This is a genomic window from Streptomyces sp. NPDC048411 (assembly GCF_040704695.1).
Lineage (GTDB): Bacteria > Actinomycetota > Actinomycetes > Streptomycetales > Streptomycetaceae > Streptomyces.
Genome location: NZ_JBEZKL010000048.1, coordinates 1 through 54,575, shown reverse-complemented (window position 1 = coordinate 54,575; position 54,575 = coordinate 1). Strand labels below are relative to the sequence as shown.

58 protein-coding genes, 1 tRNA gene, 5 pseudogenes and 1 riboswitch are annotated in these 54,575 nt (G+C 68.8%); of the genes and pseudogenes, 41 read left to right on the top strand and 23 right to left on the bottom strand.

The window, feature by feature from the left end; all coding sequences use genetic code 11:
- Positions 1–203: 203 nt before the first annotated feature.
- Positions 204–1,514, bottom strand: a complete 1,311-nt coding sequence (locus AB0915_RS19030; protein WP_366692181.1) for a PTS transporter subunit EIIC — start codon at positions 1,512–1,514, stop codon at positions 204–206.
- 221 nt (positions 1,515–1,735) lie between these two features.
- Here AB0915_RS19030 and AB0915_RS19025 point away from each other — a divergent pair, with 221 nt between their 5' ends.
- The 4 genes from AB0915_RS19025 (at position 1,736) to rdgB (ending at position 3,996) form a co-directional block, all read left to right on the top strand.
- Positions 1,736–1,969: a glucose PTS transporter subunit EIIB gene (locus AB0915_RS19025; protein ID WP_142217368.1), complete on the top strand. Its 234-nt coding sequence runs from the start codon at positions 1,736–1,738 to the stop codon at positions 1,967–1,969.
- A gap of 157 nt (positions 1,970–2,126) precedes the next feature.
- A complete protein-coding gene (gene rph, locus AB0915_RS19020) occupies positions 2,127–2,864 on the top strand; it encodes a ribonuclease PH (RefSeq protein ID WP_366692180.1) in 738 nt (245 codons plus the stop codon).
- 102 nt (positions 2,865–2,966) lie between these two features.
- The gene (locus AB0915_RS19015; protein ID WP_366692179.1) at positions 2,967–3,359 is read left to right on the top strand and encodes a hypothetical protein; all 393 of its coding nucleotides are present in this window, start codon (positions 2,967–2,969) and stop codon (positions 3,357–3,359) included.
- 34 nt (positions 3,360–3,393) lie between these two features.
- Positions 3,394–3,996: an RdgB/HAM1 family non-canonical purine NTP pyrophosphatase gene (gene rdgB, locus AB0915_RS19010; RefSeq protein WP_366692178.1), complete on the top strand. Its 603-nt coding sequence runs from the start codon at positions 3,394–3,396 to the stop codon at positions 3,994–3,996.
- A gap of 52 nt (positions 3,997–4,048) precedes the next feature.
- Here rdgB and AB0915_RS19005 read toward each other — a convergent pair.
- From AB0915_RS19005 to bcp, 4 genes are all read right to left on the bottom strand, one after another.
- Positions 4,049–4,123, bottom strand: a tRNA-Leu gene (locus AB0915_RS19005).
- 11 nt (positions 4,124–4,134) lie between these two features.
- On the bottom strand, positions 4,135–4,911 hold the full coding sequence (locus AB0915_RS19000) for an HNH endonuclease (RefSeq protein ID WP_366692184.1): 777 nt from the start codon (positions 4,909–4,911) through the stop codon (positions 4,135–4,137).
- A 56-nt stretch (positions 4,912–4,967) separates the two neighbouring features.
- Positions 4,968–5,588 (bottom strand): HNH endonuclease, encoded by a 621-nt coding sequence (locus AB0915_RS18995; RefSeq protein ID WP_366692177.1) that lies wholly within the window; start codon positions 5,586–5,588, stop codon positions 4,968–4,970.
- Between the two features lie 223 nt (positions 5,589–5,811).
- Positions 5,812–6,279: a thioredoxin-dependent thiol peroxidase gene (gene bcp, locus AB0915_RS18990; RefSeq protein ID WP_366692176.1), complete on the bottom strand. Its 468-nt coding sequence runs from the start codon at positions 6,277–6,279 to the stop codon at positions 5,812–5,814.
- A 127-nt stretch (positions 6,280–6,406) separates the two neighbouring features.
- On the opposite strand from bcp, the gene AB0915_RS18985 reads away from it, so the two are divergent.
- From AB0915_RS18985 to AB0915_RS18975, 3 genes are all read left to right on the top strand, one after another.
- Complete coding sequence (locus AB0915_RS18985; protein WP_366692175.1) at positions 6,407–6,724, top strand: DUF3618 domain-containing protein; 318 nt, start codon at positions 6,407–6,409, stop codon at positions 6,722–6,724.
- A gap of 54 nt (positions 6,725–6,778) precedes the next feature.
- Complete coding sequence (locus AB0915_RS18980) at positions 6,779–7,117, top strand: co-chaperone GroES (RefSeq protein ID WP_030923137.1); 339 nt, start codon at positions 6,779–6,781, stop codon at positions 7,115–7,117.
- An 88-nt stretch (positions 7,118–7,205) separates the two neighbouring features.
- Positions 7,206–7,272: riboswitch (guanidine-III (ykkC-III) riboswitch) on the top strand.
- 43 nt (positions 7,273–7,315) lie between these two features.
- On the top strand, positions 7,316–7,636 hold the full coding sequence (locus AB0915_RS18975; RefSeq protein ID WP_366692174.1) for a multidrug efflux SMR transporter: 321 nt from the start codon (positions 7,316–7,318) through the stop codon (positions 7,634–7,636).
- A gap of 15 nt (positions 7,637–7,651) precedes the next feature.
- On the opposite strand, the gene AB0915_RS18970 is transcribed toward AB0915_RS18975, so the two are convergent.
- Positions 7,652–9,967, bottom strand: coding sequence for a transglycosylase domain-containing protein (locus AB0915_RS18970; protein ID WP_366692173.1), 2,316 nt, complete (start codon positions 9,965–9,967; stop codon positions 7,652–7,654).
- A gap of 212 nt (positions 9,968–10,179) precedes the next feature.
- Here AB0915_RS18970 and AB0915_RS18965 point away from each other — a divergent pair, with 212 nt between their 5' ends.
- The 4 genes from AB0915_RS18965 to AB0915_RS18950 all read left to right on the top strand — a co-directional run bounded on the left by AB0915_RS18965 (position 10,180) and on the right by AB0915_RS18950 (position 13,609).
- Complete coding sequence (locus AB0915_RS18965) at positions 10,180–10,980, top strand: ABC-2 family transporter protein (protein ID WP_366692172.1); 801 nt, start codon at positions 10,180–10,182, stop codon at positions 10,978–10,980.
- Positions 10,973–11,845: an ABC transporter permease gene (locus AB0915_RS18960; protein WP_366692171.1), complete on the top strand. Its 873-nt coding sequence runs from the start codon at positions 10,973–10,975 to the stop codon at positions 11,843–11,845. The genes AB0915_RS18965 and AB0915_RS18960 overlap by 8 nt, the downstream gene beginning before the upstream one ends.
- Before the next feature lie 24 nt (positions 11,846–11,869).
- The gene (locus AB0915_RS18955; RefSeq protein ID WP_366692170.1) at positions 11,870–12,862 is read left to right on the top strand and encodes an ABC transporter ATP-binding protein; all 993 of its coding nucleotides are present in this window, start codon (positions 11,870–11,872) and stop codon (positions 12,860–12,862) included.
- Between the two features lie 93 nt (positions 12,863–12,955).
- Positions 12,956–13,609 carry a DUF1707 domain-containing protein gene (locus AB0915_RS18950; protein ID WP_366692183.1) on the top strand — a complete coding sequence of 218 codons (654 nt, stop codon included), beginning with the start codon at positions 12,956–12,958 and terminating at the stop codon, positions 13,607–13,609.
- A gap of 89 nt (positions 13,610–13,698) precedes the next feature.
- On the opposite strand, the pseudogene AB0915_RS18945 reads toward AB0915_RS18950, so the two are convergent.
- Positions 13,699–13,893, bottom strand: a pseudogene (locus AB0915_RS18945) (SGNH/GDSL hydrolase family protein); the annotation flags it as partial.
- A 141-nt stretch (positions 13,894–14,034) separates the two neighbouring features.
- On the opposite strand from AB0915_RS18945, the gene AB0915_RS18940 reads away from it, so the two are divergent.
- Positions 14,035–15,492: a DUF445 domain-containing protein gene (locus tag AB0915_RS18940; protein ID WP_366692169.1), complete on the top strand. Its 1,458-nt coding sequence runs from the start codon at positions 14,035–14,037 to the stop codon at positions 15,490–15,492.
- A 187-nt stretch (positions 15,493–15,679) separates the two neighbouring features.
- Here the strand turns inward: AB0915_RS18940 and AB0915_RS18935 are convergent, their stop codons facing one another.
- Positions 15,680–15,982, bottom strand: coding sequence for a hypothetical protein (locus AB0915_RS18935; RefSeq protein WP_366692168.1), 303 nt, complete (start codon positions 15,980–15,982; stop codon positions 15,680–15,682).
- A gap of 169 nt (positions 15,983–16,151) precedes the next feature.
- On the opposite strand from AB0915_RS18935, the gene AB0915_RS18930 reads away from it, so the two are divergent.
- From AB0915_RS18930 to AB0915_RS18920, 3 genes are all read left to right on the top strand, one after another.
- The gene (locus AB0915_RS18930; RefSeq protein ID WP_366692167.1) at positions 16,152–17,654 is read left to right on the top strand and encodes an MFS transporter; all 1,503 of its coding nucleotides are present in this window, start codon (positions 16,152–16,154) and stop codon (positions 17,652–17,654) included.
- Complete coding sequence (locus AB0915_RS18925) at positions 17,651–18,229, top strand: TetR family transcriptional regulator (RefSeq protein ID WP_366692166.1); 579 nt, start codon at positions 17,651–17,653, stop codon at positions 18,227–18,229. The genes AB0915_RS18930 and AB0915_RS18925 overlap by 4 nt, the downstream gene beginning before the upstream one ends.
- A gap of 164 nt (positions 18,230–18,393) precedes the next feature.
- Positions 18,394–18,939, top strand: coding sequence for a hypothetical protein (locus AB0915_RS18920; RefSeq protein ID WP_366692165.1), 546 nt, complete (start codon positions 18,394–18,396; stop codon positions 18,937–18,939).
- Between the two features lie 124 nt (positions 18,940–19,063).
- On the opposite strand, the gene AB0915_RS18915 is transcribed toward AB0915_RS18920, so the two are convergent.
- Complete coding sequence (locus AB0915_RS18915; RefSeq protein WP_366692164.1) at positions 19,064–19,501, bottom strand: cupin domain-containing protein; 438 nt, start codon at positions 19,499–19,501, stop codon at positions 19,064–19,066.
- A 604-nt stretch (positions 19,502–20,105) separates the two neighbouring features.
- On the opposite strand from AB0915_RS18915, the gene AB0915_RS18910 reads away from it, so the two are divergent.
- The 4 genes from AB0915_RS18910 (at position 20,106) to AB0915_RS18895 (ending at position 23,558) form a co-directional block, all read left to right on the top strand.
- Positions 20,106–20,636, top strand: a complete 531-nt coding sequence (locus AB0915_RS18910) for a toxin-antitoxin system HicB family antitoxin (RefSeq protein ID WP_366692163.1) — start codon at positions 20,106–20,108, stop codon at positions 20,634–20,636.
- An 81-nt stretch (positions 20,637–20,717) separates the two neighbouring features.
- Complete coding sequence (locus AB0915_RS18905) at positions 20,718–21,563, top strand: DUF4097 family beta strand repeat-containing protein (RefSeq protein WP_366692162.1); 846 nt, start codon at positions 20,718–20,720, stop codon at positions 21,561–21,563.
- A 199-nt stretch (positions 21,564–21,762) separates the two neighbouring features.
- On the top strand, positions 21,763–22,770 hold the full coding sequence (locus AB0915_RS18900) for an ATP-binding cassette domain-containing protein (RefSeq protein WP_366692182.1): 1,008 nt from the start codon (positions 21,763–21,765) through the stop codon (positions 22,768–22,770).
- A complete protein-coding gene (locus tag AB0915_RS18895) occupies positions 22,767–23,558 on the top strand; it encodes an ABC transporter permease (RefSeq protein WP_366692161.1) in 792 nt (263 codons plus the stop codon). The genes AB0915_RS18900 and AB0915_RS18895 overlap by 4 nt, the downstream gene beginning before the upstream one ends.
- On the opposite strand, the gene AB0915_RS18890 is transcribed toward AB0915_RS18895, so the two are convergent.
- Together AB0915_RS18890 and AB0915_RS18885 are read right to left on the bottom strand one after the other, a co-directional pair.
- On the bottom strand, positions 23,516–23,953 hold the full coding sequence (locus AB0915_RS18890; protein WP_366692160.1) for an NAD(P)H-dependent oxidoreductase: 438 nt from the start codon (positions 23,951–23,953) through the stop codon (positions 23,516–23,518). The genes AB0915_RS18895 and AB0915_RS18890 overlap by 43 nt on opposite strands.
- Positions 23,954–24,159: 206 nt before the next feature.
- Complete coding sequence (locus AB0915_RS18885) at positions 24,160–24,507, bottom strand: hypothetical protein (protein WP_366692159.1); 348 nt, start codon at positions 24,505–24,507, stop codon at positions 24,160–24,162.
- A gap of 245 nt (positions 24,508–24,752) precedes the next feature.
- Between AB0915_RS18885 and AB0915_RS18880 the strand changes: the two genes are divergently transcribed.
- A complete protein-coding gene (locus tag AB0915_RS18880; protein WP_366692158.1) occupies positions 24,753–25,514 on the top strand; it encodes a GNAT family N-acetyltransferase in 762 nt (253 codons plus the stop codon).
- Between the two features lie 204 nt (positions 25,515–25,718).
- Here the strand turns inward: AB0915_RS18880 and AB0915_RS18875 are convergent, their stop codons facing one another.
- Positions 25,719–26,081, bottom strand: a complete 363-nt coding sequence (locus AB0915_RS18875) for a hypothetical protein (protein ID WP_366692157.1) — start codon at positions 26,079–26,081, stop codon at positions 25,719–25,721.
- 532 nt (positions 26,082–26,613) lie between these two features.
- On the opposite strand from AB0915_RS18875, the gene AB0915_RS18870 reads away from it, so the two are divergent.
- Together AB0915_RS18870 and AB0915_RS18865 are read left to right on the top strand one after the other, a co-directional pair.
- Complete coding sequence (locus tag AB0915_RS18870) at positions 26,614–27,360, top strand: GNAT family N-acetyltransferase (RefSeq protein WP_366692156.1); 747 nt, start codon at positions 26,614–26,616, stop codon at positions 27,358–27,360.
- Positions 27,361–27,371: 11 nt separating this feature from the next.
- The gene (locus AB0915_RS18865; RefSeq protein WP_366692155.1) at positions 27,372–27,545 is read left to right on the top strand and encodes a hypothetical protein; all 174 of its coding nucleotides are present in this window, start codon (positions 27,372–27,374) and stop codon (positions 27,543–27,545) included.
- 80 nt (positions 27,546–27,625) lie between these two features.
- Here the strand turns inward: AB0915_RS18865 and AB0915_RS18860 are convergent, their stop codons facing one another.
- Together AB0915_RS18860 and AB0915_RS18855 are read right to left on the bottom strand one after the other, a co-directional pair.
- Positions 27,626–30,823, bottom strand: coding sequence for a glycoside hydrolase N-terminal domain-containing protein (locus AB0915_RS18860; RefSeq protein ID WP_366692154.1), 3,198 nt, complete (start codon positions 30,821–30,823; stop codon positions 27,626–27,628).
- Between the two features lie 446 nt (positions 30,824–31,269).
- Positions 31,270–32,205, bottom strand: a complete 936-nt coding sequence (locus AB0915_RS18855) for a LysR family transcriptional regulator (RefSeq protein ID WP_366692153.1) — start codon at positions 32,203–32,205, stop codon at positions 31,270–31,272.
- A 136-nt stretch (positions 32,206–32,341) separates the two neighbouring features.
- Between AB0915_RS18855 and AB0915_RS18850 the strand changes: the two genes are divergently transcribed.
- Positions 32,342–33,586: an MFS transporter gene (locus tag AB0915_RS18850; RefSeq protein ID WP_366692152.1), complete on the top strand. Its 1,245-nt coding sequence runs from the start codon at positions 32,342–32,344 to the stop codon at positions 33,584–33,586.
- 97 nt (positions 33,587–33,683) lie between these two features.
- Positions 33,684–34,283, top strand: coding sequence for a cysteine hydrolase (locus AB0915_RS18845; RefSeq protein WP_366692151.1), 600 nt, complete (start codon positions 33,684–33,686; stop codon positions 34,281–34,283).
- Between the two features lie 293 nt (positions 34,284–34,576).
- On the opposite strand, the gene AB0915_RS18840 is transcribed toward AB0915_RS18845, so the two are convergent.
- A complete protein-coding gene (locus AB0915_RS18840; protein WP_366692150.1) occupies positions 34,577–35,497 on the bottom strand; it encodes a hypothetical protein in 921 nt (306 codons plus the stop codon).
- A gap of 277 nt (positions 35,498–35,774) precedes the next feature.
- Here AB0915_RS18840 and AB0915_RS18835 point away from each other — a divergent pair, with 277 nt between their 5' ends.
- Positions 35,775–36,335, top strand: a complete 561-nt coding sequence (locus tag AB0915_RS18835; protein ID WP_366692149.1) for a YrhB domain-containing protein — start codon at positions 35,775–35,777, stop codon at positions 36,333–36,335.
- 292 nt (positions 36,336–36,627) lie between these two features.
- Here the strand turns inward: AB0915_RS18835 and AB0915_RS18830 are convergent, their stop codons facing one another.
- Entirely contained in the window at positions 36,628–37,287 is a 660-nt protein-coding gene (locus tag AB0915_RS18830; RefSeq protein ID WP_366692148.1) for a MerR family transcriptional regulator, read from the bottom strand.
- A gap of 268 nt (positions 37,288–37,555) precedes the next feature.
- Between AB0915_RS18830 and AB0915_RS18825 the strand changes: the two genes are divergently transcribed.
- From AB0915_RS18825 to AB0915_RS18815, 3 genes and pseudogenes are all read left to right on the top strand, one after another.
- Entirely contained in the window at positions 37,556–38,935 is a 1,380-nt protein-coding gene (locus tag AB0915_RS18825; RefSeq protein ID WP_366692147.1) for a YhgE/Pip family protein, read from the top strand.
- A 215-nt stretch (positions 38,936–39,150) separates the two neighbouring features.
- Positions 39,151–39,279: pseudogene (locus AB0915_RS18820) on the top strand (MerR family transcriptional regulator); the annotation flags it as partial.
- A pseudogene (locus AB0915_RS18815) lies at positions 39,280–39,381 on the top strand (IS630 family transposase); the annotation flags it as partial.
- Positions 39,382–39,442: 61 nt separating this feature from the next.
- Here the strand turns inward: AB0915_RS18815 and AB0915_RS18810 are convergent.
- On the bottom strand, positions 39,443–39,952 hold the full coding sequence (locus AB0915_RS18810) for a MarR family transcriptional regulator (RefSeq protein ID WP_366692146.1): 510 nt from the start codon (positions 39,950–39,952) through the stop codon (positions 39,443–39,445).
- 77 nt (positions 39,953–40,029) lie between these two features.
- On the opposite strand from AB0915_RS18810, the gene AB0915_RS18805 reads away from it, so the two are divergent.
- The 3 genes from AB0915_RS18805 (at position 40,030) to AB0915_RS18795 (ending at position 42,157) form a co-directional block, all read left to right on the top strand.
- Positions 40,030–40,749, top strand: a complete 720-nt coding sequence (locus tag AB0915_RS18805) for a DUF4386 domain-containing protein (RefSeq protein WP_366692145.1) — start codon at positions 40,030–40,032, stop codon at positions 40,747–40,749.
- A 30-nt stretch (positions 40,750–40,779) separates the two neighbouring features.
- A complete protein-coding gene (locus AB0915_RS18800) occupies positions 40,780–41,544 on the top strand; it encodes an SDR family NAD(P)-dependent oxidoreductase (protein ID WP_366692144.1) in 765 nt (254 codons plus the stop codon).
- Between the two features lie 286 nt (positions 41,545–41,830).
- Positions 41,831–42,157, top strand: coding sequence for a hypothetical protein (locus AB0915_RS18795; RefSeq protein ID WP_366692143.1), 327 nt, complete (start codon positions 41,831–41,833; stop codon positions 42,155–42,157).
- Positions 42,158–42,189: 32 nt separating this feature from the next.
- On the opposite strand, the gene AB0915_RS18790 is transcribed toward AB0915_RS18795, so the two are convergent.
- Positions 42,190–42,537: a VOC family protein gene (locus AB0915_RS18790; protein ID WP_366692142.1), complete on the bottom strand. Its 348-nt coding sequence runs from the start codon at positions 42,535–42,537 to the stop codon at positions 42,190–42,192.
- 222 nt (positions 42,538–42,759) lie between these two features.
- Here AB0915_RS18790 and AB0915_RS18785 point away from each other — a divergent pair, with 222 nt between their 5' ends.
- From AB0915_RS18785 to AB0915_RS18755, 7 genes and pseudogenes are all read left to right on the top strand, one after another.
- Positions 42,760–43,281, top strand: coding sequence for a hypothetical protein (locus AB0915_RS18785; protein ID WP_366692141.1), 522 nt, complete (start codon positions 42,760–42,762; stop codon positions 43,279–43,281).
- Positions 43,282–43,343: 62 nt separating this feature from the next.
- On the top strand, positions 43,344–43,727 hold the full coding sequence (locus AB0915_RS18780; RefSeq protein WP_366692140.1) for a VOC family protein: 384 nt from the start codon (positions 43,344–43,346) through the stop codon (positions 43,725–43,727).
- A 607-nt stretch (positions 43,728–44,334) separates the two neighbouring features.
- Complete coding sequence (locus AB0915_RS18775) at positions 44,335–44,868, top strand: hypothetical protein (protein ID WP_366692139.1); 534 nt, start codon at positions 44,335–44,337, stop codon at positions 44,866–44,868.
- A 145-nt stretch (positions 44,869–45,013) separates the two neighbouring features.
- Positions 45,014–45,181: a hypothetical protein gene (locus AB0915_RS18770; RefSeq protein WP_366692185.1), complete on the top strand. Its 168-nt coding sequence runs from the start codon at positions 45,014–45,016 to the stop codon at positions 45,179–45,181.
- 339 nt (positions 45,182–45,520) lie between these two features.
- The gene (locus AB0915_RS18765) at positions 45,521–46,501 is read left to right on the top strand and encodes a hypothetical protein (protein ID WP_366692138.1); all 981 of its coding nucleotides are present in this window, start codon (positions 45,521–45,523) and stop codon (positions 46,499–46,501) included.
- 151 nt (positions 46,502–46,652) lie between these two features.
- A pseudogene (locus AB0915_RS18760) lies at positions 46,653–46,769 on the top strand (transcriptional regulator); the annotation flags it as partial.
- 165 nt (positions 46,770–46,934) lie between these two features.
- Positions 46,935–47,129, top strand: a complete 195-nt coding sequence (locus tag AB0915_RS18755) for a hypothetical protein (RefSeq protein ID WP_366692137.1) — start codon at positions 46,935–46,937, stop codon at positions 47,127–47,129.
- Between the two features lie 82 nt (positions 47,130–47,211).
- Here the strand turns inward: AB0915_RS18755 and AB0915_RS18750 are convergent, their stop codons facing one another.
- Together AB0915_RS18750 and AB0915_RS18745 are read right to left on the bottom strand one after the other, a co-directional pair.
- Complete coding sequence (locus tag AB0915_RS18750) at positions 47,212–47,379, bottom strand: hypothetical protein (RefSeq protein WP_366692136.1); 168 nt, start codon at positions 47,377–47,379, stop codon at positions 47,212–47,214.
- A gap of 465 nt (positions 47,380–47,844) precedes the next feature.
- On the bottom strand, positions 47,845–48,273 hold the full coding sequence (locus tag AB0915_RS18745) for a helix-turn-helix domain-containing protein (RefSeq protein ID WP_366692135.1): 429 nt from the start codon (positions 48,271–48,273) through the stop codon (positions 47,845–47,847).
- Positions 48,274–48,343: 70 nt separating this feature from the next.
- Between AB0915_RS18745 and AB0915_RS18740 the strand changes: the two genes are divergently transcribed.
- Positions 48,344–49,171 carry an NAD(P)H-binding protein gene (locus AB0915_RS18740; protein WP_366692134.1) on the top strand — a complete coding sequence of 276 codons (828 nt, stop codon included), beginning with the start codon at positions 48,344–48,346 and terminating at the stop codon, positions 49,169–49,171.
- A 147-nt stretch (positions 49,172–49,318) separates the two neighbouring features.
- Here the strand turns inward: AB0915_RS18740 and AB0915_RS18735 are convergent, their stop codons facing one another.
- Together AB0915_RS18735 and AB0915_RS18730 are read right to left on the bottom strand one after the other, a co-directional pair.
- Positions 49,319–49,507 carry a DUF397 domain-containing protein gene (locus AB0915_RS18735; RefSeq protein WP_366692133.1) on the bottom strand — a complete coding sequence of 63 codons (189 nt, stop codon included), beginning with the start codon at positions 49,505–49,507 and terminating at the stop codon, positions 49,319–49,321.
- A pseudogene (locus tag AB0915_RS18730) lies at positions 49,504–49,749 on the bottom strand (Scr1 family TA system antitoxin-like transcriptional regulator); the annotation flags it as partial. The pseudogene AB0915_RS18730 and the gene AB0915_RS18735, both read right to left, overlap by 4 nt.
- A gap of 611 nt (positions 49,750–50,360) precedes the next feature.
- On the opposite strand from AB0915_RS18730, the gene AB0915_RS18725 reads away from it, so the two are divergent.
- Together AB0915_RS18725 and AB0915_RS18720 are read left to right on the top strand one after the other, a co-directional pair.
- Positions 50,361–53,018, top strand: coding sequence for an ATP/GTP-binding protein (locus tag AB0915_RS18725; protein ID WP_366692132.1), 2,658 nt, complete (start codon positions 50,361–50,363; stop codon positions 53,016–53,018).
- Positions 53,019–53,022: 4 nt separating this feature from the next.
- A complete protein-coding gene (locus tag AB0915_RS18720) occupies positions 53,023–53,958 on the top strand; it encodes a phosphotransferase (protein ID WP_366692131.1) in 936 nt (311 codons plus the stop codon).
- A 205-nt stretch (positions 53,959–54,163) separates the two neighbouring features.
- On the opposite strand, the gene AB0915_RS18715 is transcribed toward AB0915_RS18720, so the two are convergent.
- Complete coding sequence (locus tag AB0915_RS18715; protein WP_366692130.1) at positions 54,164–54,361, bottom strand: DUF397 domain-containing protein; 198 nt, start codon at positions 54,359–54,361, stop codon at positions 54,164–54,166.
- Positions 54,362–54,575 lie beyond the last annotated feature (214 nt).

Below are 54,575 nucleotides of genomic sequence, written 5' to 3'. Positions count from 1 at the left end.
GACTTCCGACTCGACCTCACGGTCCACGACGGCGGCGCGCTCCTGCGGATCGAGGCCGGAAGCCCAAGTACGGTCCAGTACGAGGGCTTCCGGCCGGCACGCCGAGAGCACGCACCGGACGCCGCTCCTTTACGGGCGAACGTTGCCTGCCGCGGCACTAGCCGGGTACGCACGACGGCCGGGGGCGAACCCCGGCCGAAGACCTACTTGACGAGGTCTTTCTCGATCTGTGCCTCCAGTTCGTCGGGCTCGCGCCCGGGGGTCTGGAGGTTGAACGCGGTGATGGCGAACCGGAAGATCACGTAATACACCACTGCGAAGCAGAAGCCGATCGGAATGATCAACCAGGGCTTCGTGGCCAGGCTCCAGTTGATGACGTAGTCGATCAGACCCGCCGAGAAACTGAAGCCGTCCTTCACCCCGAGCCCCCAGCTCACCGCCATTGAGACACCCGTGAGCACCGCGTGGATCACATACAGAAGGGGGGCGACGAAGAGGAACGAGTACTCGATCGGCTCGGTGATGCCCGTCACGAACGACGTCAGACCGACCGAGAGCATCATGCCGCCGACCGCCTTCCGGCGATGCGGCTTGGCGCAGTGGTAGATCGCCAGCGCCGCAGCCGGGAGCGCGAACATCATGATCGGGAAGAAGCCCGTGGTGAACTGCCCGGCCGTCGGATCGCCCGCCAGGAACCGGTTGATGTCACCGTGCACGACCGTCCCGTCCGGTTTGGTGAAGTCGCCGAACTGGAACCAGACGAACGTGTTCAGGAACTGGTGCAGGCCGACGACCAGCAGTGCGCGGTTGGCAACACCGAAGATGCCGGAGCCGAGCCAGTTCAGGTCCACCAGCCACTTGGAGAAACCGGTCAGACCGTCACCGATCGGGGCCCACAGCCAGGCGCACAGGGCGGCGAAGGCCAGACCGACGAACGCCATGATGATCGGCACGAGACGGCGGCCGTTGAAGAAGCCCAGCCAGTCGACCAGCTTGACCCGGTGGTACCGCTGCCAGAACCACGCCGACATCAGCCCCATCACGATGCCGCCGAACACCCCGGGATTCTGGTACTGGGCGACCGTCACCTTCGCGTTGCCGGTGACACAGGTGCCGAACCAGGTGCCGCCCGCGGTAAAAGTGGAACCCGGTGGGCAGTCCACCGGGAAGGCGTGCAGCACCGCGTAGTAGACGAGGAAGCCGGTCACCGCCGCGAGCGCCGTCGAACCGTCCGACTTCTTCGCCATGCCGATCGCGACCCCGACGCAGAACAACAACGGCAGTCCGAGACCGGAATCGAGGAGCGCCCCACCGGCAGCGGCGAAGACCTTCGCGACGTCGTTCCAGCCGAGACCCTCGTCGCCGAACACGTCCGGCTGGCCGAGCCGGTTGAGAATGCCGGCCGCCGGCAGCACCGCGATCGGGAGCTGGAGGCTGCGTCCCATCTTCTGGAGGCCCTGGAAGAAGCCGTGCCACCACATCTTCCGTGGTGCTGTGGCGCTGCTCGAGCTCATCGGCATCCTCCCGGAACAGGCCACGTCTGGCGGTCGTCGCAAAGTGGTGTAGACCAGTTGCGGTGCGGTCCGTAACCCGCCCGGAGGACAGAGCACCGGTGATCGTCATCATTGGTGATGATCAGGTTGCTCGCTCGCGAAGTTGGGCCAACCGTGCGTTACCGTGACGAAACGGACCCATGGTGGGCCGGCACCGGACGTGAAGAACCAGGGAGAACCACATGGCCAGCAAGGCTGAGAAGATCGTCGCCGGGCTCGGCGGGATCGACAACATCGAAGAAATCGAAGGCTGCATCACCCGCCTCCGCACCGAGGTCGTCGACCCGAGCAAGGTCGACGAAGCCGCGCTCAAGGCCGCCGGGGCCCACGGCGTCGTCAAGATGGGCACCGCGATCCAGGTCGTCATCGGCACCGACGCCGACCCCATCGCCGCCGACATCGAAGACATGATGTGACGACCACTCGCGGAGCCGGCCCGGCTCCGCACCCCCAGGCCCCGAACCCAGCAGAACGGGGCCTGCGGCACACCCCCACCAGCCCCCCTCCGCACCCCCACCCGCCCCCCGGCACACCCCGACCGGCGGCCACGGCCCAGCCGATAGGCTCGACGCCATGTCTCGTATCGACGGCCGCACCCCCGAAGAGCTCCGCCCCATCACCATCGAACGCGGATGGAGCAAGCACGCCGAAGGCTCAGTCCTCATCTCCTTCGGCGACACCAAGGTCTTCTGCACCGCCTCCTTCACCGAAGGCGTCCCGCGCTGGCGCAAGGGCACCGGCGAAGGCTGGGTCACCGCCGAATACTCCATGCTGCCCCGCTCCACCAACACCCGCGGCGACCGCGAAGCCGTACGCGGCAAGATCGGCGGCCGCACCCACGAGATCAGCCGCCTCATCGGCCGGTCCCTGCGCGCCGTGATCGACTACAAGGCACTCGGCGAGAACACCGTCGTCCTCGACTGCGACGTCCTCCAGGCCGACGGCGGCACCCGCACCGCCGCCATCACCGGCGCGTACGTCGCCCTCGCCGACGCCATCACCTGGGCCCAGCACAAGAAGCTCATCAAGCACGGCCGCAAGCCGCTGACCGGCACCGTCTCCGCCGTCAGCGTCGGCATCGTCGACGGCACGCCGCTCCTCGACCTCTGCTACGAGGAGGACGTCCGCGCCGAGACCGACATGAACGTCGTCTGCACCGGCGACGGCCGCTTCGTCGAGGTCCAGGGCACCGCCGAGGCCGAGCCCTTCGACCGCAAGGAACTGAACGAGCTCCTCGACCTCGCCACCAGCGGATGCGTCGACCTCCGCGCCATCCAGCAGGCGGCCCTCGCCCGCACGCTCGGCGAGTAAAGAAGCAACCAAGTACGCACCACAGAGCGTCGTTACGAGTACGGACGCACGGGTCGAACCGTGCGTCCGTCCGCGTATCCGCACCCGGGGAGGAACCGCACCATGGCCAAGGCCACCCGCCACCGCCGCATCACCGTCGCGCTGACCCTGACCGCTCTCACCCTCACCGCCGCGGCCGGCTGCGGCGCCGTCGACAAGGCCCTCGACTGCGTCCGTACCGCCGACGCCATAGCCACCAGCGTCGACAACCTCCAACAGGCCGTCTCCAACGCCGCGAACGACCCCACCCAGGCATCCGAGGCCCTCGACGAGATAGACAAGGAACTCGGCAACCTCGGCGACAAGACGGACAACGCCGACCTCACCAAGGCCGTCGACGACCTCCAGGCCGGCGTCAAGAACGTCCGCGACGCCATCGACAAGGGCGACGCCACCCCGGACATCACCCCGGTCACCGACGCAGCCAAGGAGATCGGCAACGTCTGCACCTCATAGCGGACCCCGCCCGGCACCCCGCGATAATCGGCACATGACCCGCCTGATCCTCGCCACCCGCAACGCCGGGAAAATCACCGAACTCCACGCGATCCTCGCCGACGCAGGGCTCACCCACGAACTCGTCGGCGCGGACGCGTACCCCGAGATCCCCGACGTCAAGGAGACCGGCGTCACCTTCGCCGAGAACGCCCTCCTCAAGGCCCACGCCCTGGCCCAGGCCACCGGCCACCCCGCGATCGCCGACGACTCCGGCCTCTGCGTCGACGTACTCGGCGGCGCCCCCGGCATCTTCTCGGCCCGCTGGGCCGGCACCCACGGCAACGACCGCGCCAACCTGGACCTGCTGCTGGCCCAGCTCTCCGACATCGACGACGCCCACCGCGCCGCCCACTTCGCCTGCGCGGCGGCCCTCGCCCTCCCGGACGGCACGGAACGCGTGGTCGAGGGCCGCCTCCTGGGCACCCTCCGCCACACCCCGGCCGGCACGAACGGCTTCGGCTACGACCCGATCCTGCAGCCGGAGGGCATGACCCGGACCTGCGCGGAACTGACGGCGGCGGAGAAGAACGCGATCAGCCACCGGGGGAAGGCGTTCCGGGCGCTGGTGCCGGTGGTGCGGGAGCTGGTGGGGTGACATGTAGATGGTCGCCACCTTCGAAAGGAAGGTGGCGACCATTTCTTGCCTGTGGGCCCGGTGGGATTCGAACCCACGACACACCGGACCTAAACCGGCGCCCTCTAGCCAGCTGGGGTACGGACCCGCGCGCCCACTCTACTGTGCGCGGCTACGTCGGTTCGAGAAGGATTCGGTCTGGCTGTGGCAGGACGGACACAGGTACCGCAGGTTCTCGCGGCGATTGTCCAGTCGGTCGCCATTGATGTGGTCGATCTCCAGCACCAGGCGCTTGCCCCGCCAGACATCGCCAATGCCACACGCTGCACACTCGTGCGGAACGTTCAGGTCATCAAGCGCGCGTCGCAGATGAGCGGTCCTCGTCCGGGGCGAGGGCGGGTCGAGCCGCCTCAGGACCTCCCCCGCAGGTTTGCGATAGGGGGAGGAAGCTCCGAGGAAGTGGCCCTGCCCTGTGAAGTGTTCGGTTGAAATGCTGTGCGCTTCGATGCTGCGCTTCACGAGAGCGCGACCGGCGCCGTTGTCGGCACGACCCAGAAGCTTGAGTACGCCTGCGAAGCTGAACGAGGCCTCCACGGCCGCCACCAGCTCGTCACGGTTCAGGATGCCTGCTCCGTATCGGCGCCCGCGCGTGAAATGCGAGGTGTCGATGCCGTACTGATCGAGTTTCTTGCGGATATGGCCGTACGGGCTGTCCTGTGGTGGGAGGCCCATGTACTCCAGCACTTCCCGGATGCTGTGGGAGTGTGCCGCAGCCTCGGCGAGGAGTGCTTTCGAGTACGAGCGACGTTCTCGCTCCGGCAGTAGTTCCTCGCGGAAATGGGATGTGTCTATGCCGTAGTGCCGCAGGCGTCGGTTCAGGTAGGAGCGCGCTCCGCTGCCGAGCGTGGCGCCGAGTCTGCGCATCAGATCCACCATGCTGGATGACTCGGCTGCAGTCGCCGCCAGGCGCTCGCGCGTGTACTGGGGACTGTTCACGCCGCCCTCCGCTTGCGCCCGCGATAAGTATCCGTCGCCGAGTGGCAGTTGGGGCAGAGGAACCGCAGGTTTTCCGGTCGGTTGTCCCACCAGCTGCCGTTCTTGTGATCGACCTCAAGCCGTAGTGGTTTGTCGTTCCATACGGTGCCGATGTCGCACTCCGCGCAGCGTTCCGGTATTCCGATCCGAATGAGTTCTCGGCGGAGCCGCGCGCCGCCGATCCGTCCATCCTGCGGAGAGCCCAGCACGAGCACGTTACCGCGGGAGCCTTTGGCTCGGCCTCGGCGCATCGTGAAGTGGGATATGCAGATGCCCAGAGACGCGATCCGCCTGCTGATGTGCGTGTGGCTGCCGCCGACAGGGTTGATCCCCAGTCGTTGGAGGACTTCCGTGACCGAGGCGGAGGCTGCGACCGAATCGCGCAGAGATTCATCGGAGTAGCGCACCCACTTCTTATCGAAGTGCGAGGTGTCGATGTCGGCCTCCGCCAGCTTCTGGCGCAGGTAGCGCCTGCTGCCCGCCGTCGGCGTGCCCCCGCACCACCGGACCGCATCGTCGAAGTTGGTCGTTTCACGTGCTGCCTCTTCAAGCAGCTCTCGCGTGTATCGAACCGCCATCGATCTCCTCCGTTCCCGACCGCGCGTTCGCGGCCTCGTACGGAGCAACGAACCGTTTATCGGATGGTCACGTCCGATATGCGGCGAGATGTGGAACGGCCCGCACCACTTCGGCTGAAGCGGTGCGGGCCGTTCCCGGGGGACGGGGCTTCTGCGCGGTCATGGCGGTCGCAGACCGATGGGGAGTGAACGTGCGACGCCCGTCACAGGGGTGTGGTGTCGGTCAGATGCCGAGGTCCTTGATGATTTTGGCGACGTGGCCGGTGGCCCTGACGTTGTAGAGGGCGTGCTCGACCTTGCCTTCTTCGTCGACGACGACGGTGGAGCGGATGACGCCCGTCACCGTTTTGCCGTAGGAGTTCTTCTCGCCGTACGCGCCGTACGCCTCGAGGGTTTCCTTGGAGGGGTCGCCGACGAGTGTGACCTTGAGGTTTTCCTTCTCGCGGAACTTGGCGAGCTTCTCGGGCTTGTCGGGGGAGACACCGATGACGTCGTATCCGGCGCCGGCCAGGAGTTCCAGGTTGTCGGTGAAGTCGCAGGCCTGCTTGGTGCAGCCGGGGGTGAGGGCGGCCGGGTAGAAGTAGACGATGACTTTGCGTCCCTTGTGGTCGGCGAGCGAGATGTCGTTGCCGTCGGCGTCGGGGAGGGTGAAGGCGGGGGCGGTGTCGCCGGGCTGGAGTCGCTCGCTCATGGTTCTCCTCAGGGGCGTGTGGGGTGTACGGGACCGAGCGTAATAGGGGTGCCGTCGGGTGCGCGGACGGCTGAGCTGACAGACTGGCGATGAAGGTTTACCGGACGAGGACCACGGAGGCGGCGCAGTGTCGGATGCCAGGACCCCTGCGCAGATCGAGGCGGACATCATCAGCAGGCGTGAGCAGCTTGCGGTGGTGCTCGATGAGATCGGGGTGCGGGTGCACCCGAAGACGATCATCGGTGATGCGAAGGCCAAGGCTGCCGAGGCCGTGGACCGGACGGCCGGGCGGGCGTTCGTCGCGGTGAATCGGACGGTGTCGGACGTGAAGGCGCAGTTTGTGTCGGAGGATGGCGCGCCGCGTCTGGAGCGGGTGGTTCCGGCGGCGTTGCTGGCGGTCGGTGTGGTGGGGCTGCTTGTGGTGTCGCGGCGCAAGAAGCGCTGAGAAGGCTGACCCCGGGGGCGTGCGGGAGGGCCGCGGGCAGGTAGGTTTCGGGTCGTGAGCGAGAACACCGACGACAAGCTGCCCATTCGCATGCTGCATGACCGCGTGCTGGTCCGGTCCGATACGCCTGAGGGTGAGCGGCGTTCGGGCGGCGGCATTCTGATTCCGGCGACTGCTGCGGTGGGGCGCCGGCTGGCCTGGGCTGTCGTGGTTGCGGTCGGCCAGAATGTGCGGACGGTGGAGCCGGGCGACCGGGTGCTGTATGACCCGGAGGACCGTGCCGAGGTCGAGGTGCGGGGTGTGGCGTACGTGCTGATGCGGGAGCGGGATCTGCATGCGGTGGCGGCGGACCGGTTCGAGGGTTCGGTGGATTCGACCGGGCTGTATCTGTAGCCCTGTAGCCCTGTAGCCCTGTGGCGCTGTTGTCTGCGAGATATGTGGCGTAAGGCCTGGTGACGCCCGTCACCAGGCCTTTTGCATGTTCTTTGCTATGTTGGTGGGACCCCGACGAGACGCGCCGTACCGGGTTTCCGCAAAGACGACGCACCTGTTTTGTCCGTTCGTGTGTCTGTGGTGCTCGGAGGTGCCGTCGTGGCGTGGGTTCTGCTGGTTGTTGCCGGTCTGCTGGAAGTGGCCTGGTCGATCGGGATGAAGTACACGGAAGGGTTCACCCGGTTGTGGCCGAGTGTGTTCACCGGGTTCGGGATCGTGGCCAGCATGGTGCTGTTGTCGCAGGCGGCGAAGTCGTTGCCGATCGGTACGGCGTACGGCGTGTGGGTCGGTATCGGTGCGGCGGGGGCGGCGGTGCTCGGCATGGTGGTGCTGGGTGAGCCGGTGACCGCCGCCCGGATTTTCTTCGTGTCTCTGTTGTTGGTGGCTGTGGTGGGGCTGAAGGCGACGTCGGGGCACTGAGAGGAGCCCCGTAGGTCACTCGTTTGTGGTCCCCAGGGTGCCGTCGGCGCCCTGCGGGAAGAGTTCTCCGATGCCGCCGTTGTCGTTCCCGAAGATGTCCGCGCTGCCGCCGTCCAGGGGGCCGGCGGGCGGTGCCGGGGTGGCGGGGCCGCTGCCGGCGGGGCTGGTGGGCGGGGTGCTCGGCGGTGGGCCGGACGGTGTCTCGGGCGGGGTTCCGGTGTTGGTGGGGCCGGTGCCTTCGCCGGTGGGCAGGGCGGGTTCGCCGGCGCCCCTTTCGAGTTCGAGGTTGAATTCTTCGATGCTGCTGCCGCTGAGTGCGGCGCCGGTGTACTGGGCCCAGATCTGGGCGGGGGTGCCGCCGCCGTTGACGCGGGACAGGCCGAGTGCTCCGTAGAGCGGTTTCTGTACGCCGGTGTCGGGGTCCTGGCCCATGACGGCGATGACGGTCGCGAGGTTCGGGGTGTAGCCGGCGAACCAGGCGGCCTTGTCCTCCTCGGCGGTGCCGGTCTTGCCGGCGGCGGGGCGGCCGGCGCCCTGGGCGGCGGTTCCCGATCCGTTTTCGACGACGCTCTGCAGGATCGAGGTGGTGGTGTCGGCGGCTTCGCGGCTGACGGTTTGCTTGGTGTGACGGCCGGGGAGTGCGAGTTCCTCGGCGTCCTTGCTGATCTTGTCGACGAGGGTGTAGGTGCCGTGCCTGCCGTGGTTGGCGAGTGTCGCGTACGCCTGGGTCATGTCGAGGACGCTGGCGGTGGCGGTGCCGAGTGCGATGGACGGCGAGGCGGTCAGGTCGGGGGTGTTCTTGGGGATGCCGAGGCCGATGGCGGTGTCTTCGACGTTGCCGGGGCCGACGTCCTGGGCCATCTGCGCGTAGACGGCGTTGACGGACTTGTCGGTGGCGGCTCGGACGGTGATGGGTCCGTAGCTGATGTCGTCCTCGTTGGCGGGGGCGTATCCGGTGGGTCCGTTCGGGCCCCGCACCATGCGTCGGTTGGTGCCGTCGTAGACGGTGTTGGGGGTGATGCGCCGGCCGTGCTGGGTGGTGGACCGGTTGGCGACGGCGGAGGTGAAGACGAACGGTTTGAAGGTGGAGCCGACCTGGTAGTCGCGGCGGGTGGCGTTGTTGACGTACTGCTTGGTGTAGTCGATGCCGCCGTACATGGCGACGACCCGGCCGTTCGAGGGGTCGATGGAGGCGCCGCCGACGCGGACGTTGCGGTCGGCCGGGCGCTCCGTGCTCGTCATCGACATCACGTTGTCGTTGACGGCTTTGACCAGGGCGTTCTGTTTCTCTTTCTCCAGTGTGGTGGTGATGCGGTAGCCGCCGGTGGCGAGCGTGTCCTCGTCGATGATCTTGTGGGTGGTGAGGTAGTCCTTGACGGCCTGGACGATGTAGCCGCGCTGTCCGGAGAGTCCGGTGGAGGTCTTCACCTTGTTGGGCGCGGGGAACCGCATGGTGGCGCGTTCGGATGCGCTGAGCCAGTTCTCCTTGACCATGCCGTCGAGTACGTAGTTCCAGCGGGCGACGGCTGCGGCCTTGTTCTCGGGGTGGACGACGACGTCGTATGCGCTGGGGGCGTTGAGCAGGGAGGCGAGGTACGCGCCTTCGGTGGTGGTGATGCGGCCGATGTCCTTGCCGTAGTACGCCTGTGCCGCGGCCTGGATGCCGTAGGCGTTGCGGCCGAAGTAGCTGGTGTTGAGGTAGCCCTCGAAGATCTGGTCCTTGCTCACTTCGCGGTTGAGCTTGATGGCGATGAAGAACTCCTTGGCCTTGCGCATGAGGGTCTGTTCCTGGCCGAGGTAGTAGTTCTTCACGAACTGCTGGGTGATGGTGGAGCCGCCCTGTTTGCCCTTGCCGGTGAGGGTGTTCCAGCCGGCGCGGGCCATGGCCTTGATGTCGACGGCGCGTTCGGAGTAGAAGCTCCGGTCCTCGGCGGCGAGGACGGCGTGCTGGACGTTGAGGGGGACCTGGGCGAGCTGGATGTTCTGCCGGTTGATCTCGCCGTCGCGGGCGATGAAGCTGCCGTCCTTGTAGAGGTAGACGTTGGACTGCGCGGTGGCGGTGGGGTTGGCGGGCGGGATGCCGACGAGCTGGTATCCGGCGATGAATCCGCCGATCAGGATCAGGGCGCTGACGAGGAGCGTGGCGAGCGTCACCCGCCAGGTGGGGACGGCGCGGCGCCAGCCGGTGCGTCCGGGGCGGTTCCTGCTTCCCTTTTTCTTCCTGCCGGGGGCGGTTGGGCCTGCGGGGGCGCCGGTGCCGGCAGAGGGGTCCCTCGGGGCCCGGTTCCCGTTGCCGGGCCCCCCGCTCTGCTGCTGTGGCTCGTCGCTCATGTCGGTGAAGACTCCTCGGGTGCGGTCAATTCCCCCATAGTGCCCTTTTTTATGGAATAAGCCCTGGATCAACCCCGGGCCGACCTGCGATCACTCCCGGATCGGCCGCCGAAAAGCGGTCGCGGTGGCTGTTCCCGCTGCACTAGGGTCGTGCGCTTTGGTGTCCAACGCGGTTGGGCGCACGAGTGCGAACGAGCACGGGGGTGATGGGGATGCGGTTGTACGCGGTGGTTGCGGCGGGCGGGTTCCGGCGCCATGCCACCTACCGGATCGCGACGGCGGCGGGGGTGTTCACCAACACCGTCTTCGGTTTCATCCTGGCGTACACCTATACGGCGCTGTGGGACGAGCGTCCGCACCTCGGCGGCTACGACCTGTCCCAGGCGCTGACGTATGTGTGGCTGGGGCAGGCGCTGCTGGCGACCTCCGCGATGATGGGCGGCGGTTTCGAGGACGAGTTGGTCGAGCGGATCCGTACCGGCGATGTGGCGGTCGACCTCTACCGGCCGGTCGATCTTCAACTGTGGTGGCTGGCCGGTGACTTGGGGCGGGCAGCGTTTCAGTTGCTGGCGCGTGGCGTGGTGCCGATGGTGCTGGGGGCGCTGGCGTTCCCACTGGCTCTGTCCGGCTCGCCGGGGGTCTGGCTGGCGTTCCTGGTTTCGGTGATGCTCGGGGTCGTGGTCAGTTTCGCTCTGCGCTATCTGGTGGCGCTGTCCGCGTTCTGGCTGATGGACGGGGCGGGCGCGGCGCAGATCGCGTTCCTGGCGGGGCTGTTCTTCTCGGGGATGCTGCTTCCGCTGACGTTGTTCCCGGGGGCGCTGGGCGAGGTGGCGCGGGCGTTGCCGTGGTCGGCGCTGCTCCAGGTGCCGGCCGATGTGTTCCTCGGGAAGCACACGGGGTGGGGGCTGGTGGAGGCGTTCGCTTTCCAGGGCGGCTGGGCGCTGGCGTTGTTGCTGGCGGGGCGGTTGGTGCAGTCGGTGGCGACGCGGAGGGTGGTGGTTCAGGGTGGCTGAGGTCGCCGAGGTCTCGAGGGCCGTCGAGGTTCCCGATGCGGTGTTCGCCGAGCGGTCGAGGCTGGTCGAAGGGGTTCGTGCGTACGGGCTGATCGTCGCGATGTGGCTGCGGTCGACGATGGCGTACCGTGCTTCGTTCGCCATGACGGCGTTCGGGAACTTCGCGGCGACGGGCTTCGACTTCGTCGCGATCCTGCTGATGTTCGCGCACGTCGACGAGTTGGGCGGCTACACGCTGCCGGAGATCGCCCTGCTGTACGGGGCTTCGGGCACCGCGTTCGGGCTGGCCGATCTGGTGCTGGGGTCGATGGACCGGCTGGGCCGCCGGGTCCGGGACGGCACGCTGGACACGCTGCTGGTGCGCCCGGTTCCGGTGCTGGCCCAGGTGGCGGCGGACCGGTTCGCACTGCGCAGGCTGGGGCGGATCACGCAGGGGCTGCTGGTGCTCGGTTACGGGCTGGCGGTGCTGGACATCGCGTGGACGCCACTGAAGGTGGTGATGATCCCGCTGATGCTGCTGAGCGGGGCGGCGGTCTTCGGCGCGGTGTTCGTGGGCGGGGCGGCGTTCCAGTTCTTCGCGCAGGACGCGGCGGAGGTGCAGAACTCCTTCACGTACGGCGGGAACACGCTGCTGCAGTACCCGCCGACCATCTTCGCGAAGGACCTGGTGCGCGGGGTGACGTTCGTGGTGCCGCTGGCCTTCGTGAACTGGCTGCCCGCGCTGTATGTGCTGGGCCGGGAGTACCCGCTGGGGCTGCCGGAGTGGGTGGCGTTCCTGCCGCCGGTGGTGGCGGGGGTGTGCTGGGTGCTCGCGGGGGCGGCGTGGCGGGCGGGGCTGCGCTCGTACCGGAGCACGGGCAACTGAGGACGAGTGGAGCGAGGACGGGGCATGGCTACGGGTACGGGTACGGGTTTCATTGAGCTCGACGGTGTCGAGAAGGTCTTCGAGGTGCGCCGCAGGACGGGTTTTCTGCGCAGCGAGCGGCGCGAGGTCCGCGCGGTCGACGGGATCGGCTTCCGGGTGGAGCGCGGCGAGATGGTCGGCTACATCGGTCCGAACGGCGCGGGCAAGTCGACCACGATCAAGATGCTGACGGGCATCCTCACCCCGAGCGGCGGGCGGTTGCGGGTCGCGGGCATCGACCCTTCGAAGGAGCGTACGAGGCTGGCGCACCGGATCGGTGTGGTGTTCGGTCAGCGCACCACACTCTGGTGGGACCTGCCGCTGCGCGACTCGTACCGGCTGGTGCACCGGATGTACCGGGTCCCCGACGCCCGGTTCCGGGAGAACCTGGACCGCTGTGTCGAACTCCTTGATCTGGGAGCGCTGTTGGATGTGCCGGTGCGGCAGTTGTCGCTCGGGCAGCGGATGCGCGGCGACATCGCGGCGGCACTGTTGCACGACCCGGAGGTGCTGTATCTGGATGAGCCGACGATCGGTCTGGATGTGGTCTCCAAGGCCAAGGTCCGTGGGTTTCTTCGGGACTTGAATGCCGAGCGGGGTACGACGGTGCTGCTCACCACGCACGATCTGACGGATATCGAGCAGCTCTGCCGGCGGGTGATGGTGATCGATCACGGCCGCCTGATGTACGACGGTGCGCTCGCCGGGCTGCATGAGGTCGGCGAGAGCGAGCGCACGCTGGTTGTGGACCTGGAGCGTGAACTCCCGCCGATCCGACTGGAGTCGGAGCCTTCGGTGCGTACGGTGAAGGTGGAGGGGCCGAGGCAGTGGCTGGCCTTTCCGGCGTCGGGTTCGGCGGCGCCGCTCGTGGCGCGGATCGCCGCGGAGTATCCGCTGGTGGATCTCTCGGTGCGGGAGCCGGACATCGAGGCCGTGATCGCGAAGATGTGCGCGTCGGCCGAAGCGCGAGTGTCGTGACCGGCAGTGTGTGCCCCGACCGGGCGTGGTGGATCGGTGACGTGAGCGGGCGATTTCAATAGGCTGCACGGCATGACGAGCGAACTTCCGGACATGCGTGCTTCCGATGCCGAGCGTGAGCGTGTTGCCGAGGTCCTGCGCGACGCGGTGGCCGAGGGCCGCCTGCAGATGCAGGAGTTCGAGCAGCGGCTCGACGCGGCCTACAAGGCGCGTACACATGGGGAGTTGGAGCTGCTCGTCCGCGATCTTCCGGCACCGGGCGGGGCGGTGGCGCCGGTGGGTGCGGGCGGGGCGCCCGCACGCACGGGTTCGGCGGGCACCGACTGGGCGGAACGCATCGGCGGTCCTGCCACGTCGGGGGGTGCGTTCGCCGTCTGGGGCGGGTTCCGGCGCAAGGGCAGGTGGACGGTGGGCCGGAAGTTCACCGCGTTCACGATGTGGGGCGGCGGCGAGATCGATCTGCGTGAGGCCCGTTTCGAGGACCGCGAGGTCGTCATCCGCTGCTTCACGATCATGGGTGGGATGCAGGTGACGGTCCCGCCGGAGCTGAATGTCAAGGTCAGCGGCATCGGCATCCTGGGCGGCTTCGGCGACCGGGCGACGGGCGAGGGCACCCCTTCGCCGGGTTCGCCGCGGGTGCGGATCACCGGGCTCGCGTTGATGGGCGGGGTCGGTGTGGTGCTCAAGCGGACGAAGGCGGACAGGGAGCGTGCCCGGCAGCTGAAGAAGGGGCTCGGCGGCGAATGAGTCCGTCCGGAGCTGACGGCCTGCCCCACTCCCTGTCGCGGGGCAGGCCGTAAGGTCGCGGCGGACGCATCGCCCGCCGCGTCGCTTTCTCAGAGCTGGTCGGACGCCGGAGCCGTCTGGTGGAGGCTCCGCAGGTCCACCTGCCGGCCCAGCTGCAGATATCCGGCGTCGTTGAGATGGAGATGGTCGCCGCAGTCGTACGCCGGGCGGAGCCGGCCGGGTCGGTACGGGTCGCGTGCCGCCCGGTCGAAGTCGACGACCTCGTCGAAGACGCCGCCTGCCCGCCACGAGGGCGATGAGCAGGGCCGTTCCCTGGCGCCTGGGCATGGGCGGGGTGTCTCCTCGTGGTGACGGGGGCTGGGCTCATGATGGGGCACAGTGCCGGGAACTCGACATGCTGCCCGGGAGTACGTCAGGTAGGGACAATGCGTACGGGGCGCCGGGGGCGATACGTACGCGGACGCGGACGGGTGGAGCGGGTGGAGCGGATGGAACGGATGGAACGGACCAGGTCGGGCGAGCCGGGCGGCGGACCGGCCGAGCCGGCACAGGCACGTGGCGGCGCGGGCGTGAGCTCCGGCACAGCGGCGTCCGCTCCCGCACGCCCCGCCCCTCTCGCTTCCTTCGCGTACACGGCCGCGGACGAGGAGAAGCGGCGTGGTGTGCGCCGCATGAAGACCACGGCCACCGGCCTTCTTCTGCTCGTCGCGCTCGTGTATGTCCTCGCCACCTGGGCGAAGAGCGCGGGTGTGGGCGGCTGGCCGGGCTTCGTCGCCGCGGCCGCCGAGGCGGGGATGGTGGGTGCGCTGGCCGACTGGTTCGCCGTCACGGCGCTGTTCAAGCGTCCGATGGGCCTGCCGATCCCGCACACCGCCATCATCCCCACCAAGAAGGACCAGCTCGGGACCTCTCTGGGTTCCTTCGTCGGGGAGAATTTCCTGTCGGGCGACGTCGTGCGCGGCCGGATCCAGGCGCTGGGCATCGGCCGCCGGCTCGGTGGCTGGCTGGCGGAGCCGGACCACGCCGACCGGGTCACCGCGGAGCTGGCGACCGCGCTGCGCGGCGCGCTGACGGTCCTGCGGGACTCGGACGTGCAGGCCGTGGTGGCTGAGGCGATCACCCGGCGGGCGAACGCGGCGGAGGTCGGCCCCGGCCTCGGAAAGATGCTGGAGAAGATCGTCGCCGACGGCGGCCACCGCCGGGTCGTGGACCTGATCTGTGTACGTGCGCACGACTGGCTGGTGCTGCACGGCGACTCCGTGATGGACGCGGTGCAGGGCGGGGCGCCGGGGTGGACGCCGCGGTTCGTCGACAAGCGGGTGGGGGAGCGGGTCTACAAGGAGCTGTTGCGTTTCGTGACGGAGATGCGGGACATGCCGGGGCATCCGGCGCGCGCCTCGATCGACACGTTTCTGACGGACTTCGCGGCCGACCTCCAGACCGACTCGGACACCCGGGCGCGGGTGGAGCGGCTGAAGACGGAGATCCTGGGGCGCGGGGAGGTCCAGGAGGTCATCGCGTCGGCCTGGTCGTCGGTACGCACGATGATCATCGCGGCGGCGGAGGACGAGCAGAGCGAGCTGCGGCTGCGGGCGCGCGCCTCGCTGCTGACGTTCGGCGCGCGGCTGGCGACGGACGGGCGGATGCAGGCCAAGCTGGAGGGCTGGCTGGAGGATGCGGCGGTGCATGTCGTCACGAGGTACCGCACGGAGATCACCTCGCTGATCAGTGACACGGTCGCGAGCTGGGACGCGGAACAGACCTCGAAGAAGATCGAGGCGCACATCGGCCGTGACCTGCAGTTCATCCGGATCAACGGCACAGTGGTGGGTGCGCTGGCGGGCCTGCTGATCTACACGGTGTCGCAGGCGTTGGGCGCCTGAGCACCGTCCCCCGGTGAGGGTCCGGGTGCGTACCCGTCCTGTCGTACGGGTACGCACCCGGCTTTGAGCCGCGCACAGAGGTGGGGCGGCGTCTTCTGTGCGCGGCCTCTTACGCGGGGTGTGCTCTTGAATACGGGCCCCGGCGCGCCCGCGTTCCGTGTGCTGCGGGCCTGGCGGGAAGAATTCCTCAGGCGGCGCGGCGGGTGACCGCCCACGACGCGGCGGCGACGGTGCCCGCCACGGTGAAGACGGCGGGCCAGGCGCCGACCTTCTTGGCCAGCGGGTGCGATCCGGCGAACGCGGCGACGTACGCCGTGGTCAGTGCGACGGCCGCACGCGGTCCGGCCTGCCGGTTCCACTCGTACGCGGCGACCGTGCCCGCTGCGGCGAGCGCGACCCCGCCGAGCGGCCGCTTCTTGGTCCACCGCGCGACCGCGTATCCGCCGACGAGTCCGCTCGCCGCCACTGCCGCTGTAGGAACCTTTGCCATCGCCGCCACCTTCGCCTTCTCGTGTCGTGGCTCTTGCTGTGGCTTCCGAGGCTAACGCGGTTGGCGGACACCCGGCTCCCCAGGGGGTGCACATGCGTTTACCCTAGGAGGTGAACGTCTGTGCACCCCTGGCGTCCACCGCCACCGCCGAGCACCCCACGGAGATCGCATGCCCGCGGACCCATCTGCCCCCGACGGGGCAGCCGCCCGGACGCCGACCCCGCACCACCCCCGTTTCGCCGTGGGTGTCCTCGCCTTCTGCGGGGTCGTGGTCGCGATCATGCAGACGATCGTCGTCCCGCTTCTGCCGCACATCCCGGCTCTCACCGGCGCGACCCCGGCCGCCGCGAGCTGGCTGGTCACCGTCACGCTCCTCACCGGCGCCGTCTTCACGCCCGTGCTGGGCCGGGCCGGCGACATGTACGGCAAGCGGCGGGTGCTCGTCGCCTCGCTCGCGGTGCTGGTCATCGGTTCGGTGCTCTGCGCGGTCAGCTCCCATATCGGCGTACTGATCACCGGCCGCGCCCTCCAAGGCGCCGCGCTCGCCGTCGTACCGCTGGGCATCAGCATCCTGCGCGACGAACTCCCGCCCGAGCGTGTCCTCTCCGCCGTCGCCCTGATGAGTTCGACGCTCGGCATCGGTGCGGCCGTCGGGCTGCCGGTCGCCGCGCTCGTCGTCGAGCACTTCGACTGGCACACCATGTTCTGGGTGTCGGGAGTGATCGGCCTCATCGACATCGTGCTGGTGCTCTGCTGCGTACCCGAGTCCCCGCTGCGCTCGCGCGGCCGTTTCGACGCCGTCGGCGCGCTCGGGCTGTCCGCCGCCCTGGTCTGTCTGCTGCTCGCGGTGACACAGGGCGCCGACTGGGGCTGGACGTCGACCCGCACGGTCGGACTGCTCGTCGCCGCCGTCGTCGTGGCGCTGCTCTGGGGCGCCTACGAGCTCCGCGTGACGACGCCCATGGTCGACCTGCGGGTCTCGGCCCGCCCGGCCGTCCTGCTGACCAACGTCGCAGCTCTGCTGATCGGCTTCGCCTTCTACGCGAACTCGCTGGTCACCGCACAGATGGTGCAGGAGCCGAAGGCGACCGGCTACGGGCTCGGCGCCTCGCTCGTCGTCAGCGGACTGTGCCTGCTGCCGGGCGGCGTGTCGATGGTGGCGCTCTCGCCGGTCTCGGCACGGATCTCCGCGGCGTACGGACCGAAGGTCAGTCTGACGCTGGCGGCCGGGATCATCGCCGTCGGCTACGTGGTGCGGTACTTCACCAGCCACAGCCTGTGGCTGATCATCGCCGGTGCGACGGTCGTCTCGTCGGGCACGGCCATCGCGTACTCGGCGCTGCCCGCGCTGGTGATGCGCGGGGTCCCGCCGGGCGAGACGGGCGCGGCCAACGGTCTCAACACGCTGATGAGATCGATCGGGCAGGCGTTCTGCAGCGCGACGGTGGCCGCCGTCCTGGCCAACCTCACGTTCCGGGCGGGCGGCCGGACGGCTCCGACGCTCCACGCGTATCAGCTGGTCTTCCTGATCGCGGCGGGCGCGGCGCTGCTGGCGCTGACGGTCACACTGTTCCTGCCCGGCAGGCGCACGGCCGGGGCGGGTACGGTCGGAGAGAGCCGCGACGGACGCAAGGGCGGTGCGCGGACGATCACGATCGAGGAGGGCACATGACCGGCAGCCAGGCCACCGTTCCGGCTCCGGCCCCCATCGACCCCGGCACGGGCCGGGACGCGATTCTGCGGGCGGCCCGGCGGGCGTTCACCCAGCGCCCGTACGCGGATGTGACCATCCGGGGGATCGCCGCCGACGCGGGAGTCAGCCCCTCCCTGGTGGTCAAGCACTTCGGCCGCAAGGAAGAACTCTTCAACACGGTCGCCGACTTCGGCCCGGCCGCCGAGGAACTCTTCGACGCCCCGCTGGACGAGCTCGGCCGCCACATGGTGATCACGCTCGTGCGCCGTCGCCGCGAACAGCAGATGGACCCGCTCCTGCGCGTCGTGTTCTCCTTCGGCAACCAGGACGAACGCTCGCTGCTGCGCGACCGCTTCCACAAACAGGTCACCGAGGCACTGACCGCCCGCCTCCCCGGCCACGAACGCGCCCTGCGCGCCGAACTGATCGCCGGTCACCTCCTCGGCCTCGGTGCCACCCTGAGCCTGCACCGCGAGGGCGCGGGTGCGCTGGCCAGCCCCGAACACCTCGCGGACCTGTACGCGCCGGCGCTCCAGACCCTGATCACGGGATGAGGGCGGCACGATCCGCGGGTGCGGTGTGCGTGGTCGCCGGCACGCGGGACGCGACGGGCACTCGGACGGGCCGGGCGAACTGTGCGTGCGGAATGAGGAGTTCAGGGCCCGCTTGGTGCGACCGACTGTGAGGTATGGTCTGCGTCAACCGGCGAGGGGGCCTCATGTCTGTCCGTACGTTCGCACGCACTGCCGCTGCGCTGCCTCTGCTCCTGGGCGCGTTCCTGGTGGGTTGCAGCAGCGCCGACACGACGGAGGGAGCCGGCGAGGACGTCCCGTACGCGGCGCCGTCGGCGAACGCGGCAGCCGCGTCCAAGGCGGCCGAGGCTGGGGATGCGGACGCCGAGGCGTCAGCCGCCGCGGAGGACGCCGCCGCATCCGAAGTACTCGCGACCAGGCCCGCACCGGTCCGTGACGCCTTCGCCACGCTACAGGCCACCCTGGGCGAGACCTGCACCCCGGGCGCGGGCGACTGCGGCTACGTCCTGGGCCGGGTCAACGACCAACTGGTGGGCCTGGAAGCGTCGATGAAGGCGTACCCGAACGGCCCCGGCCGCTTTAAGGAGCCCGTGGCGTGGGTGGCCGCGCTGCGCACGTCCCTGAACGGCGACACCTCCACGGCCAATCTGGAGAAGCACCGATCCGAGCTGCTCGGCACGCGCGACCGCATCAACACCTGGATGCAGGGCCACCCGGAGGACTACCGCTGACGGGGCCGCGTCGTCCACGCCGTGACGCGATTCCTCGGCTCCCGTGGGCCATTGCCGTACACCGGTCGGCTCATCGGCGTCCGGGAACCGGCCCGCCGTTCGCGTGCGGAGCGCACCCCCGCCGTCAGGCAGGACGCGGAGCCCGCCGGTCCTTACGCTGTGCCAGCTCCTCGTCATCGACCAGGGTCAGCATGGGCTGACCCGGCGCGCACATCATCGTCACGAGGAACCGGCTCCGGGTGTCCGTCCGGTTGTTTCCGTCCTGATAGTGGATGACGTCGCCGCCCGGCTCCCAGAATGTTTCCCCGGCCTTGATCACGCGCTCCGGATCGCCTTCGAGCTCGAAGAGCATCTCCCCCTCCAGCATGTAGCCGAAAGCCGGGCCCGAGTGCCGGTGCGGAGGTGTGCCGGGGTCGCCCGGAGGAAATTCGATGAGAACGGTCATCGCCTCGACACCCTCCGGGATGTACGGCGGCTTTGCCGTCTGCAGCACGGTCAGCGCGGTCTTCCACGCTTCGGACCGTGGTTCCTGCTCGGTGTTCGCCCGCTCGGTGCTCGACATGATGAAGCCTCCAGTGGTGCGTGACGGTCCGTGGAGCCGCCCGGGCCGCACAGCGAGCTTCGATCACCCCCGTAGGGAATGGCGGCCCATGCGGCTCGGGCGAGGCGGAGAGGTTGGTGTCGTTCCTGCTGCCGCGCCTGTTCGGCAGCTACGACCGAAGCCTTCGCGATGTGCGGCATCGCCGCCCTTCGGCCCGCGTGGTCACCGGTGCTGCTGAGCGATCGATTGCTCCTTCCGTCGGCCCATGTGCCGGACGGAACTCGAAGCTGCCGGGGTAGAGCATCAAAACGCCCAATGACGGCGGCGTCGGTCAGCCGGACCCCGGCGTGCATGGTCAGTCTTGCATCGGCTCGGACATGACGCCTGTTGTCCGCTGCGGCACGAGGTCTCGGCCCTGGGTGCGTGTGGCGTCAGACCTGGCGCCTAGTGGTGCCACGTGGCACCACTCGCTGCGCCAGAGAGGTCGAGACTCCATGTGGCACCGCTTTGACGCAACTCGATGTCGACATGTTTCCGCAGGTCGGAGCCGTTGGATGAGTCATGGCCCGCAATCGTTCCCCTCGCAGGCTTGCGTGTGGCGCCATAGTGGTGCCACTATGACGTCATGGACCTCACGCCGTATGTCGACAACCTCCGCCGCGAACTCGCGGTGGCCGCCGAAGCCGGTGGTGAAGAAGCTCGCGAGCTGGCCGAGCGGCTCACCGCTCCCCTGGAGTCGGCGACCCGCCTGACGATGCTCAATGTGCTCTCCGCCGCGATGGACGAGATCACTCGTGAACTCGCCCCAGGCTCGGTCGACGTGCGACTGCGCGGGCTCGACCCCGACTTCGTGGTGACGCGGCCGGCGGGCGACGAGGCGTACGAGGACAGGAGCGGGCCCGCCGAGCCGCTCAAGGCCCCGGCCCAGGCACCCGCCGACGGCGACGAAGGCGGCACCGCCCGCGTCAATCTGCGCCTGCCCGCCCACCTGAAGGCGCGCGCCGAGGAGGCCGCGAGCCGCGAGGGCCTGTCGGTCAACGCGTGGCTGGTACGAGCCGTGTCGGCCGCGGTCGACGGCGGCACCCAGTCACGTACGGCGGAGAAGACCCGCACCACCCGCACCGTCGGACAGAGCTTCACGGGCTGGGTGCGCTAGCCGCGCCCCGCCCGCCCCACTTCACCCACACCACGTCCCACCAGCGGGGACGCCACGAAGACCCAAGAGGACGGGACAGCCATGCCTTCTTTCGACACTCCCCAGCCGATCTCGGTCACCGCCAACGTGGCCGCCGGTTCCATCCAGTTCTCCGCGAGCGACCGCCTCGACACAGTCGTCGAGGTGCGGCCCCGCGACCCGAAGAAGGACAAGGACGTGCGGGTCGCCGAGCAGACCGAGGTCACCTATGCGAGCGGCGTGCTGACCATCAGGACACCCAAGGGGCGCTACCTCGTCGGGCCCACCGGCAGCGTCGACGTGACGGTCGAACTGCCCACCGGCTCGCGCGTCGACACGACCGGTTCCTGGACCCAGGTGCTCGGTGAGGGCCGGCTCGGCGAGGTCCGCGTGAAGACGTCGTCGGGCGACGTCCGCCTGGATGCGACGGGCCCGCTGCAGCTGACCGCGTCGCACGGCTCGATCACCGTGGACCGGGTCGAGGGCCTGGCCGAGATCACCACCAGTTCCGGCAGTCTGCGCGTCGGTGTCGTGGACGGCTCGGCCGTCCTGAAGAACTCGCACGGCTCCACGACCGTCGGCGCCGCGATCGGCGAGCTGCGGGTGAGCGGAGCCAACGGCGACATCGACATCCAGCGCGCCGAGGGCTCCGTCACCGCGACCACCGCGCACGGCACCCTGCGCGTGGGCGACGTGGCCCGTGGCACCGTCCAGTTGGAGACCTCCTACGGCGCCATCGAGGTCGGCGTCCGCGAGGGCACGGCCGCCTGGCTCGACGTCAGCTCGGGCAACGGGCAGGTGCGCAACGCGCTCGCCGCGTCCGAGAGCCCTGACAAGACCGAGGACACCGTCGAGGTCAAGGCCCGCACCCGCTACGGCAACATCGACATCCGCCGCGCCCGGGCCTGACCGGCCCCTCAACGGCCAGGTGCGCAACGCCGCCGCTGCGTCCGAGAGTCCGGACAAGTCCGAGGACACCGTCGAGGTCATGGCCTGCACTCGCTACGGCAACATCGACATCCGCCGCGTGGGCCTGACCCGCCCCATCTCCTTTCCTTACAGCCAAGGCCACTTCACCGCTCACCACTCCTTCGAATGGGAGGGCCCCATGCCTTCTTCTGTCATGCCCACGCCCAGGCCGGGCAACGGCCAGCAGCCGCCCGCCGCCGTCTCCGCAGCCGATCTGCGCAAGTCGTACGGCGACAAGACCGTCCTCGACGGCATCGACCTCGTCGTCCCGGCCGGGACCGTGTTCGCGCTGCTCGGCCCGAACGGCGCCGGCAAGACCACCGCAGTGAAGATCCTGTCCACGCTCATCGCGGCCGACGGCGGGCAGGCGCAGGTAGCGGGCCACGACCTTGCCACCGACCCGCAGGCCGTGCGGGCCGCGATCGGCGTCACCGGGCAGTTCTCCGCCGTCGACGGGCTGATCACCGGCGAGGAGAACATGCTCCTCATGGCGGACCTGCACCATCTGTCCAAGCGTGAGGGGCGGCGGGTCGCCGCCGAGCTGCTGGAGCGGTTCGACCTCACCGAGGCCGCAAAGAAGCCCGCCTCCACCTACTCCGGCGGGATGAAGCGCCGCCTGGACATCGCCATGACCCTGGTCGGCAACCCGCGGATCATCTTCCTCGACGAGCCGACCACCGGCCTCGACCCGCGCGCCCGCCACAACATGTGGCAGATCATCCGCGAACTCGTCTCCGGCGGCGTCACCGTCTTCCTCACCACTCAGTACCTGGAGGAGGCCGACGAGCTCGCCGACCGCATCGCGCTGCTGAACGGCGGCAAGATCGTCGCCGAGGGGAGTGCCGACGAGCTGAAGCGGCTGATCCCCGGCGGGCACGTCCGGATCCGGTTCTCCGATCCGACGGTGTACCAGTCGGCCGCCTCCGCGCTGCGCGAGGCCACCGGGGATGACGAGGCTTTGGCGCTGCAGATCCCCAGCGACGGCAGCCAGCGCGAGCTGCGCTCGATCCTCGACTGGCTGGACTCGGCCGGCATCGAGGCGGACGAGCTGACCGTGCACACCCCCGACCTCGACGACGTGTTCTTCGCCCTGACCGGCTCCAGCGTGCCCAGCCAGAACAACCAGTCCAAGGAGGATGTCCGATGAGCTCCCTCTCCCTCGCCGTGCGCGACTCGTCGACGATGTTGCGGCGGAATCTGCTGCACGCGCGGCGCTACCCGTCCATGACCCTGAACCTGCTGCTGACGCCGATCATGCTGCTGCTGCTCTTCGTCTACATCTTCGGCGACGTGATGAGCGCGGGCATCGGCGGCGGCGGCGCCGACCGCTCCGAGTACATCGCGTATCTCGTCCCGGGCCTCGTGCTGATGACCATCGGCAGCACCACGATCGGCACCGCGGTCTCCGTCTCCAACGACATGACCGAGGGCATCATCGCCCGCTTCCGCACCATGGCGATCCACCGCGGCTCCGTGCTCATCGGACACGTCGTCGGCAGCGTGCTGCAGTCGATCATCAGCGTGGTCCTCGTCGGCGCCGTCGCCGTGGCCATCGGTTTCCGCTCCACCGATGCCACCGTCCTGGAGTGGCTCGCGGCGTTCGGACTGCTCGTGCTCTTCGCCACGGCGCTCACCTGGATCGCGGTCGGCATGGGCCTGATCAGCCCGAACGCCGAGGCCGCCAGCAACAACGCCCTGCCGCTGATCTTCCTGCCGCTCATCTCCAGCACCTTCGTCCCGGTCGACGCGATGCCTGGCTGGTTCCAGCCGATCGCCGAGTACCAGCCGTTCACCCCGGCCATCGAGACCCTGCGCGGGCTGCTGCTCGGCACCGAGATCGGCAACAACGGGTGGCTGGCCGTGGTCTGGTGCCTGGGGCTGGCCGTGCTCGGCTACGTCTGGTCCAAGTCGGTGTTCAACCGCGACCCGAAGTAGGGGGCAACAGGCTGCGGGCCGCAGCCGGCAACTCGTCCCGCTCCAGGGCGGCGTACTCCGACACCACGTCGGCGTGCGCCGCCCCGTCGGCGTCCAGCCGGCACGCGCACCGGTACAGCGCACCAACAGCCTGCAGTACAGCGGGATCCGGTCATCCGCGAGAGTACGGCATCGGCCTCGTCGATCGCCGCACGCAGCGCGGCCACCGGGGCGGGCAGCAGGGCCTCGTTGTCGTCGTCGGGATTGAAATGCGGAAGCCCCGCGAGCCCGCCTTCGGGGCGCACCGTACGCACCTGCGGGGGTGCCACGGCCTGCGCGGTGCGGAGCACGGTCTCGTTGGAGGAGCCGCTGCGCAGGCTTCCGGACAGCAGGAGGATCACACGGGACGTAGGCATGTCCGCTGCAACTCGCAGCGGCCGCCGCCTCATTCCCTCGTCCCCCGGCGCGCTGACGGAGTCGCGCCTGCGGCCGGCCGCTCAGGTCTTGCCGGCAGGTGGTGCGGAAGATCGCCCCGGCGCGAGCGCGAGGCGACTCGAACCGGGGCGTCCGAAACCGGTACGTGGTCAGACGACCAGGATCGGAGTCAGGATCTGAATCACGATCAGCTGAACACGACAGAACGGAGCTTCAGCCGCTTGGAGGCGTGACCGCCGAAGGGCCGAAGGGTGAAGAAGGCACCCTCGCAGTCGGGGTCGGTGAAGACGGTGGCGGTGGAGTCGGTGAAGTTCCAGGGAGAGTCGGCGGGGTTCGACGAGCCAGGGTCGGCCACCTCGGGCAGCGTGATGCACTCCCGGCTCGCCGGGTCGATCAGGCCGGCGTACTGCGGGGTGCCGTCGAGCCCGGTGAACCGGTAGAGGAAGTCTCCGGAGGCCGCGTCGGCCGAGGTCGGCAGAGTCACGACGAGCGCGAGAGCGCCGAGGGCGGCAGCCACGGTGGTACGAAGACGCATGAAGGGCACTCCTTGAGCGGTGCGGGGGAATACGTACCGCACCAGCGTGCTCTGGTGACCTGCGCCTATGACGGAAAGAACAGGTTCAGTCACTCAGAAGTGGGCTGCTGAATCGGTTTGCCGACGCCCAGGTGGATGACTTCGTCGGACTCCCACGTGGTGAGCCCGTACGAGGTCCTGGACCCCCCGAGGTGAGGCCGGAAAAGCGAAGGCGCCCACGGTCCGTGGCTCCCTAAGCTCGCCCCATGCCACGCCCAGAACTGCAACGAATCAACGCGTTCCTCTCGGCCTTCGCCCGCCGCCAGGCCGCCCAGACCATCGATCTCCCGGGCGGATTCGCCGCCCTCGACGACGCCTTCGCACACTCGCACGCGAACAACCAGGTCGTCATCGACGGGCCTGTCACCCCCGAGGCGCTGCCCGGCATCGCGGACGAGGCGCTGGGACATCTGCCGTTCCGGATGATCACCGTCCTCGACGACGAGACGGGGAGGGCGTGCGCGGAGCCGCTGATCCGCGCCGGATACACCCACACCATCGAGCTGGTCATGGCACACACGGGCCCGGTGCCGACCGGCGGCCGCGCGGAGGAGGTGGACTTCGACGCGATCCGTGCGCCGCTCACCCGGCGCTGGCGCGGCTTCCTCCCGGACGTCGACGACGCGGTCGTACGCCACCTCGTCGACCGCCGCGAGACCCGCCGCCGCGGCGCCGACTCCGTGCACTTCGTGGCAGCCCGCACGGAGGAGGGCGAGGTCGCCTCGTGGGCGGATCTCTACCTGGACCCGGCAACCGGCATCGCCCAGATCGAGGACCTGATGACCTCCGAGACTCACCTCGGCCGCGGCCACGCCGACGCGGTCCTTGCCACGGCCCTGCGCATGGCCACCGACGCGGGCTGCGGTACGCGGTTCCTGCTCGCCGACGCGGACGACTGGCCACGCTATTGGTACGAGCGCCGCGGCTTCTCGGTCATCGGTCAGTCGCACTGCTTCGAACGCGGCTGAGTGCGGCCTCGGACGGCGTCCGCTGTCGAATTGATCCTTGGTCGCCCGCAGCCGCCGGTCCGTCGGTGGCCACAGCGCCCGGTGCCCCCGGCTTCGCGGGCATCAACCTGGAGGACATCTCCGCACCCCGCTGCTTCGAGATCGAGGCGCGGGCCTGTCTCCGCGGAGTTGATCCGCAGTTGATGCGCAGAGTTGATCATTCAATCAGGAGGAGCGGAGCCCGTATCCCAGAGCGCGCCTCAGTGCGATGTGGGTGAGCCAGGCCATCCCGAAGGTGAAGGGCGCGACGGCGTTGTCGGAGGGGCCGGGAACGGCGGAGCAGACCGTCATGACGGCGAACGGGATCCAGACCCGGAGCAGCGTGTGCTGAACGGCCGCCGAGCCCGGCGCGAGCCTGGCCAGGAAGGGGACGAGGAGCCCGATCACGGCGAACGGGATGGTGAGGCCCGTGTGCTTTGCCGCCTCGAACACCGTCCAGGCGAGCAGGAAGAGGCCGAACACACCCCAGGCGATGCGTGCGGTCCATGATGCCGGACTCGTTGCGGCACTGGCGGTCTCACGTGTCATGGTGGCTTTGTCTCCCCCGTGTCGTGGGCTTCAGGTGTCGGGACACTCGCCGTCAGCAGTTCGCGGTGTGCCGCTACTTGTGCGGCGCACCTATCCGCCCGCCCGTGGATCACCGGCTTGCAGGGATCCGGCGTGGGCGCCCGCGGCGGCAGCCTCCTCCTCGGCTCCGGCCAGGTCGAGTCCTCGGCTCCGGCCAGGTCGAGTCCTCGGCCTTGCGGGCCTTCCGCCACGACACGTTGTGCTTGCGCTCGATCTCTCGCAGTGTCATGCCGCCGCGGTGGTCGCGCCGGATCGCGGCGCGCAGTTCGATCTTCGATAGCTGCGGTACGACCAGAGCCTTTCATCAGTAGCACCCCGATGCCGCCCAGACAAGTACCCCCTCGGGCGCCGGCCACGGCCGCCATGGTGTGGGTGTCGCCGCGGCATCGAGTACGCGCGACGTGGGCTGCGGCTACGGAAACTCTGTTGTGGCAACGGGTGTGGAACCGCAGAATGCCCGCGTCGAGGTACACGTGATCTGCAAAGGTGAAGAGTGACTGAGAACGACGAGCAGCGCCAGACCCTGACCAATGGGCAAGGTGTGCCGGTCCTGACCTATCTGCAAGGGGTTCGCGAGGGGCATCCATGGGCGGACCTGGCCGAAGTGGTCGGCCCCGACCCCGTGGAAACCATCGTCTCCGACATGTCCGGATGGGCGGTGTCGGGATCTGTGGAGCTCGGTGAGCAGTTGGTGCGCCGTGGTGCCCGGGTGATGCGGCACGCCCACGAGATGCGGAAGGACTTGGTCGCGTGTCCGCCACCGGCCGACTGGTCATCGCGCGACCTGGGCGACGGACTTCGGGCAGTCCCTTGCGACCGCGATGCCGATGAGGTGTTCCCGGCATGGCGAGCCGCATTTCCTGCCGACCATCCCGACCACCACCACGGCAGCGACGAGGAAGCTCTCAGAGAGCGCCTGGCACCTATGCTGGAGGGCTCCGTCCTCGGGCCGGTCCTTCCGTGCAGCGCCTTGGTGGTGGACGAGACGGACCGCGTGGTTGCTGGGGCGATCCTCACCGACCGCGACGGCCTGCCATGGATCGCGGACGTGTTCCGCCGCCCCGAAGCCCGCTACGCAGGCCTTGGCGCCGACCTGCTCCGCCAGGTGCTCAGCGTTGCTGCGGCCGACGGGCTGGCCGAGGTCTCGCTCGTGGTGAGCGATGCGAATCCGGCCCGCCGCGTTTACGAGAAGCTCGGTTTCCAGCTGACCGGCACATCACTGACTGTCGTAGTGCCGTAGGTCAAGGAGAAGTGCTTCCCGGCCCTGCGGCCGGTGCGCTTCGACACGACGGCTTCACCGTGGACATCCTGGCGGCCCTGAAGCGGGGCCAAACCGGCGTCGGGTACGGGGATGCCACCGGCTTCCGCCTGGGCCTGACCGGTCCGGCGCGGTCGAATCCCGCAGCGCTCGCGCGCGCCGATTGATACCGGTCGGCACAGCCGGTGAAGAGACCGGCTGTGCCGACGACCCGTGCCGCGCTGCTTCGGCCGGTGGACGGCGGACGTCAGGGCTTGATGGGCTTCACCTTCGTGTCGACGCCGTTCACCCGCACGGTGACGTTCCCCCGGTTCCGCGCCCGGTCGGCCACGATCCTGTAGGACGTGACCTTCCCGTCGCGCCACTCACAGCGGACCTCGTAGCCGCCGCGGGCGCGGAGCCCGGTGAAGGAACCCTTGGCCTTCCATTCGTCCGGCAGGGCGGGCAGCAGGTGGATGACGCCGTCGTGGCTCTGCAGGAGCATCTCCGCCACGGCGCCCGAGATGCCGAAGTTGCCGTCCATCTGGAAGGGCGGGTGGTTGCAGAACATGTTGGGCAGCGTGTTGTAGGTCAACAGTCCGCGCAGCATGATCTGGGCGCGGTGCCCGTCACCGAGGCGGGCGAAGAGGGCTGCCCGCCAGGGCCAGGTCCACGAGCGGCGGCTGTCGCCCGACACCGTCGCGGCCGTGAACGGGACGCCGTCCTTCTCGCCGCACCGTGCCTTGAGCGAGACGAGGGCGGCGGCCGCGAAGTCGGGCGTCTTCGGGGTGATTTGGCGGCCCGGGTAGACCGCGAAGAGGTGCGAGGTGTGGCGGTGGATGTCGCTGGGGCTGTCGATGTCCTCCTGCCACTCCTGCAGCTGACCCCACTGGCCGATCTTGTTCGGCGCGAGGCGCGCCTGCATGTCCACGACCTTGGCCCGGTAGCGGGCATCCGTCTCGAGCGCCGCCTCGCAGTCGAGGTAGTTCTGGAACAGGTCCCAGATGATCTGCTGGTCGTACATGACGCCGTCCTCGCGCGGCCCGTGCTCGGGGGACCAGCCGTCCGGCGAGACGAGGAGTCCGTCCTCGCGCTCCTTGAGACGGTCTTCCCAGAACTCGCAGATCTCTTTGATCATCGGGTAGGCGACGGTGCGGAGGTAGACCAGGTCCTGGGTGAACGCCCAGTGCTCGTAAAGGTGCTGCGCGTACCAGGCGCTCGCGACGGTGTTCCACTCCCACGAGTTGCCGCCGAAGATGCTCTGGCTGGTGCGGGCGGTCCAGCCGCGTGTGTCCTTGCCGAAGGCGTTGCGGGTCGCCACGCGGCTGGGCACCGCCACCTGCTTGATGAACCCGACGAGTGCCTCGTGGCACTCCGGCAGGTTCGTCGTCTCGGCTCCCCAGTAGTTCATCTGGACATTGATGTTGGTGTGGTAGTCGGAGGCCCACGCCGGTGAGTTGCTGTCGTTCCAGAGACCCTGGAGGTTGGCGGGCAGACCCTTCGGGCGCGAGGAACTGATCAGCAGGTATCGGCTGAAGTCGAACATCGTCTGCTCGAGGGTCGGGTCCTCCCCGCCCGCCGCGTAACGCGCCAGCCGGGCGTTGGTCGGCAGGGCGACGACGGCGTCGTCGGAGGTGCCCCAGGCGACGGAGACGCGGTTCATGAGGGCGCGTATCTCGGCGGTGTGCTCGTCGCGCATCTCGTCGTAGGACCGGGCGGCCGCCTTGGCGAGCGCCGCGGCGACGACCGGTCCCGGATCGGCTCCGCGCCACCCGGCGGCGGCGTCGAGCTTGTAGTCGGTGCGGGCGTCGAGGAGCAGGGTCAGGGTCGTGCAGCCGGTGAACCGGAGCACCGACCCGTCGGTGCTGAAGTCGCCGTCGGTGTGTACGACCTGGGCGGTGCACGCGTGCTTGAGGCCGTTGCCCATGACGCCGCTGAAGGCCATCCGCCGGGCGCCGGCGTCGACGGTCGTCGGGGCCTGATCCTGTCCGGACGTCAGCGAGATCGCTCCGGAGAGTCCCCGGTCGCTGTCCGACGTGTACCGGAAGACCATGACGTCCGCGGACCGGCTGGCGAAGGCCTCCCGCAGGACGCGCCGCCCCGGCGCACCGAAACGGGTGACGTGGACACCCTCGAAGAAGTCCAGGGCGCGCTGGTAGTCGACGAACGTGGACTGCATGCGCGTGTCGAACCCCTTGCCTTCCAGGACGACTTCCGCGATCTGGAAGCCGGTGGACGACTCGCCGGGGGTGAAAGTGAGCCGGTAGGTGCGGTAGGCCGTGCTGTTGGTGATCCGGAAGGTCCGGGTCTCGCCGCGGCCGGCGAAGGGCGCACCGGGGTTCTGCGTGTCGAGGGTCACCCAGGCCTGCCCGTCCTGCGACGCCTCGAGTGCCCATCGCCGGGGGTCGTCGTGCGGGCGGTCCGGGGCCGCCGTCAGCGTGTACGAGGTGACGGCGGTCGTGGTGGGCAGGTCGGCCTGCCAGACGATCGCCGGTGCGACGGCGTCGACCCGCCAGACCGTGGCCGGATCGCGGTCCACCGAACTCGAGATGTCCGTGGCCCGACCGGATCCCTCGGAGTGCCCGCTGGGCGACGACAGGTACATCGAGCCGCCCCCGCCGAGGTCGACGCCGGACAGACCGATCTCGCTCACCTGGAAGTGGCTGACCCCTGCTTGGGGAACGAAGTCGAACCGGTAGAAGCGGTAGGCCGCGGTGTCGGCACAGGTGAAGTCCTTCGTCTGGAAACGGCTTTCGAAGGGCGTCGCCAGAGTGCGGCTGTCCAGTGTGGTCCACGTGGCGCCGTCGGCGGAACCGGAGAACGTCCACTCCTGCGGGTCGCGCTGCGGCACGTCGTTGGCACTCGTCAGACGGTAGGACGCGACCTCGACGGGGTCGGGGAGCTCGACCTGCCACTGCACCTTCGAGCCGGGCGCCTCGATGCACCACTTGGTGCTCGAGTTACCGTCGTACGTCTTGTCGACGCCCTCCGTCGAGGAGGTACGGTACGGTCCCCCCGGGGCCGTGACCTTCACACGGCGAGCGAAGGTGACGACGACATCACCGAAGTTCCGGTACGAGCCGAAGCCGGTCATGCCGGTGTCGAAATCACTGTCCGGCTTGCCCGCGAGGGCGTTGTCGTAGTTGTTGACACCACCCCAGAGACTCTGCTCGTTGAACTGGACGCGCTCCTCGGAGGGGTTGGCGAAGAGCATGGCGCCGAGCCGGCCGTTGCCGATCGGCAGGGCCTGCGACTGCCAGTCCATCGCGGGGATCGCATACTTCAGCGCCTTGCGCGACAGGGTCGGCCACTGGACGGACGCCGGCGCGGCGGGCCCGGCGGCCCCGGCGGCAACGGCCTGTCCCACAGGGAATCCCCCGGCCAGCTGAGTGATCAGCGGTGTGAGGGCGAGGGCGCCGCCGAACTTGAGGATGCTTCGTCTCTGCGGATGGGGTTCATTCGTCACGAGAGACCTCCTGGCCCATTGATCGGTTCTTTAATGGAGGGGTGGGGGGGATGCGTCGACGTATGCCGAGGGCGAGGCCATTTCACCGGACGACAGATCGGATGTCTAGAGTGTGCGGCACTGAACCTGGTGATCGTGGCCGCGAGCGAGCGGGGTGAGTGGTTCTGCGCCGAAGCCGCGGTCCGCGAGCTATGCAGAGCCGGGGAGTTCGAGCGAGCCCGCAGAGTAATGGAGCCGTTCGTCGCGGCAGGCTGGCGGCCCGGCCGTCTGGGCAACGGCTGAGATCCTGCTTCAGTGGGGCCGCAGGGAGGAAGCGCTGGAACTGGTCCACCCGGATGAGACCGGCCGCCAGTCGGACCACGTGTGCCGCAACTTCGCGGAGCTCCTGGTCAAGGCCGGGCGAGTGGACAGGCGATCGACGTATTCCCGCCCCACCTCGGCGGCGTTCAGCGCGGAATGACCCAGTCCGGCACCCAGGTCCCGGCGGCGTCGTGGCCGGCCGTTGTGGCGGCGAGGTGGGCGCGGAGGGTGGCCAGCGCCGGGTGGGGGTTGTCGCGGTGCCACAGGAGCGAGTGCGGGTAGACGGGCGTCGGGTCGGTCACCGGGATGCGGCGCAGGCCGTGGCCGGCGGGCCAGACGAGGCGGGTCTGCTCGCTCATGAAGGTGGCCAGGGCCGGGGTGTCGGCGACGGTGTCGAGGAGCGCGTCGGAGCCGAAGTTGGGGCCGGTCGCCTCGATGGTGAGGCCGAACTCGGCGACGAGGTCGTCGTAGTAGGCGGCCCACTCGGTACCGGGGACGATGCCGGGCATCCAGATCCGGTGCCCGGCGAGCTGAGCGACGGTCACCGACCGGGCGCCCGCCAGCGCGTGGGCGGGGCCGGTGAGAAGCTGAAGCGGCTCGTCGAGCACCCGGACGGACTCGATGTCCTCGGGAAGGGGCCGACCGGGCATGGCGACGGCGCGGAAGGACGCATCGATCGCACCGGAGCGGATGGCGGTGACGGCCGTCTCGACGTCGAACAGCATCACCACGTCGAGGTCGATCTCGGGGTGGGCGCGGTGGAAGCCGCGCATCAGGCCCGACGCCGCGCCGCGCGAGTTGATCACGTCGACGCGCAGTGGACGGCGGCCGGTGCGCACGGACGCGACCGCGCGCTCGGCGACGCGCAGCAGCTCGCGTGCGTGGGGCAGGAACGCCTGCCCGTCGATGGTGAGCTCGGCACCGCGCGGCGTGCGGGTGAACAGCCGCACGCCGAGGTCGCGCTCCAGTCCGGCGATGCGCTTGGAGACAGCCTGCTGGGTGATCGACAGGTCGACGGCGGCTTTCTGGAACTGGCCCGCTTCCGCGACGGCGACGAAGGTACGTACGGCTTCGAGATCCACGCCGACCACCATAGTGAACAACGATTAGTTGTGATTAGTCGGCGAGACAGTTGTTTGACCTGCTGTTGTCCTGCCCGCTTAGCTCTCATTGGTCAACATCGGTTTGTTCGGATGGGACAAGGGGAGCGCGCTGAGCATGGTGGGCAGGAGACGGTTGGGCCGGCAGTTCGGCTGGCTGTGGGCGGCATATGCGGTGAGCGCTTATGGGTCCGGGCTGGGGTTCGGGGCATTGCCGCTGATCGCCGTGCTGGCGCTGCATGCCGGCCCCGCTGAGGTGTCCGCGCTGTCTGCGGTGGGGCCCGCGGTGGGTGCGCTGATCGCGGTGCCGCTCGCGCCGTGGGTGGAGTTTCGGCGCAAGCGCCCGGTCATGATCGCGATGGACCTGACCCGGTTTGTGGCCATGGCGACGATCCCGGTCGCCTATGCCTTCGGTTGGCTCAGTTTCGTCCAGCTGCTCGTGATCTCGGCTCTGGTCGCTGCGGCCAAGATCGCGTTCAACGCGGCAAGCGGCGCCTACCTCAAGGCCCTCGTAGGGCCGGATGACCTGCTCGTGGCCAACGCGCGGTTCGAGTCCACGAACTGGAGCTCCATCGCGGTCGGGCCACCGCTGGGCGGGGCGGCGATCGGCCTGTTCGGGCCGGTCACCACCGTGGTGGCCGACGCGCTCAGCTACCTGCTCTCCGCGCTGGGCATCACCGCGATTCGCGGCAGAGAAGAAGCGCCGCAATCAACCGACAAAAGCCCGGTCCGGGCGGGCGCACTGCTCGACGGCTGGCGACACATCATGGGCCACCCCGGTCTGCGGCCGCTCTACCTCAACAACATGCTCGTCTCCGGTCTGATCATGGCCACCGAGCCGCTGCTGGCCGTGCTCCTGCTTCGCCAACTCGGCTTCCCACCCTGGCAGTACGGCCTCGCCTTCGCCGCCCCCTGTCTCGGCGGACTCATCGGCTCCCGGCTGGCCCACCGTGTCGTGGCCCGCTACGGCCGGCACTGGGTCTTCCGGACCGTCGGCACCCTGCGCGCCATCTGGCTGATCGGCCTGGCCTTCGTCCGTCCCGGCGTCGTCGGCCTCGTCACCGTGATGGCCGTCGAGCTGGCGATCATCATCAACATGAGCCTGTACACCCCGGTGCTCGCCACCTACCGGCTCGAACACACGCCCAAGCATCTCGTCGCCCGCACCCTGTCGGCCTGGTCAATCGGCCAGCAGGCGTCCATCGCCGTCTTCACCGCGCTCGGCGGGCTGCTCGCCGATGTCACCAGCCCACGCACCGCTCTCACGGCCGCGGGACTGCTCATCCTGACCACTCCGCTCCTGCTTCCTCGACACGACCACACGCCGCAGCACGAGCCGGAACCGGCCCGTAACCACTCATGACACCCCGCAACCCGCCGCTGTAACCAGCCAGTTGCAGCTGGCCCGTCGACGCGCGTCCGCGTCGACCAGGCACACCACCAGCAAGGAGAACACTCGCGTGAGCACTGCCCCCGCACTCGACCCCACGCACACCGCTCTTCTCGTCATGGACTACCAGCCCGCGATCCTGGCCGCGCTGCCCGAAGGCGAGGACTGCAAAGCCCTGCTCGATCGCATGGAAGGTGCCATCGCCGACGTTCGTGCAAGCGGCGGCACCATTGCCTATGTACGCGTCGGCTTCACCGAGGCCGACTGGGACGCGATCCCGGGCACCAACAAGTCCTTCGCCCCGCTGGCCCAACACCGCGTCATGCACCACGAAGACCCTGCCGCGGCCATCCACGAGCGCCTGGCTCCCCAGGACGGCGACATCATCGTGCGCAAGATCCGCTACGGCGGCATGTCCACCACCGACCTCGACCAGCAGCTGCGCGAGCGCGGCATCACCACTCTGGTCGTCTCCGGCATCAGTACCAGCGGCGTCGTCCTGTCCACCGTCATGGACGCGGCCGACCGCGACTACCAGCTCTACGTCCTGTCCGACGGCGTCGCCGACCCGGACACCGAAGTCCACAACGTCCTGCTCCATCACGTGTTCCCCTCACGGGCCCACATCATCGACACCGCCGAGCTGCACGCCCTGCTCCGGGCTGACTGAATCGCACCACGAGCCGATCCCACCCACGGCCGCCGCATCCACCCGGTGTGGCGACCGCCCGCACCCCAGCGCCGGCTCGGCAGCGGCCCGGAGCCGGCGGCCCGGCTGGAGTACGGGTGAGAGGTCAAGAACCGCCGCGTCCTTGCCGAGGCAACGCGTTCTCGCCGAGGCAATGGGCAGGCCCGTGCCGGGAGGATCCTCATCCGCGCCGACAGCGCGGGCAGCGCAAAGGCCAGCGAGCACGAGCGGCTTTTCCGGCCCAGTAGGACAGCGAGGCCGGCTGCGGGCGGACCTCACAGGCTCATGAGGACGGCGACGAAGAAGACAAGCGGATATGCGACCGTCAGCGCGGTGATGGGCAGGCCGAGAAAGACGTATGCGAGAAACAGAAAGGCCCGGATGGCAGGTCCCTTGCGGGCGGCGATCCGATCCTGGTCATATGGGTCGTACGTCACCTCGATGCGGGCCGGGTCGGTGGCGACCAGCCTGCCGCCGCCACCGCTGTACGTCCGCATGGTGCCCGACGCGTCGGTGAACGTGTAGACCTTGGTGACCGTGGTCTCGCCGTCGGTCCCGGTCCCGTAGCAGTTCTCCTTGAAGGTGGCCACGACCGTGATTCCCCGGCGGCGAAGCAGCCACCAGTCCACCGTGGTCCGGTACACGGGCAGGGCGATCGCGCACCCGGTGAGGAACGGTGTGAACAAGACCGCCCAGAGCTTCACGAGTTCCCAGTCCCCGGTTGCCGAGGGCAGCGCGAGCCCGAGGACGAACAGGGCGCCCACGGCCAGATGAGGCGCCCAGTCCTGGGCCGCTGTCAGCCAGTGCTCCTTGAGTTTCTTGGCGGAAGGCCGGGGCTCTGTCGTCACCAACGCCGCGCCGTTCACGCGCGGTTGCGTGGCATCGCGTACCGGCAGTGCTGCCGTGACGGCCGAGGCGAAAGCCTGGGCGGCCTCGGCGCTCGGTGAGCTGAGGGGGTAGACAACGGGATCGGTGCTCGCGGAGGCGGAGGTCAGGACGATCTCAGTGACGCGCGGCTTGGGCCCACCCGTCGTACCTGCTCGCGAGTCCTGTCCGGCACGTCCTCGCGTGCGGACCGTCTCTATGGCGGCGAGCGGAATACGGATTCGCGATCGTCTCCACGCCCGCTCCAACAGCACGGCGTCCCGCTTGAAGCGCGCCGTGACCCGACGTCCCCGCAACACCAGTTCAGCCATGAGGCGACCGTACGGCAGGCGTGCGGGTGCTCGACGCGGTGTTACGCGATCGACAGGTCCGATTCCTCAACTACCTTCCAGGACAAGGTCCTCCGGGAGGGACCGAGTGGCTTCTCCTGTTCCGCGTATCGCGCGGATCACCACGCCCCCGTCCGGATCGTACGGATACCCGCCTCGCTCACGCCGGGGAACTCGTGGATCGTTCAGTCACAGCAGAGACTCTGGCGGGTGAGAAATCTGTTGGTCACTGCACGAGTCCGTAAGGGATGCTGTACGGGTGATTGAGCGAGCTGCTGCGGTTCGGATCGTCGAAGAAGAGCTCGAACGCGACTACCAGCGTGCGCTGTCGGCAGGACTTAATCCGATGCGCATGGCTGTGGCGCACGTAGAGCAGCACGAGCTGGTCTGGGTGGTCTCCTGGGAGTCTGAGGAGTACCTGCGGACCCGGAATCCGGACCTCCTGCTCGCAGGGAACGGGCTGTACTTGGTTGATCGCCTCGACGGCGGTCTCCACGAGATCGGTGTCGTCTCCGCGGTCACTGAGGGCTGGGAGGTTGACTACCGAGTTCGCATACGAGGTCAGACCGTACGGACCGAGGTGGACGATCTGCACGATGAGGTCCGGGCGGTAGCGGCTGCTCGCGGACGGATCCATGCCATGCACACCTTGCGCAAGAGGCTGCCGGTGCTGACGCACGCCCAGGCCATCGAATACGCGACCGCGTTGAAGGACGGCCAGGCTCCGCCACACCTCGTCGAAGTCGCTCACAGAGAGCTGGTGCCGCCTGTCGATCCAATTCTGTCAGTGCGGACCGTCCGCAAGCCTGAACAGCGCTGAGGCACACTGACCTGACAGCGGCCTTTCCGATCGCCGGCCCCTTGTCGCCGCGCTCCATCTCCAGCATCCAGGTGTATGTGTCCGGGGCGGGCTCCCCGAGGTCAGTGGAGCCCATCGCCTCCTCCCCAGCGGGCCGACGTCGAACTCGTCCGTCTGACCCGGGACAACCGGGACGCCCTCCCGAGGAGCCGGCGGCCCGGCCGGAGCACGGGTGAGAGTCCAAGAACCGTCGCGTCCTCGCCGAGGCAACGCGTCCTCGCCGAGGCAATGGGCAGGCCCGCGCCGGGAGGGCTCAGGCTCCGGGCTGCGCGGTGTGGGCTGCGGCGGCCTCCGCTGTGCGGCGACGTGCCTCGCCCTCCTGAGCGAGCCGCCGGAGCAGGGCGAGGACCGGTTCGAGGAGCAGGGTGAGAATCGCGGCCCGCTCGGCGAGCGCCATCCGGTCCTCGATGCCGTCGAGCTGGTCGAGGTCCAGCCGCGCCACGTCGGCGGCCAGCCTGGCGTACGGGAGGAGGTCGTCCACGCCGAAGTCCACTCCGAGGCGGCTGAGCTCGCGCAGGCTCGCGGCCAGCGCGAGGCGGTGGGGCGAGGCTTCCGATATGTCCCAGTCCATGGCCTCCATGAGGCTGTCGACGCGCTCCGTCAGCTCCTCGGCGCCGGTCGCTCCGGTGGCATCGGCAGGGGTACGCAGGGCGTAGTGGATGACGCCGAGCATGCCGCGCGGATCATCACGCGGCTGGTCGATCTCGGCGAGCACCTCACGGGTGGCGGCGATGGACAACCCTCCCAGCGTGGTCAGCGCCCGGATCAGCCGCAGGCGCTGAACATGCTCCTCGCTGTATTCCGCCAGGGTGGCCCCCATTGCGCGGCCCGCGGGCATCAGCCCCTCCCGCAGGTAGTACTTGATGCTCGCGACCGGCACCCCCGACTGTCGGCTGAGTTCCGAGATCCTCATACGCTCCCTCGATTTCCGTGCTGTGACCAGTATCGCTGCCTCTCAGTTCGACAGCCGGGGCTGGATAGTGTGAGTATCCAGTCATTGGATAGTGAAGGTTTCCAGCCTGGGTCTCGCCGGCTCGAGGGGTTGGACCGTCTTCTGTCGCACGTCTTACGCGCACCGCGGCGCGACATCGCATCTGGAGCAGACTTGCCGGTCTCATGTCATACAAGAGTCATTTGTCATGAAAGTGCCTCTATGGCGCCCCTTTCCGAGGGGAGGCGCCATGTCTGAGCCGATGCATGCTCATCGAGCGTCCGGACGAAAGGTGCTGCGCCGGCGGAGCCTGTGGATCCCGTCTGCGCTGATCCTCGGCCTGCTGTCCTTCGTGCTCTCGCTCCTGTACATGGGGGCGAACAACAACCCGACCGGCTACACGCACGATCTGCCGATCGCGCTGGTGAACGCCGACAACGGCGTGAACGCGGGCGGGAAGCAGATCAACCTGGGTGATCAGATCGCCTCGAAGATCGCCCAATCCCCGGACCTGAAGGGCAAGGTCGCCTGGAAGCAGGTCAGCCGGAGCGAGGCCGAGGAGCTGCTGGGGAAGGACAAGGCGTACGGCGCCCTGGTGATCCCCGAGAACTTCTCGGCATCCGTGACTGCGCTGGCCGTTCCCCAGCAGCAGGAACCGAAGCGCCCCACCCTGCAGGTGCTGACCAACCCCGCCTCGGGAAGCTTCGGCTCCTCCATGGCCTCCGAGATCAACCGGGAGGTGGCTCACGCCACCTCCACCGAGCTGGGCAAGCAGCTGAGCCGGCAGGCGAAGCTGCAGGCAGCCCAGGCGGCGAAGGCCAAGCAGAGCGGACACGCGAAGCCGAAGGCGGCCCATGCGGCGAAGGCCGAGCAGCCGAGCACGGCCGAGCGGCTGCTGATCGCCGACCCGATCACGGTGACGGTCCAGGAGGGCCATGAGATCGGCACCCACAGCGGACTCGGGCTGAGTGCCTTCTTCTACACCCTGGTGCTCGTCCTCGGCGGCATGCTGGGCGCCAATGTGATCCACACCCAGCTGGACGCCATGCTGGGATACGCGGCCAGCGACTACGGCCCCTTCCGCCGTGTGAAGCCGGCGGAGCGCATCAGCCGTACGCGTCACTTCGCCGTCGGGTGCGGGCTCATGGCCGGCCTGTCGCTGGTGACGTCCGCCCTGGCACTGGTGGCGGCCGTGGGTGTCGTCGGCATCGACGCCTCGCACCTGGCGCTCCTGTGGATCTACGGGGCCTGCGCCACCACCGCGATGGGCATCACCGCGCTGGCTCTGCTCGCGGTCTTCGGGATGCCCGGCCAGCTGGTGTCCATGCTGGTGCTGGTCGGCTTCGCCATTCCGTCGGCGGGCGCCACGATCCCGTTGGAGGCCCTTCCGGACTTCTACCGTTTCCTCGCCGAGTTCGAGCCCTTCCGCCAGGTGGTCGACGGTGTCAGGTCCATCCTCTACTTCGGGGCACAGGCCGACGCCGGGCTCGGCCGTGGCTGGACCATGATCGGCGTGGGCTTCGTGGTGGCGCTGCTGTTCGGCTTCGGCATGACCCGCTTCTACGACCGCAAGGGTCTGCACCGATCCCCGATCAAGGTGCTGGAGCCCCAGCCTGCCCCAACCGTTTGACCGGCACGCGGCCTCCGGGGTTCATCCGGAGGCCGCCCCACAAGCGGGGTCCGTCCCGAGCGGAGGCGGCTCCTGAGGGTGCCGCCCCGTGGGGACGGGGAAGCGGCGCACATGACAGGGCTCGACGGTGGACGTCGTATGACGGCCTCCACCGCCGAGCCCTTCGGCATCCGGCCTCTACCAGGCGTGCAGGTTCGTACGACGCCAGTACCACGGGCTGGCGTGACCGGTTCTGGCTCACCCGCGACTACTTGCCTGAATTCGCTGACCTTCTTGCCGATCGGCCTTCGCCGGCCGATCCGACCCAGGCGATCGGGGGCCGCGCGGAGCCGGTACTCGTCCCGCTGACCTGCTACAAACCCGGCTACCGGTCCCGGCTGATCCACCGGCCGTGCAGAGACGACGGCCGACGCGGCGGACGCAAGAGCTTCTCCTGGCGCGACTACGTGAACTGCCGGCGGGAGCCGGTGAGGCGCCTGCTCCCTCGGGGACGCCTGTGTCTGCCGCTCACCGGTCGCGGGCGGGGCGATCGGTGCGCAGCGACCGGTAGCCGGGGTGCACGCCTGGGGTGAGTCCCTGCTGTTCGGCCAGGCGTCTGAGCAGTCCGGTCAGCTGCTGGTGCTCGTCGGGGGACAGTGCCTGGCACAGGTGTTGCTCGTGCGCTGCCCCCGCCTCGCGCAGCCGGGCCAGCATCTCGAGCCCGCGTTCGCTGAGGTGCAGTGCGTACAGGCGCCGGTCGGTGGAGTTCCTGCGGCGCTCGATCAGGCCTCGCTCCTCCAGGGCATCGGCGAAAGCCACGAAGCGGCTCGGCGGCATGCCGAGGTCGTCGGCGAGTTCGCGCTGGCTTCGCCCGGGGGTCTGGGCGAGCAGGCGTAGGAGCCCTGCCTGTGCGGGAGTCAGGTCGAGGGCGGCGATCCTCTCGGCGAACAGTTGAGCCGCGTGGGCTCCCAGCTGTGCCAGCAGGAAAGCGGCGCCGCCGCGGAGCGCGGGGCTCCCGTCCTCGTGGCTGCTGTTCATGACGGCATCGTACATGCTTGACAATCGTTCTGAGTTGTAATCATTATCTTGGGTAAATCGATGATCCGGGAGAAGCCGTGACCGTTGCCCCCGCCCCTCAACGTCCCGTGGCGAGCGCGCGCCGCCCGCAGTCCGGGCCTCCGCTGCTGGCCCCCGTCCTGGCGTTCGCCGCGCTGACCGTCGCCTACGTGGTCGTGAACCGCTCCACTCCCCACCCCGACGCCTCCGGCCTTGCGGTCCTGCACTACGCCCGCAGCCACGACACCGCGATCGCGCTGGGCTCCTTCCTGCTGTTCGCCTCCGCAGTGCCGCTGGCACTGTGCGCCGCGGTGCTCTACCGGCGGCTGCGGGCCCTGGGCATCACCGCCCCCGGCTCGGCGATCACCCTGGTCGGGGGAGTACTGGCCAGCTGCGCGCTGACCGCAAGCGCGATGTTCGCCTGGAGCGGCGGCCGACTGCCGGCAGACGCCCCCGCCTCCCTCGCCCGCGCGCTCGCGGACCTGTCGTTCCTGTCCGGCGGCCCCGCCTACGCGGGGATGTACGCCCTGTTCATCGCCGGGGTATCGGTGACGGGCCTGTTGGCCGGCCTGCTGCCGCGTTCGGTGACCTGGACCGGACTGCTGCTCGCCGCCGCCGGGATGCTCTCCACGCTGACCCTGCTGGCCTCCGGCTTCGCCTACCTCCTGCCGGTCGTCCGCTTCGGCGGCACCGTATGGCTGCTGTTCGTCGCAGTGCTCCTGCCACGCACCCGCCGCCGCACGCCAGACGGGCAAGCGCCCGGCCTCGCCTCGTCCTGACAATCCTCACCAGCCAAGGAGCCACTACGGATGTCCGGTAACTTCCCCGACCTGAACGGCAAGGTCGTCCTCGTCACAGGCGGATCGCGCGGCATCGGCGCCCGAACCGCACGAGCCTTCGCGGCCCAGGGCGCCAAAGTCTGCGTCGTCGGACGGGACCCACAAGCCCTGGCCGCTGTCGTCGCCGACATCACCGGCGAGGGCGGCACGGCGATCAGCGTGGTCGCCGACGTCACTGACCCCGCCGCAGTGGGCGACGCGCGCCGACAAGCCGAGTCCCGGCTCGGCCCGGTCGACGTCCTCGCCGCCTTCGCCGGAGGACAGGGTTTCCCCGTCCCGTCCGTGGAACTGACCGAACAACGCTGGCGCGAGGTCATCGACTCCGACCTCACGTCGGTGTTCCTCACCATCCAGGCATTCCTGCCGGGCATGCTCGAACGCGGCAGCGGCTCGATCATCACCATGTCCTCGGCCGCCGGCCGCCAACCCAGCCAGGCCAATCTCGCCTACGGCGTCGCCAACGCCGGGGTGGTGATGCTCACCCGCCACCTGGCCACCGAGGTCGCACCGCGCGGGATCCGCGTCAACTGCATCGCGCCCTCGGCCATCCTCACCGAGACGACACAGGCCCGCATGCCCGCCGCCGTGCAGGCCAAAGTCGCCGCCATGCACCCGCTGGGCCGCATGGGAACCCCTGACGACGTCGCCCACACCGCCTTGTTCCTCGCTTCCGAGGCCGCCTCCTGGCTCACCGGACTCACCATCGACGTCGCCGGCGGCCGCGTCACCGACTGAAGAGGACCACCGGGGTGCCCACCGCGCCAACAGCGCACGCGGCAGCCCGCCTTGATAACCCAGTCTGACTTTGCGCTCTTGTCGTGGACCCGGCTGGGAACGGGTACGGCCACCGCGTGATCATCGGGGGTTGTGTGGGCTCCTGAAGATCGTGCGGTGGCCGCAGGCCATGCGTAGACCCTGCCCGCCGGCTGGCGATGTTCGACCAGGTCATGGCCCGGATCACGGGGGGGGGTCAGGCGAGTTGGGCCCCGGGGCCGCGGCCCGCGTTTACCTGCTCGGGCTGTTGTCGGGCATCGAGCGGAAGAACTGCTGGCAGCCGGCCGAGCAGGCGGGCCATACGCGGCCTGGGCCGATGCAGCGTCTGCTGCGCTACGCACGCTGGGACGCCGATGCTGTCCGCGACGACCTGCGTGCCTACGCCCCTGAACACCTCGGCGCCGACCGCAGCGTTCTCGTCGTCGACGAGATCCTGTTCCGCCGCTGGCAGCGGGCCGGCACCTGGCAGCGCATCTTCGAGCAGTTGCAGGCTCAGGCCGACGCCAGGGAACTCATCACCTGGGACCTCAACATCGACTCGACCGTCTGCCGGGCCATCAACGAGTGGCTGTGACCAGCGTTTTCTCCGGTCGCGCGGGAGAATTTTCAGCGGTGACCCAGCACGTTGACCACCCGGCCATTGGGGTCGCGGACGAAGAATCGCCGCACGCCCCATTCCTCGTCCTGCAGGGGGTGAACAATCTCCGCACCGCTGTCCCGCATGACCACATAGGCCGCGTCCACATCGTCCACCTCGACACTCATGTCGGGGGTGACCGGCGCGGTTTTGTCGCCGGCCATGAAACTGACCTGCGCCGTCGGAGCGGACGGGGAGGCAAGCGTCATGATCCAGCCGTGGTTCATGACCTCCTCGAAGCCCAGCAGGCCATAGAACTCCCGGCTCTCTTGCACAGCCTCCGACTGGACATGGGGCACGACACGGCGAACGGCCATCGAAACTCCAGATGAAAACAGACATGCCATCGAGACCCTCCAGGAGTACTACGGCGCAACCGTCGCCGCACCCACTTTCGATACACGCCCTGGGTGATCGGGTCCGGGTCGCCGGGCGGGCGCGTGCGACCAGAGGCGGACGGACAGCTCCTGCTGGGGCGTGATCCATTTCCGACCGGAGGCCGACGCGGCGAGGCCGGCACTGCGGCCATGATCGTCGCCATGCCAATGTTCTCCGCCCTGCAGACCCTGCCCGATGTCCCGCGCTGGGCGCGCAACGCAGCGCGCCTGGCGGTCCTGACGCCGCTGCCGTCCAGCCTATGGCGGCTCCCGATGGCCTGGGGCTGGATGATGGGCTTCGGGCCGGAGGCCAGGAGGACGCTCCACGTGCCCGGCTGGGGGTCGCTCTACATCGTGGGCCTGACGGTGTTCTCGGAGGTCTTCGCCTTCCTGACGCTCGGCCTGGTGCAGTCCTGGGGCGAGGTCTGGCCGCGCTGGGTGCCGGGCCTGCGCGGCCGCTCGGTGCCGGTCCCGGCCGCAGTGATCCCCGCCCTGGTTGGAGCTGGCCTGGTCATGGTGTACTCCGTGGGTCTGATCCACAACATGTTCGTCAATCCGGACCCCGACGCTCCCCACGGCATCTCCGTCGTGGTCCTGAACCTCTGCTACGCGCCCATCATCCTCTGGGGGCCGCTGCTGCTGGCAGTCACCGTGCATTACTGGCGCCGCCGACGCCGGACGTGACCCGCCGGTCGCGGAGCGCAACTCGATGGCGTCTGGGGTGGAAGTCAGGAAGGCTGGCGCGCATGGTTTCGGTATTGCAGAACGTGGCGATTGACTGTGCAGATGCCTACGAGCTGGCCCGGTTCTGGAGCAGGGTGACTGGCCATCCACTGCACCCGGAGGACAAACCGGGTGATCGGGAGACTCAGGTGCTGCTGGCGGAGGGCCCAGTGCTCTACTTCAACCAGGTGCCCGAGTCCAAGAAGATCAAGAACCGGATCCATCTGTGTGTGCGCCCTGAGACCTCGCGTGAGCAGGAGGTGGAACGGCTGCTGGGGATCGGTGCCACCTTTGTCACCGATCACCGGAATCCCGATGGCTCTGGCTGGGCAGTCCTTGCCGACCCCGAAGGCAACGAATTCTGCGTTCTTCGCAGCGAGTCCGACCGAGCAGCGATGAATTCCTGAAGCTCACGCGCCATCCTGCCCGGTTTCGTATGACAGTTGGTCACAACCACTCGTTGATGGCCGCGGTGCGAACGGTCGCCTCGTAGCGGACCGCGAGTTTGTCCTCGTGGCCACGGCCCGGTGCCTCTTGAGGCGGTTGATGCCGCACTCGACCGCGTGACGCCGACGGTCGTCGGTCTTGTCGAATTTCGGCGGACGGCCGCTGTGGGAGCCGAGCTTCTTGCGGTTGCGGCGTGGCTTTGTTCAAGACGTGTTGAACTGCTGCCCGGCTCTCCGAACGGTTGGCTTCGAACATGGCCAACTGCAGGCCGATCCGACCCAAGCGTACGAGGGATGACCGCCTGATCGGTCTCTGGCTTCAGGCAGTTCCTGTGAGTCCGGGCAGTGCCGAGACGCCCGACCTTGCGGCAGCAGTGCCCCCGGCGTCGCAGTCGAGACACCTTCGACGGCGCCCGGGCCGTCGCGGATCGCCTGATCGCTGGTTGCCGTGGCGGCTCAGTGACCATCGGCCGTCAGCCGCCGGCAGGATCAACCGGTGACCTGACGGGGGAGCGTGATCGTCCCCGTGGCCGACGCCCTGTCGTCGGGGTTGAACGACGGTGGAGTCATGTCAATCAACCTTGCCCTGGGCGCCACAGAGCGTCCGGTCCAGGCCTGGGCGCTCCGCCTCGCCAAGTCCCTGCCGTTCGTCGTGCTGCCGCACTGCCTATGGCGCCTGCCCTTCGCCTTCGGCTTCACGATGGGGACCGTCCAGGATGCGGGGCCCGCCCCCTGGTGGGCCCCGGCTTACGTCATCGGACTCAGCCTGCTCACCGAGGCACTGGCCCTGCTCTGCACCGGCCTGGTCAGCGGGTGGGGCGAGAAGGTCCCGGACTGGATCCCCCTGATCGGTGGCCGACGGGTCGCGCCGCTCGCCGCGATCATCCCGGCGACCTTGGGCGGCCTGGGCCTGGTCGCGCTGTGGAACCCCATGCCGCTCGCCTGGTTCGGAGTCCTGGGCTTCCATGAGGTCGCCTTCAGCAACGGGTGGTGGATGGCCCTGGCGCGGGTGTGCATCAGTCCGGTGATGCTGTGGGGACCGATCGTGCTGGCTCTGACGTACGCCTACCACCGACGTCGCCGGACCGCCCAGGCGCGTTGACCCGCAGGGTTGTTGACGCGGGTGGTCGCGCTTTGGTGACTCTCTGCACGGCTTGCGGACCCATCAACTCCCAGTCCAGTGAGCCGTACACCGTCGACGCGATCCGGCGACACTGCCGCGATGGCCGGATGACACCTTCGTCCCTTTGGCGGTTGTTCGCAAAGGCGTGGTGGTCGCCGAGCTACTGAACCCCGACGAGGCGCACTGGCTCCAAGGGAAAGCCCGCGATGTCCGCCAGGGCTTCATGGGTCCGAAGCGGAAGGCGGCGTTCGTGGAGTTCCTTGCCCGGCAGGCATCCCTCGATGAGCAGTGACGCGCCGACTCATTCCCCGACAACGCCTCCGCACGCAGGTGGCAATCATCCGGCGCGCCTGGTGAACACGGTGAACACCCCCACCGGCGAACTCGCGCTCGAAGCCGCGGGCACGGTTGACGTGCCGCCGGCGAACCACCGGCACAGCTCGGTCTGGTACGCCTGACCGGCACCGAGAGTGCGGCGTGAAGTCCCGTTCACGTGGTGGGAGATGGCGGCAGTGCGGTACGGTGACGAAACCATCACGCTCTGTGTGTTCACGCGCACATAGAGCGGCCCCCGGCGGTGCTCTAACACCGACCGAGGGCCTTCATCACCAGTGGATCGAGACCACCGGAAATGCTGCGTCATGTTATCGCGCCGTCTCGGCGCTTCACGAAGGCATCGCACGATGTCGTGCGCCATCCGCGTCTGAGCAGTGACGCGAAGATCCTGCTCCTGTACGTCCAGGGCCTTCCGGAAGAGACCCCCTGCAAGCCCCTGAGCGAACTCGCCCAGAAGCTGGGCATCAAGGGCCGCGCGTACCAGAAGGCGAAGGAACAGCTCGTCGCGCACGGGTACGTACACGAGTGGCGAAGCCAGGGCGATCGAGGCCGCTGGATCACCGAACAACTGGTTGCGAACAACCCTCTGACGAGTGAGCAGGCAGAACACCTACGAGGGGCCCCACCCACCACCCTGCCACCGAGTACGCAGTCTCCGACGGTCGGCGAGCCGACCGCCCGGAGGGTCGGTGGCTATGAACCGGTAGAAGACCACAGTGATAAGACCACTCCCCACCCACCCTCCGAAGCCGGACCACCGCCGGACCCGGATCCCGAACCCACGGCGGGGCCGACTGACTCCCTCCAACTGGCCCGCGCGGAACGGGTTCTGCTCTCGCTGCGCCACACCCGTCGCGAACTGCACCTGGGAATGCGCGAGGCCCGCGCACTCGCCGTGGAGGCGGTCAAGTGGCTGGAGCGCGGGCTGAGCGAGTCCGACCTGCGACAGGCCCTGCTCGCCGAACGTCCGGAAGGCGGCGTACGCTCGGCGGTCGGCTTCCTGCGCTACCGCCTCGTCCAGAAGCTCCCTGAGGCCCCATGCCCGCCCCCGCTGCCTCAGCTCCCGTCGGCCGCTGCCATGGTTGTCTGCTCCTCACCCGGTGAGGAACACGTCTTCCGCCCCTTGGGAGACGAGACGGAATGCGCCCCGTGCCGCCAATCCGCCGCGTACGCCACCTTCTATGGCACCCCCGCACCGGATTCCGAGCGAATCCCATGGCGGGAGCGATTCGCGAAGATCAACGGGACGTCGGCGGCTCAGCCGGGCGAGGGCTGACCTCGCCCGCGGCGTGGGCTGCGACCATCAGGGCGGCCGTCACGTGTGTTCCCCGTGGTGTCGCCACAGCTCAACATTGCAGTCGGCGACCGTCAGTGTGGCTGGCGGGGTGCCGTGGATCCACGCTGCGTCCGCGACCTGACGCCGCCGCCCGCCGTCGGTACTGGCCGCGCAACTGGACCGCCTGGCCGGCGCCATCGGCATGGATACCGTCGCCCTCGGAATCGTCCCCCTCCACGCCACAGTGAAGGTCCCTCCCGCAAGGGCCTGTTGCGAATGTGCTGGTCGGGTGGGTTGCTAGGGTCCACTCATGGCACGTTTGAAGGTTGAGATATCTGTCCCGGAGAGTCATGTAGATGTAGTGGTCGATGCTCTACACGCAGCGGGGGCTGGGCGGGTCGGCGAGTATGCGCGGTGTTCCAGCGTTTGGAGGGTGACCGGCAACTGGCAGCCGTTGCCCGGCTCGCAGCCGTATAACGGCGAGGTGGGCGTCGTGCAGCATGGCGAGGAATGCAGGATCGAATCGGTCTGTGATGTGGAACAGGCACGCGCTGTCCAGCAGGCGGTACGTGATGTCCACCCGTACGAGGAAGCGGTCATCCACTTCCTCCCCTTGTACGAGCCGTGAGTCAGCTGACGGCCGCACTCGCCACAGCCACTCGTTGACTGCCGCGACCAGCACTGTCGCTTCGTAGTGGACGGCGAGTGTCCTATCGCGTGGCGACAGCGCGGTGCCGCTTGAGGCGGTTGATCCCGCACTCGACCGCGTGCCGCTGCTTGTAGTCGGTCTTGTCGAACTTCGGCGGCTGCCCGCGGCGGGAACTGAGCTTCTGCCGGTTGCAGACGCGATCCGCCGGGACCGGGCCGTCCCCGGCCACGCCTGGGCACCCGGATTGCTTCCAGGACCGGCCCGAACTGAGGGGAATCCCCGCTGCCCGGCCGTGATCACCACCGACAACGGCTTCTGACCCTGCTCGACCGCGAGAGGAATCTTGCTGGTCAGGCAGCCCAGGACCGTCCAAGTCCGTGGTCGGCCGGCTCGCCGGCGATCTCGCCGGGCGGTTCCTTCTGCAGGTCCCCCTTTTTTCGCCGCCCCCGCGGCGTGCTGGTGAGCCCGGCAGACCGTGGAGTCGACGTTCACGTTCCAGGTGATCAGGCCCTTCGCGTCGGCCTCGACCTGGAGCTGGGTGACGATCCTGGCCCACGTCCCGTCCCGCTGCCAGCGGCCGACCGCTCCTTCTCCAGGTACTAAGAGTTGCGGTTGTCAGGATCGCTTACAGGGTCGGCCCCTTGTCGCCGCGCTCCAGCTCCAGGGTCCAGACATCAGGCCGGTGGATCGAGGATCAGCGAACGTCTGAGTCCGGATAGGCCGCGTCCCAGCCCTCGCGGGAAGCGGCGATGGCCGGGCGATGTGCGATCGACCAGTCGGCGAGGGTCTTGATGATGTAGGTGAGACTGTGGCCCATCTCCGTCAACTCGTACTCGACCTGGGGCGGAATGGTGGGATACACAGTGCGCTTCACCAGGCCATCGCGTTCCAGACGTCGGACGGTGAGCGTGAGCATGCGCTGCGAGATGTTGCCTGGAATGGCGCGCTGGAGTTCCTTGAAACGGCGGATGCCGGAAGCGAGTTCGACCACAACGTAGACGGACCACTTGTCGCCCAGCCGGTCCAGCACGTCCCGGACGCCGCACTCGTCCTGCGGCGTCTCGCAGGTGATCACAGGATCGGCAACCACCGGGGTGGTTACTGTGATGTGCCCTGCTGACATGAAAGTGCCTCCTTATGCGGGCGAGCTCCTCTGCTGAGGATGGAACCACACAGCTCAGGAGGGACTTCCCATGATTCTGATCACCGGCGCCGCCGGCGCACTCGGACAGCTCGTCACCAAAAAGCTGGCGGCACGCGACGACGTCGTCCTCGGCACCCGTCTACCCCGCTCAGCGACCCAGCGCCGCGTCGACTTCGACGACCCGGCATCGCTCGACTTCACGCGCGTGGACACGTTGCTGTTGATTTCCGCCGGGTACGGCGAGGACGACGTCGTCATCGCCCGTCATGACGCGGCCATTTCAGCGGCCGAGAAGGCAGGTGTACGGCACGTCGTCTACACCAGCCTGAGCGGCGACGGTGACCACCTGGCGTATGCACTCGCTCATCGCTGGACCGAGCGCAGGATCCAGCAAAGTGCCTTGGAGTGGACCATCCTGCGAAATGGCCTGTACGCCGAGTTTCTCGCCGCCATCGCCGCCCCGGGCCCCGACGGAACGATCGCCGCACCGCTGGGCGAGGGACGCCTGGCCGCCGTTGCCCGCGATGATCTCGCGGAGGTGGCGGCTCGCGTGGTAACCGCGCCGCAGCAGCACGCGGGCCGTACGTACGAGCTTGTCGGCGAGGAGCCCTTGGGCGGGGCCGAACTGGCGGCCGCGGTCGGCGGCTCGTACGAACCCGGCTCCCTGACCCAGACCCGAGAAGCGCTCATCGCGGCCGGGAATGCCCTGCCCTTCCAGGTGCCGATGCTGCTGGGGACGTACTCGGCGATCGCAGCCGGTTTCATGGACGGCACGGGCATCGGGCACAACATGCTGCTCAAACTGCTCGGACGACAGCCGCACTCCGCGCTGGAGGTGTACGCAACTACGGTCTCAGCAACAACCCCAGTGTTGTAGACCGGTTCGAGGAGCCGGATCAGCTCAGTGAGTGATCCGAAGTCAGAACAGGCCCAAACCGGTTTGAGGGGCGGTGCGAAGTCGCCCGGTCCGGGGACGCGGCATGGGTGACATGGCCCGCCGCTGTTGCCGAACGGCTCAGATCTCTTACCGACGGACCGAAGCGACGAACCCGTCCCTCGCGCTGTGCTGCACGGCGATGTGGGGTCCCTGCGGCCCCTTCGAGTCGCGTATGCCTACGGTGGCGTGCAGGTTGGCGATCTCGATGCATTCGCCGCCGGCGCCGTTGCTGTAGCTGCTCTTCCGCCACTGCGGGACTGTGAGAGGCAGTTTCATCGTGAGTGTTCCTCCACGGCGGAACGGATCAGCGCAGCTGATCTCTGCGGGCTCAGAGCGAGGGCCCTGAGATGATCGAAAGCTCGGGTGTAGACACTGACATCTGCTGGGAGTTCCAGATAGATCGAGTCGGTGAGACCCTCCCTGTACACCACATCAGGGTCCTCCTGCTCGGGGAAGCCGAGCACGGTGAACGGCCCGGTCGTGGGGTACGCCCCGGCGTCGTACGGCAGTACTTGCACCCGAGCCGAGGTCGTGGAGGGCCTGGCCGTCGCTGTAGTTCGGCGCGGTATCGATCCAAGGCGTCCCGGCCAGCACGGCCATGCGCGCTGCTTCCTGAACGTCTCGGACCCGGTAGGTACCCAGTGTCAGGGCTGCCGTCACAGCCCCGTCCCCACGACGGCGACGGCCTGGCCCTCGATGAGGACCCAGACTGGCCGCCGCCGTGGCGCGGCTGCGGCGGCCTCCGACGCCCCGGCCGCCCCACGGCGTGGCCGCCGAGGGGCGGCCGGGGGGCGTGCTGCCGGTCCACCGCGTACGCGACCTACTACGGAGCCCCCGCACCGGATCCCGAGCGAATCCCGTGGCGGGAACGGTTCGCGAAGATCAACGGGACGTCGGCGGCTCAGCCGGGCGAGGGCTGACCTCGCCCGCGGCGGGGACTGCGACCATCAGGGGTCGCCGAACGACCACGGCAAACGATGTACGGACCCGCCGGAAGTTCTCGTGCCCACTGCGGCCGGTGTGGCTACGGTACCCGGCACGTGGGTCACCCTCAGGCGGCAGTCCTTGACTGACGGTCAACATTCCTGCTGATCTGGTTGAGCTGAGCTTGTCTACATGGGGGTGCTACGTGGCCAGGTCCGATCTTCGTGCGCTGTTCCGGTCCAACGATCGTGAGCTCAAGGCGGTCGACTTCTTTGCGGACCGGCGTGACGAATGGGCCACGGTGGCGGCCTCTCTCGTACGGCACACCCGGTGGGTGCAGCGACCCGCGTTCGACGTGGAGGATCTGGAGACCGCTCGGCGTAACGCTCTCGTCTTCTACGGGGTCGGCGGCATCGGAAAGTCCACCTTCTCGCGCGGCGTCGCCGAGCACCTGGTGGACAGCTCGGTACGCGGCGGCGACTGGCCGCCGCTGGACGCCGAGGTCGGACGGGTCGTACCCGTACGCATCGACCTGTCCAGCGAATCGGGCGCTGACTTCGAGACGCTGATGCTGGCGTTGCGGTTGGCGGCATCGGAGCTCGGGGAACCCATGCCGGCCTTCGACCTCGCCTTCCAGCGGTACTGGGAGCGCAACCACCCCGGCGAGCCGGTCGAGGAGTATCTGCGGCGGCGCACCTGGTTCAGCAGGTTCCCCGGGACACGGTCGCTGTCGGGCCAGATGCAGTCGGCGCTGTCGGACGTCGCGCAGGCGGTGGCCCTGCCGGGAACCGCGGGCGCATTGATCGGGCAGAGCGTCGGTGTGGTCGTGCGGGCACTGCGCGAACACCGCCAGCAGGTACGTGCCCTCGCGGAGTGCCACCGGCTGGCCGACTTGCTGGAGGCCGACCCCGACCTTGAGGCACTGAGCTACTACTCGCATCTGCTGGCCTGGGACCTCAGCCGGGTACCGGGCAAGAAGCAGGCGACCCTCGTTGTTCTGCTGGACACCTTCGAGGACGTCGGTGACCGCGTACACCGCGATCTGGAGCGGCTGATCCAGCGCGTGGTGTGGCTCATGCCGAACGTCCTGTTCGTCATCACCGGCCGCAACCGGCTCCAGTGGGACGACCCCAAGCTCGAAGGCCAGCTCGACTGGGCGGGCCCGGAGTGCTGGCCACTGCTGGTCGGCGGTGCGAGCGAGGAACCGCGTCAGCACACGGTCGGCTACCTCTCGGCTGAGGATTGCGAGATCTACCTGTGCGAGCGGCTGACCATCGCCGGGCGACCGCTGATGGACGACCGCACCCGACACGTGATCACCGCGAACTCCCATGGCCTGCCGCTCTACCTGGACCTGGCGGTCATGCGGTTTCTCGACCTCTACCGGCGCCACGACCACGTCCCGGGACCCGGCGAGTTCAACCTCGACTTCCCCGCCCTCGTCGCGCGTACGTTCCGCGACCTCACCCCGGAGGTACGCCGAGTACTGCGTGCCGTCAGCCTGCTGGATTCCTTCTCGGTGGAACTGGCCACCGCCGCGGCAGGCCTTGACCACGACGCCCCCGCCCTCGACCTGGTCGAGCGGCCGTTCGTCGACACTGATCCCGGTGCACCCTGGCGGTACCGGCTGCACAACCTTGTGCGGGACGTGGTGCGGGAAGCCGACCACACGAGCGAGGACCGATGGAGCGAGGCGGACTGGCAGCGCGCGGGCCGCCGCACCTTCGTCGCACTCGGGCGCGAGGCAACCAGCGACGACCGCACCCGCCTCGTGGCCGCACTGCGTCAGGGCCTGCGCCTGGCCCGCGACTACCGGCTGGACCTGGGCTGGATGGCCGACGCCGCGTTCCGGTACGTCGACGACTTCATCTGGGAACCCATCGAAATCCCGGCCTTGGACGAGGGCGGCGGGGACACGATCAGCACGCCCGCCGAAGCGCTGGCCGTGACGCTCTCGGCGATCGCCCAACGGCAGCGCGAGCACCGTGGGCGCACAGCGAACCGACTGCGTACGGTCCTGGCTTCGGGCCAACTCCCCGAGGCACTGCGCGAACTGCCGCGTTACTTCCTCGCGGAATGCGAACGCGACTTGGGGCACTTCGACGAATCACTGGACGGGATGCGCCAGGTCGCCGAGGCCGGAGGCCGTCTCGCCCCCACAGCGGCACGCGGCCTGGTGCACCTGGCCCGCCGGGTTGGCCGGTTCGAACGCGTACGTATCGCCGTCGACGCCCTCGGGCCGGAGGGCCGGGCCGACCGGGCCCGCGGCGACCTCTGGTGGACGCAGGGCAACATCGGACCGGCGTGCTCTGCCTACGCCGCGGCCAGGGACGAGGCACTCGGCCTCGACCAGCCGGGCGAGGCGGCGCTTTCCCAGGCCTGCCTGGCATTCGCGGCGGCCTTCCAGGACCGCCCCCGCGCCGCGGAACAGATCACCCGCGCCGGGGACATGCTCGGCGGGGTGTCGATCCGCTGGGCGGACATTCAGACCGCCATCGCCACGCTCGTACGGGATGCCGGTGTTGCCGCGGACCTTCCGCAGCGCGCCGAGGACACGGTCACCCGCGCCCGCGAGGCGGGACTCACGTCCTCCATCGCCTACATCCGCCTCGCGGTCTGCCTGCATTTCCTGGTGCTCGGAAGCCACGCCGAGCTGGAGGAAGCGAGGGGGCGGCTGCGCACGTGCGTACGCGGGGAGGAATTCGCCTACCTGGCAGAACTCTCGTACCTGATGGCCGACGAGGAGCTGCCGACCGACCTACCCCGAGCGCGGTGGCTGGACGGACAGGCCTCCGTACAGGCACGCTGGGTCGCGATCGTCGAAGACCGGCGCCGGGAGGCTGCCGCGATCAGAGGAGAATGAGCCGGTGGCGAAGTACACCACGCTTGAACAGATCGACCTGCCGGCCGTGGCCGACGGCTACGGCCTCGACGATCCGCGGCTCGCCCCTCTGGCAGGCGGCGCGGCCAACTCCAGTTTTCGCCTGTCCAGCGCCACTGGTGAATTCGTCCTCACCATCCTCGATAACCACGACACGGCGAGCGCCGAGAGCCTGGCGGCCCACACCCAGGCCCTGTTCCTCCTGGGTGTCCCGACCAGCGCGGTCGTACCGGCCACCGACGGCTCTCTCGTCACCCACCTCGACGGCCGACCGGTGATCCTCAAGGCGTGGGCCGACGGAACAGTGGAGCAGCCCCTGCCAGTGACGCTCCTGCCCGAAGCGGGCCGCATCCTCGCTCAACTGCACGCGCTCTCACCGCAGTCACCGGGCCTCACCGACATCCCGGTCGGTACCCGTCGTCTCTCGGCCGACCACAAGGCCCTCATCCCGGACCTCCCGGACAGGGAATTCGCCGTCTGGCTCACCGATCAGCTCAGCCGCATCCACCGGGCCGAAGCAGCGAGCAGCCGCCCGCGCACGGTTACGCACGGAGACCTTTTCGACGACAACATCATCGTGCGGACCGACGGCAGCCTCACCGTCCTCGACTGGGAGACCATTTCTCTCGACGACCCGCTGCTCGACCTGGGCATGGCGGCAGTGGGCCTGGCCCAGGAAGACGGCGCTCTGTCATCGGAGCGCGTGAACGCCCTGGTCTCCGGCTACGAGCAGATCGCTCCGCTGTCGGAGGAGGACGTGGCCGCGCTCCCCGGGGAGATCATCCATGCGGCGCTCATCATTGCCTTCCACCGCTACTACCGGCACCACGTGCGCTTCCCGGATCCGAGCAAGGCCACGTATCACCTGGAGATGATCCGGTTCGTGGAGTCGGTGGAGGGCGCTTCTCGGGTGCTTGACTGACGGGAGCAGGGCAGGGTGGGCGGGCCCGGCAACGGTTCCGTAGGCAGACAACGACCATTCGCCGACTGGTGAACGCAGCCTCCGGCGAGCTCGCACCCGAAGCCGCGGACACCGTGGATGCGCCCCCCGCCGCAACACCGGCACGGCTCACTCTGGATGGCATGACCCGCCGCGGTGGTGGAGGCCTTCGCTCTTACCGATCGGATCAGAGCCGTTGCAGACGAACCGACGCGATGAACCCGGCCCACGCGTCTCGCTGTACGGCGATGTAGCGACCGTTCGGCCGCTTCGAGTCGCGTATGCCTACGGTGGTGTGCAGGTTGGCGATCTCGATGCATTCGCCGCCGGCGCCGTTGCTGTAGCTGCTCTTCCGCCACTGCAAGGCGGTGGGGGGCAGGTTCATCGTGAGTGCTCCTCCGCCGTGTTGTCGGAAGCCGCGCCTGTCAGGTTCCGGGCTTCTGCTGTGAGCCTGACGGGCAGCCACGAAGTCACCTGACCACAGAGAAGCCCTAGGTGTTCTGTCCCGGGAGGTTGTGGACGGGTGATGCAGGTCTCGGCTGAGGCATCTTGAACGGGTGAGGGCCTTCCGGGTTCGGTGTGGATTGCGACGTCTACAC

Coding starts and splice junctions, on each gene's coding strand:
- AB0915_RS19030 (WP_366692181.1), bottom strand. CDS start 1,514: ATGAGCTCGAGCAGCGCCACAGCACCACGGAAGATGTGGTGGCACGGC.
- AB0915_RS19025 (WP_142217368.1), top strand. CDS start 1,736: ATGGCCAGCAAGGCTGAGAAGATCGTCGCCGGGCTCGGCGGGATCGAC.
- rph (WP_366692180.1), top strand. CDS start 2,127: ATGTCTCGTATCGACGGCCGCACCCCCGAAGAGCTCCGCCCCATCACC.
- AB0915_RS19015 (WP_366692179.1), top strand. CDS start 2,967: ATGGCCAAGGCCACCCGCCACCGCCGCATCACCGTCGCGCTGACCCTG.
- rdgB (WP_366692178.1), top strand. CDS start 3,394: ATGACCCGCCTGATCCTCGCCACCCGCAACGCCGGGAAAATCACCGAA.
- AB0915_RS19000 (WP_366692184.1), bottom strand. CDS start 4,911: ATGGTGGATCTGATGCGCAGACTCGGCGCCACGCTCGGCAGCGGAGCG.
- AB0915_RS18995 (WP_366692177.1), bottom strand. CDS start 5,588: ATGGCGGTTCGATACACGCGAGAGCTGCTTGAAGAGGCAGCACGTGAA.
- bcp (WP_366692176.1), bottom strand. CDS start 6,279: ATGAGCGAGCGACTCCAGCCCGGCGACACCGCCCCCGCCTTCACCCTC.
- AB0915_RS18970 (WP_366692173.1), bottom strand. CDS start 9,967: ATGAGCGACGAGCCACAGCAGCAGAGCGGGGGGCCCGGCAACGGGAAC.
- AB0915_RS18965 (WP_366692172.1), top strand. CDS start 10,180: ATGCGGTTGTACGCGGTGGTTGCGGCGGGCGGGTTCCGGCGCCATGCC.
- AB0915_RS18955 (WP_366692170.1), top strand. CDS start 11,870: ATGGCTACGGGTACGGGTACGGGTTTCATTGAGCTCGACGGTGTCGAG.
- AB0915_RS18950 (WP_366692183.1), top strand. CDS start 12,956: ATGCGTGCTTCCGATGCCGAGCGTGAGCGTGTTGCCGAGGTCCTGCGC.
- AB0915_RS18940 (WP_366692169.1), top strand. CDS start 14,035: ATGCGTACGGGGCGCCGGGGGCGATACGTACGCGGACGCGGACGGGTG.
- AB0915_RS18935 (WP_366692168.1), bottom strand. CDS start 15,982: ATGGCAAAGGTTCCTACAGCGGCAGTGGCGGCGAGCGGACTCGTCGGC.
- AB0915_RS18930 (WP_366692167.1), top strand. CDS start 16,152: ATGCCCGCGGACCCATCTGCCCCCGACGGGGCAGCCGCCCGGACGCCG.
- AB0915_RS18925 (WP_366692166.1), top strand. CDS start 17,651: ATGACCGGCAGCCAGGCCACCGTTCCGGCTCCGGCCCCCATCGACCCC.
- AB0915_RS18920 (WP_366692165.1), top strand. CDS start 18,394: ATGTCTGTCCGTACGTTCGCACGCACTGCCGCTGCGCTGCCTCTGCTC.
- AB0915_RS18915 (WP_366692164.1), bottom strand. CDS start 19,501: ATGTCGAGCACCGAGCGGGCGAACACCGAGCAGGAACCACGGTCCGAA.
- AB0915_RS18910 (WP_366692163.1), top strand. CDS start 20,106: ATGGACCTCACGCCGTATGTCGACAACCTCCGCCGCGAACTCGCGGTG.
- AB0915_RS18905 (WP_366692162.1), top strand. CDS start 20,718: ATGCCTTCTTTCGACACTCCCCAGCCGATCTCGGTCACCGCCAACGTG.
- AB0915_RS18900 (WP_366692182.1), top strand. CDS start 21,763: ATGCCTTCTTCTGTCATGCCCACGCCCAGGCCGGGCAACGGCCAGCAG.
- AB0915_RS18895 (WP_366692161.1), top strand. CDS start 22,767: ATGAGCTCCCTCTCCCTCGCCGTGCGCGACTCGTCGACGATGTTGCGG.
- AB0915_RS18890 (WP_366692160.1), bottom strand. CDS start 23,953: ATGCCTACGTCCCGTGTGATCCTCCTGCTGTCCGGAAGCCTGCGCAGC.
- AB0915_RS18885 (WP_366692159.1), bottom strand. CDS start 24,507: ATGCGTCTTCGTACCACCGTGGCTGCCGCCCTCGGCGCTCTCGCGCTC.
- AB0915_RS18880 (WP_366692158.1), top strand. CDS start 24,753: ATGCCACGCCCAGAACTGCAACGAATCAACGCGTTCCTCTCGGCCTTC.
- AB0915_RS18875 (WP_366692157.1), bottom strand. CDS start 26,081: ATGACACGTGAGACCGCCAGTGCCGCAACGAGTCCGGCATCATGGACC.
- AB0915_RS18850 (WP_366692152.1), top strand. CDS start 32,342: ATGGTGGGCAGGAGACGGTTGGGCCGGCAGTTCGGCTGGCTGTGGGCG.
- AB0915_RS18840 (WP_366692150.1), bottom strand. CDS start 35,497: ATGGCTGAACTGGTGTTGCGGGGACGTCGGGTCACGGCGCGCTTCAAG.
- AB0915_RS18830 (WP_366692148.1), bottom strand. CDS start 37,287: ATGAGGATCTCGGAACTCAGCCGACAGTCGGGGGTGCCGGTCGCGAGC.
- AB0915_RS18825 (WP_366692147.1), top strand. CDS start 37,556: ATGTCTGAGCCGATGCATGCTCATCGAGCGTCCGGACGAAAGGTGCTG.
- AB0915_RS18810 (WP_366692146.1), bottom strand. CDS start 39,952: ATGAACAGCAGCCACGAGGACGGGAGCCCCGCGCTCCGCGGCGGCGCC.
- AB0915_RS18800 (WP_366692144.1), top strand. CDS start 40,780: ATGTCCGGTAACTTCCCCGACCTGAACGGCAAGGTCGTCCTCGTCACA.
- AB0915_RS18790 (WP_366692142.1), bottom strand. CDS start 42,537: ATGGCCGTTCGCCGTGTCGTGCCCCATGTCCAGTCGGAGGCTGTGCAA.
- AB0915_RS18785 (WP_366692141.1), top strand. CDS start 42,760: ATGCCAATGTTCTCCGCCCTGCAGACCCTGCCCGATGTCCCGCGCTGG.
- AB0915_RS18780 (WP_366692140.1), top strand. CDS start 43,344: ATGGTTTCGGTATTGCAGAACGTGGCGATTGACTGTGCAGATGCCTAC.
- AB0915_RS18775 (WP_366692139.1), top strand. CDS start 44,335: ATGTCAATCAACCTTGCCCTGGGCGCCACAGAGCGTCCGGTCCAGGCC.
- AB0915_RS18765 (WP_366692138.1), top strand. CDS start 45,521: ATGCTGCGTCATGTTATCGCGCCGTCTCGGCGCTTCACGAAGGCATCG.
- AB0915_RS18745 (WP_366692135.1), bottom strand. CDS start 48,273: ATGTCAGCAGGGCACATCACAGTAACCACCCCGGTGGTTGCCGATCCT.
- AB0915_RS18740 (WP_366692134.1), top strand. CDS start 48,344: ATGATTCTGATCACCGGCGCCGCCGGCGCACTCGGACAGCTCGTCACC.
- AB0915_RS18735 (WP_366692133.1), bottom strand. CDS start 49,507: ATGAAACTGCCTCTCACAGTCCCGCAGTGGCGGAAGAGCAGCTACAGC.
- AB0915_RS18715 (WP_366692130.1), bottom strand. CDS start 54,361: ATGAACCTGCCCCCCACCGCCTTGCAGTGGCGGAAGAGCAGCTACAGC.